Origin of the sequence: Acidovorax sp. 69, from assembly GCF_002797445.1 — a bacterium.
Lineage (GTDB): Bacteria > Pseudomonadota > Gammaproteobacteria > Burkholderiales > Burkholderiaceae_C > Acidovorax.
Genome location: NZ_PGEP01000001.1, coordinates 805,001 through 861,393 on the forward strand (window position 1 = coordinate 805,001; position 56,393 = coordinate 861,393).

Genomic DNA, 56,393 nt, shown 5'->3' on the forward strand with positions numbered 1-56,393 from the left:
TAGGAGCCCGCAAGGGTGACTGCGTACCTTTTGTATAATGGGTCAGCGACTTACATTCAGTGGCAAGGTTAACCGAATAGGGAAGCCGTAGAGAAATCGAGTCCGAATAGGGCGAATCAGTCGCTGGGTGTAGACCCGAAACCAAGTGATCTATCCATGGCCAGGATGAAGGTGCCGTAACAGGTACTGGAGGTCCGAACCCACTAGTGTTGCAAAACTAGGGGATGAGCTGTGGATAGGGGTGAAAGGCTAAACAAACTTGGAAATAGCTGGTTCTCTCCGAAAACTATTTAGGTAGTGCCTCAAGTATTACCGTCGGGGGTAGAGCACTGTTTAGGCTAGGGGGTCATGGCGACTTACCAAACCTATGCAAACTCCGAATACCGACGAGTACAGCTTGGGAGACAGAGCACCGGGTGCTAACGTCCGGACTCAAGAGGGAAACAACCCAGACCGCCAGCTAAGGTCCCTAAAATTGGCTAAGTGGGAAACGAAGTGGGAAGGCTAAAACAGTCAGGATGTTGGCTTAGAAGCAGCCATCATTTAAAGAAAGCGTAATAGCTCACTGATCGAGTCGTCCTGCGCGGAAGATGTAACGGGGCTAAGCCAGTTACCGAAGCTGCGGATTTGCAATTTATTGCAAGTGGTAGGAGAGCGTTCTGTAGGCCTGTGAAGGTGTCTGGTAACGGATGCTGGAGGTATCAGAAGTGCGAATGCTGACATGAGTAGCGTTAAAGGGGGTGAAAAGCCCCCTCGCCGTAAGCGCAAGGTTTTCTACGCAACGTTCATCGGCGTAGAGTGAGTCGGCCCCTAAGGCGAGGCAGAGATGCGTAGCTGATGGGAAACAGGTCAATATTCCTGTACCGATCAATAGTGCGATGTGGGGACGGAGAAGGTTAGCTCAGCCAACTGTTGGATATGTTGGTTCAAGCCTGTAGTCGTGCTCGGTAGGCAAATCCGCCGGGCTTAGATGAGGGGTGATAACGAGTCTGCTTGCAGACGAAGTGAGTGATACCCTGCTTCCAGGAAAAGCCACTAAGCTTCAGCTATTGACGACCGTACCGCAAACCGACACTGGTGCGCGAGATGAGTATTCTAAGGCGCTTGAGAGAACTCAGGAGAAGGAACTCGGCAAATTGATACCGTAACTTCGGGAGAAGGTATGCCCCAAGTAGGTGAACCTGTACAAGGCGAGCCCAACGGGGTTGCAAAAAATCGGTGGCTGCGACTGTTTAATAAAAACACAGCACTCTGCAAACACGAAAGTGGACGTATAGGGTGTGACGCCTGCCCGGTGCTGGAAGATTAAATGATGGGGTGCAAGCTCTTGATTGAAGTCCCAGTAAACGGCGGCCGTAACTATAACGGTCCTAAGGTAGCGAAATTCCTTGTCGGGTAAGTTCCGACCTGCACGAATGGCGTAACGATGGCCACACTGTCTCCTCCTGAGACTCAGCGAAGTTGAAATGTTTGTGATGATGCAATCTCCCCGCGGAAAGACGGAAAGACCCCATGAACCTTTACTGTAGCTTTGTATTGGACTTTGAACAGATCTGTGTAGGATAGGTGGGAGGCTTTGAAGTGATGTCGCTAGATGTCATGGAGCCAACGTTGAAATACCACCCTGGTGTGTTTGAGGTTCTAACCTAGGTCCATTATCTGGATCGGGGACAGTGCATGGTAGGCAGTTTGACTGGGGCGGTCTCCTCCCAAAGCGTAACGGAGGAGTTCGAAGGTACGCTAGTTACGGTCGGACATCGTGACGATAGTGCAATGGCATAAGCGTGCTTAACTGCGAGACTGACAAGTCGAGCAGATGCGAAAGCAGGACATAGTGATCCGGTGGTTCTGTATGGAAGGGCCATCGCTCAACGGATAAAAGGTACTCTGGGGATAACAGGCTGATACCGCCCAAGAGTTCATATCGACGGCGGTGTTTGGCACCTCGATGTCGGCTCATCTCATCCTGGGGCTGTAGCCGGTCCCAAGGGTATGGCTGTTCGCCATTTAAAGAGGTACGTGAGCTGGGTTTAAAACGTCGTGAGACAGTTTGGTCCCTATCTTCCGTGGGCGCTGCAGATTTGAGGAAGCCTGCTCCTAGTACGAGAGGACCGGAGTGGACACACCTCTGGTGTATCGGTTGTCACGCCAGTGGCATTGCCGAGTAGCTAAGTGTGGAAGAGATAACCGCTGAAAGCATCTAAGCGGGAAACTCGTTTCAAGATGAGATCTGCCGGGGCCTTGAGCCCCCTAAAGAGTCGTTCAAGACCAGGACGTTGATAGGTCAGGTGTGGAAGCGCAGTAATGCGTTAAGCTAACTGATACTAATTGCTCGTGAGGCTTGACCCTATAACTTTGATAGCCAACACGCTGTGCGTGAAAGCTCAAAGATTGTTATGCCAAGTTGACGCAGTCAAAACACATAAAATCTGATTCCACTCTATGAATTCGTTGTCTTGCTCCAAGAGCAGGACGACTCCAAGTTATGCCTGATGACCATAGCAAGTTGGTACCACTCCTTCCCATCCCGAACAGGACAGTGAAACGACTTTGCGCCGATGATAGTGCGGGTTCCCGTGTGAAAGTAGGTCATCGTCAGGCTCTTATAGCCCCAAACCCCCTCAGTCTCCAAAGGACTGGGGGGTTTTGCGTTTGGGGATAGGGAAATTTAGTAATGCAGCACCTCCATGGTCTGGCTAAAACTATGGGCACATAGTCCTTCTGTGTGACTATGTTCGAGCAAGCCGCCGCCCGCAGCCGCACTTAGGCGCGCTGTTGCTCAGACAACAGCCTATCCTCCTGCCAGAGTTGAAACCGATGGACGCCCGCTCCATCTAGCTCTCGCTGCAACTGCTTGTCGAACCACAGCCAGTGTAGATGGGCCAGTGCTTCGCCCATGGCAAAAGTCATCTGGTGAGAATCCAGTGTGCGTTTGAACATGATGGGCAGCACGTCGGCGGCGGACAGTGAGGCCTCGTGCGCGGCTTCAAGGATTTCCTCTAGCCGATCCCTGTGATGATCTTGCAACTGCTGAATGCGTTCGTGCAGCCCCTGGAAAGGTTTGCCGTGAGACGGCAACACGAGGGTGGCAGGCGGGAGCGCAAGGTAACGAAGCAGTGACGTTAAAAAGAGTTGTAAGGGGTTGGACTCTGGCTCCGCCGCATGAACGCTGATGTTGGTAGAAATGCGGGGCAAGACCATGTCCCCGCTGATGAGGATGGCCAATTCTTGGCAATGCAGCGCGATGTGCTCCGGCGCATGCCCATAGCCGCCGATACATTGCCAAGCTTTTCCGCCAATGTCGATGACGTCGGCATCCATAAGGCGGCGAAAGCTGGACGGCAAGGCCGGCACCAGCGTGGGAAAGTACGACACGCGCTCCCGAACATGCCGGAGAAATGCCTCATCCTGCATGCCGTGCAGTACGTAGAAGTCGGCGCTGGCCTCACCGCCGAATCCATTGCGATCATAAGCAGCGGTCCTGGCGACGTTGTAATCGGTGGCGCTGATCCATAAAAGCACTTGCCAACGCTCGCATAACCAATGTGCCAGACCGATGTGATCTGGGTGCATGTGGGTCACGATCACCCGCAAAATGGGAAGCCCTTCCAGGCTGCTGAGAAAAATCTGCTCCCACTGTGCCCGCGTCCCCGCGCTGTCGATGCAGCAGTCCACTACCGTCCATCCATCCACTAGAGCACCGCTGGCATTTGGTTGCCGGTCGCGCAGCAGCCACAGGTTGATGTGGTTGAGTGCAAACGGCAGTCCCATTCGAACCCACTTAATGCCTGGTGCGATTTCCATCGCTACGCCTTCGGTCGGCAGAGCATCGGCAAGTGGATAGTGGATCTGGTGTTCAAGTGCATTCATAGCGGTGGCGTGATGGGTTAGCATTGACGTTAACGTAAACGTCATGCAATTGATGCATTGTAGGGACAGGCAGTTGCAGGGCTGTCTCCTATGCGAAGCTGACCCTGCCGCGCCCAACACCACCATGGCCAACACCTACACCATCAGCGACCTCGCCAAAGAGTTTGATCTCACTACCCGGGCGATCCGATTTTACGAAGACATGGGTTTGCTGCAGCCGGAGCGAACCGGCCCTGCCGGTAGAAGCCGCGTCTACAGTGCCCGCGATCGCACCCGACTGCGCCTCACGCTCCGTGCCAAGCGCCTGGGCCTGTCTCTGACAGAGGCCAAGGAGATCATCGACCTCTACGACAGCCCGCGAGACACCGGGGTGCAGTTGCGCAAGTTTCTCGATGTGCTCGTAGTGCATCGCAAGCAACTGGAGGAACAGATGGCCGACCTGCAGGCGAATCTGGAAGAGGTTCAAGAGCACGAAGAGGAAGCGCGCGCGCTTCTTCTGAAGGTGGAAACACAAAAATGATTCATAATTGACGTTTACGTAAACGTAAATCAGGAGACCACTGTGAGCCTGCCCCATTTCGAGCTTCGCTGCGCCGACTATGCGGACCGCGTGCGGGACAGTTTTTCCCGCCAAGGAGCTATGCAAACCCTGGGTGCCAGCTTGGGATTGGTGGCGCCTGGTGCGGTGGACATCGAACTCCCTTGGGCGCCTGGGCTGACCCAGCAACATGGGTTTTTGCACGCCGGCATGGTGGCGACCGCACTGGATTCGGCATGTGGGTATGCCGGGTTCACCTTGATGGGCCAGGACGCGGCCGTACTCACGATTGAATTCAAGATCAACTTGCTGGCCCCGGCGAAGGGCGAGCGTTTTCGCATGGAAGGCCGTGTCATCAAACCCGGACGCACCATCACCGTATGCGAAGGACGCGCCTTCGCCATTGAAAACCAGCAAGAAAAACTGGTGGCCACTATGGGTTGCACCCTCATGGCCGTCACCGGGCGAGACGCTATTCAAGGCTGAAAAGCCACCTTTTTGTACCCATTCAGAGGAGACATTGACCATGAGCATTCCCGCCAACTTTCCCGGCCTGAACTTTCAACTCGGCGAAGACATCGATGCATTACGCGATGCCGTGCGCGACTTTGCCCAGGCCGAGATTGCCCCGCGTGCCGCCGAAATCGACCGCAATGACCAGTTCCCGATGGACCTGTGGCGCAAGATGGGCGACTTGGGCGTGTTGGGCATCACCGTGCCGGAGCAGTATGGTGGCGCTGCCATGGGCTACCTGGCCCACATGGTGGCCATGGAGGAAGTCTCTCGCGCCAGCGCCTCTGTGGGCTTGTCCTATGGAGCGCACAGCAACCTGTGCGTGAACCAGATCAACCGCAATGGCAGCGAGGCGCAAAAGGCCAAGTACCTGCCAAAGCTCATCAGTGGTGAGCATGTGGGCGCACTGGCCATGAGCGAGCCTGGCGCGGGCTCCGACGTGATCAGCATGAAACTCAAGGCCGAAGACAAAGGCGGTTACTACCTGCTCAACGGCAGCAAGATGTGGATCACCAACGGCCCCGATGCCGACACGCTGGTGGTGTATGCCAAGACAGAGCCCGAGATGGGCGCCCGTGGGGTGACGGCGTTCCTGATTGAAAAGGGGATGCCAGGTTTCAGCGTGGCGCAAAAACTCGACAAGCTCGGGATGCGTGGCAGCCACACGGGGGAGCTGGTTTTCAACAACGTCGAAGTGCCTGCCTCGCAAATCCTGGGCGGTCTGAACCAGGGCGCCAAGGTGCTCATGAGCGGGCTGGACTACGAGCGCGCGGTACTCACGGGCGGCCCTCTGGGCATCATGCAGTCGGTCATGGATAACGTGATCCCCTACATCCACGACCGCAAGCAGTTTGGCCAGAGCATTGGTGAGTTCCAGCTTATCCAGGGCAAGGTGGCCGATATGTACACCGTGCTGCAGGCCGGGCGCTCGTTTGCCTACACTGTGGCCAAGAACCTCGACATGCTCGGCACCGAACACGTACGGCAAGTGCGCAAGGATTGCGCCAGTGTGATCCTGTGGACCGCTGAAAAGGCCACGTGGATGGCGGGCGAGGGCGTGCAGATCTACGGCGGTAACGGCTACATCAACGAGTACCCCCTGGGCCGCTTGTGGCGCGACGCCAAACTCTACGAGATTGGCGCAGGCACCAGCGAGATCCGCCGCATGCTCATTGGCCGCGAGCTGTTTGCCGAGACTTGCTGATCGACAACCCATTTTTCAACACTGATACACCGAGGACGACATGCCTTCATCCATTGACGACCTGTTTGTTCACAACCGCGCGTGGGCGGCCCAAATGGAACGCGAGCGCCCCGGTTTCTTCACGAGCCTGCTGGCGCAGCAAAAGCCCAAGTACATGTGGATCGGGTGCTCCGACAGCCGGGTTCCCGCCAACCAGATCACAGGCCTGGAGCCTGGTGAGGTGTTCGTGCACCGCAACGTGGCCAACGTGGTGGTGCCTACGGACTTGAACTGCCTGTCCACCATCCAGTACGCAGTGGACCAGTTGCATGTCGAGCACCTGATGGTGGTGGGCCACTATGGCTGTGGCGGTGTGCTGGCCGCATTGGAAGGCATGCGTGTGGGCCTGGCCGACAACTGGATACGCCACGTGCAGGACGTGCGTGATCGCCACCGCGACCTGATTGCCTCTGTTGCTCCTGAGTGGCGCCATGACGTGTTGTGCGAACTCAACGCCATCGAGCAGGTGGTCAACATCGCGCAGACCACGGTGATGCTAGATGCCTGGGGCCGGGGCCAGAAGGTCACTCTGCATGGATGGTGCTACGGGTTGAAGGATGGCCTCATCAACAACCTGCACATGTCGGTGGACAGCACCGAAGGGCTGGACTCGCTGTACAGGGCGGCCATTGCCGGTGTGGCTGCCGTCAAACGGCAATAGTCAGCCACAGGCTGCCTACCCTCAGGCTGAGAACCCTCCATGTTCCCGCAACGGCTTGACGCGCCCCAGGCCTACGGCATTGCCAAAGCCATGATGGACGGTTTCAACCGGCACTACCGGTTGTTCCGCACCGAGTCTGCGCGGGCCAAACACCGCTTCGAAACCGGCGACTGGCATGGCCAGCAACGGGCTCAGCGTGAACGCATCGAGTTTTATGACCTGCGCGTCAAAGAATGCGTGCGCAGACTGGAGAAGGAATTCAGTGCGGGCGCACAGACCATGGACGTTTGGCACCAGGTCAAGTTGCACTACATCGGGCTGCTGGTCAACCACCACCAGCCCGAATTGGCCGAGACCTTTTTCAACTCGGTCACCACCAAGATCCTGCACCGCACGCATTTCCACAACGACTTCATCTTTGTGCGGCCCGCGGTGAGCACGGAGTACATCGAAAACGACGAGCCCGCCGCGCGTCCCACCTATCGCGCCTACTACCCCACGCGCGACACCCTGCCCGAGACGGTGCACAGCATCGTCGAAAACTTTCAACTCCAGCGTGAGTTTGCCAACCTGGCGCGCGACACGGCCTGTGTGGTGGCGGCCATGCGCAGCCGACTCGACAAGGTACGGCTGCGCACCAACTTTCAGGTGCAGGTGCTCACCAGCTTGTTCTTTCGCAACAAGGGCGCCTATGTGGTGGGCAAGATCATCAATGGCTTTCATGAGGTGCCGTTTGCACTGCCCATCCTGCACGACGACAACGGCCGGCTTTTCATCGATGCCGCGCTGTTTGGCGAAGACGACATGCAGATGCTGTTCAGCTTTGCGCGCGCCTATTTCATGGTGGACATGGAGGTGCCCAGCGCCTACGTGCAGTTCCTGCGCAGCCTCATGCCACGCAAGCCGCGCGCCGAGATCTACAACGCGCTGGGCCTGGCCAAACAGGGCAAGACGCTGTTCTACCGCGACTTTCTGTACCACCTGAAGCACTCCAGCGACCACTTTCGCATCGCCCCCGGCATCAAGGGCATGGTGATGCTGGTGTTTGACCTGCCGAGCTTTCCGTTTGTGTTCAAGCTCATCAAGGACTACTTCCCGCACCAGAAGGAAACCACGCGCGAGCAGATCAAGGCCAAGTATCAGCTGGTCAAGCAACACGACCGCGTGGGCCGAATGGCCGACACACTGGAGTACAGCGAGGTCGCCTTCCCGCGTGACCGCTTTGACGACGCCCTCATTGCCGAGATCGAAAAGTTCGCCCCCAGCCAACTGGAGATCAGTGACCGCGACGGTGACGGCCAGACCGAGGTGATCATCAAGCACCTGTACATCGAGCGGCGCATGATTCCGCTCAACATCTACCTGCAGGAGGCCTTCGACACCGGCCTGTCAGACCCCCGCGCGCGCCAGCAGATGGAGCACAGCGTCATCGAATATGGCAACGCCATCAAGGACCTCGTGGCCGCCAACATCTTCCCCGGCGACATGCTCTGGAAGAACTTCGGCGTCACGCGCAACGGCAAGGTCGTGTTCTACGACTACGACGAGATCGAGTACCTCACCGACTGCAACTTCCGCCGTGTGCCCACGCCGCGCAATGAAGAGGAAGAGATGAGCGGCGAGGTCTGGTACAGCGTGGGTCCGCGCGATGTGTTCCCTGAAACCTTTGGCCCGTTCCTGCTCGGCAACGATGCCGTGCGCGAGGTGTTCATGCAGCACCACGCCGACCTGCTCGACGCCGCGTTCTGGCAGTCTCACAAGGAGCGCATCCAGGCGGGTCATATGTTTGATGTTTTCCCCTACGACGCGGACCGGCGCTTTGCACACGGCGCTGCGGCCTGTTGACCACTGCAAAACCCCCGTTTTCACCCACCCACCTTTCATCTGAACCATTCCCAGGAGACCTTCACCATGTCCGCATCCCCCCAAGACCCCATCGTCATCGTCGGCGCCGCTCGCACCCCCATGGGTTCGCTGCAGGGCGACTTCTCCAGTCTGGCCGCGCACGACCTGGGCGGCGCGGCCATCAAGGCGGCCATCGAGCGTGCCGGTGTGTCGCCCGATGCCGTGGGCGAAGTGCTGTTCGGCAACTGCCTGATGGCCGGCCAGGGCCAGGCGCCCGCACGCCAGGCAGCCTTCAAGGGCGGACTGCCCAAGGGCGCTGGCGCGGTCACCCTCAGCAAGATGTGTGGCTCCGGCATGAAGGCCGCGATGATGGCGCATGACATGCTGCTGGCCGGCACGCATGACGTGATGGTGGCGGGTGGCATGGAGAGCATGACCAACGCGCCCTACCTGCTGCAAAAGGGCCGCGGTGGTTACCGCCTGGGCCATGACCGTATCTTCGACCACATGATGCTCGACGGCCTGGAAGACGCGTACGAGGCGGGCCGCTCCATGGGCACCTTTGGCGAAGACTGCGCCGCCAAGTACCAGTTCACGCGAGAGCAGCAAGATGCGTTTGCCACCGCCAGCGTGCAGCGCGCCAAGGCAGCCACCGAGTCCGGGGCGTTTGCGGCCGAGATCGTGCCCGTCACTGTCAAGACCCGTGCGGGCGAAACCGTGATTTCGGTGGATGAAGGCCCAGGCAAGGTCAAGCTCGAAAAGATCGCCACCCTCAAGCCCGCCTTCAAGAAGGACGGCACCATCACGGCGGCCTCCAGCTCCAGCATCAACGACGGCGCCGCTGCGCTGGTCATGATGCGCGAGTCCACCGCCAAAAAGCTCGGTTGCACACCCTTGGCCCGCATCGTGAGCCATGCCACCCACGCGCAAGAGCCCGAATGGTTTGCCACCGCGCCGCTGGGTGCCACGCAAAAGGCACTGACCAAGGCGGGATGGAAGTCTGAAGACGTGCAGCTGTGGGAGATCAACGAAGCCTTTGCCGTGGTGCCCATGGCACTGATGAAAGAGCTCGACCTGCCGCACGACAAGGTCAACGTGAACGGCGGCGCCTGCGCGCTGGGTCACCCCATCGGTGCCAGCGGCGCGCGCATCATGGTGACGCTGATCCATGCGCTCAAGGCACGCGGCCTGACCAAGGGCCTGGCCACGCTGTGCATCGGCGGCGGTGAGGCCACGGCCGTCGCCCTGGAACTGGTCTGACCCTGGAGGGAGATGGGATGATGGCCGCCAATTCACAAGGACAGCGATGACCTCCCCACCTTCCGCAATCGCCGCGTTCTGGCGCGAATTTTCCGATGCCGAAGCGTCGCTCAAGGCCCTGCCGCTGCGAGAGAGGGTGGAGGCGGCCAACGCAGTCATCGAGCGCCACTTGACGGGCCTGGCGTTGGAAATGTCCGGCGACGCAGACGACGTGTTGCTGGACCTCATCGTCACGGCCCATGGCGGCATTGAGAACTTTCCGCTGCTGATGCAGATGGTGGCTGCCGCACCCCCATTGCCAGGTTATCGGGTGCGCGCTTTCCGCGAGCGCACCACGCAGCCTGACTTTCCCATCGGCATGGACGGATTCGAGCTGGCGACCTCCGACGTACTGATCGCCTGCGGGCAAGACGACGGGCAAGCCGCACTGGAGATCCGTTTTGGCCGCGAAATCCCCGAGGACTACCGGGACCACGCGTGCAACATGGCGTTCATCATGCTCGACCATGTGCTGGGTGAATATGACTTTGCCGTGAAGGTGGGGGCGGTGGATTTTGTGGAGAACGCCTCAGACCCCCGGACCCCGTGGACCCCTTTGAGCGAGTTTGCGCAGGTGTTCGACCGCTACTGGATCGACACGCTGGGGCGCACCAGCAACTTCCCCGATGGAGAACACGACTGGTCGGGCATGACCCTGTCGTTCGGCGGGCAGGACGGCGATGGCGGTGCGGAGGACATGGCCATCGTCATGATCAACCGCAGCGCCAACCCGGTGGCCATGCGCGCAGACCTCACGTACGCGCTGACCCTGGACCTGGCTGTGGGCAACCGTGATGAACTGGCCGCCGTGCAGAACCTGCAAGACCAGGCGGCCACCCTGCTGGAGCTGCCGCAACTGGGCATCATGGCTTACACCATGACACGCGCCGGGCGCCGCCAAGCCGTGTATTACGTGGGGGATGTGCCACTGGCCCAACAAGCGCTGGCGCCCCTGCTGCTACGCGATGAGGCCGGGTCGCTGGAGCTGACCACCCGCTTTGATCCTGCGTGGGCCGGCTATTTCGAGTTTGCTGCGCATTGCCCGTGAGTGTTTTGAGGCCACTCTGCACGGCGCGCTCTGACCCCCAGAGTCTGGCATCACGCACTGTGGCACCTGAACTCCATCGTCGCTATCGCTTGACCGTGCTATCTCTGCAGACCACACCATGATTGAAACCCTCGAACAACTGCGCACCCTGTATGCAGCCCCTGGCGAAAGGGCCCTGCACAAACAACAGCCCCAGCTGGATGTGCACTGCCAGCGTTTCATCGCGCTGTCGCCGTTCTGTGTGGTGGCCAGCGGGGGTGCCCATGGGGCGCTGCTTGACGCCTCACCCCGTGGCGGCGCGCCGGGGTTTGTGAAGTCGCCCGACCCCCACACCTTGCTGCTGCCTGATGGAAGTGGAAACAACCGGCTCGACACCCTGAGCAACCTGCTGGAGGACCCGCGCATTGGCCTGCTGTTCATGATCCCGGGCGTGGACGAAACCCTGCGGGTGAACGGCACCGCGCGCCTGCGGGATGAGCCGCTGTACACCGACTTTTTCACGGCAGAGCGCCAGCGCCCCAAGCTTGTGATCGAAGTGCGCGTGGCCGAGGCGTATCTGCACTGCTCCAAGGCCTTCATGCGCTCGCGCCTGTGGTCGGCGGATGCGCAGGTGGACCGCGCGGCGCTGCCCACCATGGGCCAGATGATCCACGACCAGATGGGCCTGGCCACCGAGCCCGAGTCGCAAGTGGCGATGCTGCAGCGCTACCGTGCGCAGCTCGCACAAGAGCAACAGCTGGGGATGCTTGAGATGGAGCACCCCCTGAGTCGCTTCGCGCCTTCACCCCTCTCTCGCATTGCTAAGCAATGCGGGAGGGGGACGCCCCCAGCGCGGCGGGGCGGCCCTTGCGCGAGGGCACTGGCCTCGGCCACGCCAGTTTCGTCGGCTGCGCGTGGTGCGTTGCGCTTTTAAGACCCAGAGGGAAGTGCATGGTTATTCCTAAATTAATAGCTGCTAGCGCTTTGTGGATAAGCGCTAGAACCCTATTTCATTCAAATTTTCACCCATGAAATCCATACTCGTCATTGGTGCATCGCGCGGCATCGGACTGGAGCTGGTGCGCCAGTACACCGAGGCAGGCCGCCGTGTGATTGCCACTGTGCGCGACGACGCGGGCCGTGAGCGTGTTCAGGCCCTGGGCGCCGAGGCACTGACCGTGGACGTGGCCAACCCCGCCAGCGTGAGCGGGCTGGCCTGGCAACTCGACGGCGAAAAGATCGAGACCGCCTGGTATGTGGCGGGGGTTATCCGCCGCCCCAACGCGCTCACGCCGCCCACGCAGCAGGACTTTGACGCGGTCATGCACACCAACGTGCTGGGCGCCATGCAGACGCTGCCGCAGGTGGCGCCCCTGGTGGCCAACGAGCAGGGCGTTTTTGCCTTCTTGTCCTCGTCCATGTCGCAGATCGGCAGCGTGCCGAACAGTGGCTCGTGGCTGTACCGCACCAGCAAGGCGGCGCTGAACATGGCGGTGGCGGCGGCCCAGCACGATTACCCGGGCGCTACGCTCATCACCATCGACCCCGGCTGGGTGCAGACCGACATGGGCGGCGAAGGCGCTGCGCTCACGGTGGAGGACAGCGTGCGCGGCCTGCGCGCCACCGTGGCGGGCGTGACCGCCGCCGACAAGGGCCGCCTGTTGCACCACGACGGCCGCCGTGCCGCGCATTGGTAATTATTTCGACCGAACCCACAACGACTTCTGGAGACAACCCCATGCTGCTGACCCAAGACCAGGAAATGATCCGCGACGCCGTGCGCGACTTTGCACAAGAACAGCTGTGGCCCCACGCCGCGCGCTGGGACAAGGAACACCACTTCCCCAAGGAAGCCCACCAGGGCCTGGCCGCGCTGGGCGCTTACGGCATCTGCGTGCCAGAAGAATTTGGTGGCGCCCATCTCGACTACGTCACGCTCGCGCTGGTGCTTGAAGAGATTGCCGCTGGCGACGGCGGCACCAGCACCGCCATCAGCGTGACCAACTGCCCCGTCAACGCAATCCTCATGCGCTACGGCAACCCGCAGCAAAAGCGCGACTGGCTCACGCCGCTGGCCCAAGGCCAGATGCTGGGTGCGTTCTGCCTGACCGAGCCACATGTGGGTTCTGACGCTTCGGCGCTGCGCACCACGGCCGTGAAGCAGGGCGATGAATACGTGATCAACGGCGTCAAGCAGTTCATCACCAGTGGCAAGAACGGCCATGTGGCCATCGTCATCGCCGTCACCGACAAGGGCGCGGGCAAGAAGGGCATGAGCGCCTTCCTGGTGCCCACCAGCAACCCCGGCTACGTGGTGGCAAGGCTGGAAGACAAGCTCGGCCAGCACAGCAGCGACACGGCCCAGATCAATTTTGACAACTGCCGTATTCCGGCCGAGAACCTGATCGGCGCCGAGGGCGAGGGCTACAAGATCGCCCTGGGCGCGCTCGAAGGCGGGCGCATCGGCATCGCCGCGCAGAGCGTGGGCATGGCGCGCAGCGCGTTTGATGCGGCGCTGGCTTACTCGAAAGAGCGCGAAAGCTTTGGCACCGCCATCTTCAACCACCAGGCCGTGGGTTTCCGTCTGGCCGACTGCGCCACGCAGATCGAAGCCGCACGCCAGCTCATCTGGCACGCCGCCGCGCTGCGCGATGCCGGGCGCCCCTGCCTGAAAGAAGCCGCCATGGCCAAGCTGTTTGCCAGCGAGATGGCCGAGCAGGTGTGCAGCGCCGCCATCCAGACGCTGGGCGGCTATGGCGTGGTGAATGACTTTCCGGTGGAGCGCATCTACCGCGACGTGCGCGTGTGCCAGATCTACGAAGGCACGAGCGACGTGCAGAAAATCATCATTCAGCGCGCATTGGCCTGACGCAGTTCGCGCTCCAGCAAGGCCAGCCGCTCGGGCTCGGCGTGGTGCCGGGCCACGGGCTGGACGCTGGCAAAAACTGCCTGGGCTGTTTCCATGCGCCCGCTCCAGGCCAGGGCCAGCGCATAGTCACAGGTGCATACGGCCAGCGAGGGCCAGGCCCCCGGGGCTTTGCGCACCAGCCCCAGAAACTGCTCACAGGCCTTGCTCAGGTGGCTGGCAGCCTCGCCCGCCCGGGCGGGGTCGCGCAGCGCGATCATGCCCCGCACCCAGTCGATGAACGCCTGCCCATGGGGCGGCAGCAGTGTGGGCTGCAGCGTATCCAGCAGGCGCTGGGCTTCTACGGTGTGGCCCGCGCGGGCCTCCCCCAGCGCCAGGTCCATGTGCAGCGTGGGCTCTGACGGGCGTTGGGCGATCAGTTCGCGCAGGCGGGCCGTGAAGCCCGCGTGATCGCCTGTGGCCAGTGGCAGGGTGTAGATGCGTGCCAGAAACTCGCCCTCATCTGTCGGGCGCATGGGATGGATGCGCAGGTGCAGGATGGCGGCATCCACACCTTCGGCGCGCGCCTCGAACCAGGCCATGCGCACGGCCGCGTCCCAGGCGGGCTGGCGCAGAAACGCGTGGCGTTCGGCCGCACGTGCCAGCCGTTGGGCCAGCACGTCCAGGCGTGGCAGGTCGCCCGTGGCGTGTGCGTGCAGCATGTGTTGGTACATGCGCTGAAACTGGTGCATGTAGGCAAATACCGCCAGTGGTGCCAGCATGGCCACCACCAGAGCCCCCTGCACCCAGGGGCTCCATTGGCGCCAAACGGCCAGCGCAATCAGCGCCGCGCAGACAAGCAGCCAGGTGCGGTTGTTGCGCAGCAGCTGGCGCAGCGTGGTCCAGATGCCGGGGTTTTCCAGCGCCTCGATCTGGTCGCGTGCCAACTGGCGCAGCGCCTTCACGTCCAGCGGCCCCAGCACCTCGTCTGCCATTTCGGTCATCGCGCGGGCATGCAGCCCCGAGGTGTGCAGCCGCACCTGGGTCAGCGGGGGCTGCTGCAGGGCGGTGATGGCCTGCAGGGCTTCTTCGGCGGTCTGCGCATGCACAAAACCCTCAGTGGGGCGGCCCCTTGCGTCCTGCGCCTGGTACAGCCAGCGGGGCTGGTCCTGGGGGGTGCTGTTGTCGTGTTGGCTGGGCGGGTTGGGGTGGTTGGTGGTCATGGTGCGGGCGCCCTCCTTGTGCGGCTTGCCAGCGCGCCGAGGGCGCCAGTCTGTGGCTGCGCATCGTAGCGGGCGGGGTGCGGCCAGCGCGCTGCGGGCAGACGGCCGGTGCGCCTGGCGCATCAGACGGCGGGCCCACCACGGGCCCCGGGCATTCAGCTGGTGCTCTGCAGTTGCTCCAGCGTCACAAACTCCAGCGCGCGGGCGTGGGTGCATTCCAGAATCACCGGGGGTGCCACGCCGGCCTCATAGGCCTCCTTCCAGCGCAGGGCGCACAGGCACCAGCGGTTGTTGGCCCGCAGCCCCGCAAACCGGTGCTCGGGCCGGGGCGTGATGAGGTCGTTGCCGCGCGCGAGCGAGAAGTCCAGAAACGCCTGCGTCATGCGTGCGCAGATCACGTGGGTGCCGAGGTCGTGTTCGTCAGTGTTGCAGCAACCGTCGCGGTAATAGCCGGTCAGCGGGTCATAGGAGCAGGGCATCAGCAAAGTGCCCAGAACGTTCAGTGCGGTCATGTCGGGTGATGGTGGTGGGTAGAGGTGATTTGTGTGGGGTGCGCGATGCGCAGCGGCTCAGCCGTCCTTGCCACGGCGGCGCAACACCACCGTGATCTGCCCGTTGGTCTCGATGGTGGCGCGCTCCACATCGTGCGCGTGCAGGCAGCCTCCGGCGCGCAGGGCGGCCTCCACGTCGTCACGGGTCAGCAGCTCCTTGCGCATCAGCGCCTGGTTCAGCTGGCCCTCGTGGATCAACACCTGGGCCTTGCCGTCCACCCAGCGCCCAACGCGTGGAAAGTGGAACGCCAGCCGCGCCAGTGCCACATGGCACAGCATCAGCGTGCTGGCCGACACCAGCCCGCCCACCAGCGAGTTGTCGCCCGCGTTCATTGAGTTCTGCACGGCGTTCGACAGAATCAGCAACAAGATCAGGTCAAACGGCTCGTACTGCCCCGTTTGTCGCTTGCCCGTGAGGCGCAGGAACACCAGCAAAAAAAGATAAACCGCCACGCCGCGCAGCACAAACTCCCACCACGGCACGCTCATTTGCCACATTGCAAGTCTCCTTGTTGAAGGCATGGGTGGCGCCCAGTCTACGGCCTGCGGGCCGTGAGCGAGAATCCCGGAAAGTCCATCGGCACCTGCAGGTGCCGCCTGTGTGCGGCCACCGCCGCTTTCACCGAAAGAAACCACACCATGCAACGCCGCCACCTCCTCCAAACCAGCGCTCTGGGCGCCCTGTGGTGCGCCACCGTACAGCACGCCTGGGCCCTCTCGCTGGGCGATCTCACCAATGCCGATGCGTCCAGTGGCCTCAAGGCAGCATTGACCCAGGGTGCGCAGGCAGCGGTGTCGCTGCTGGGCCGCAACGATGGTTTTTTGGGCAACCCCAAGGTACGCATTGGCCTGCCGGGCTACCTGGACGACGCCGCCAAGGTGATGAAATCCCTGGGCCAGGGCAAACGCATTGACGAGCTGGTGGTCTCTATCAACCGCGCCGCTGAAGCCGCCGTGCCCATGGGCAAAGACCTGCTGGTGGGCGCGGTGCAAAGCATGACCGTGACAGACGCCAAGAACATCCTCACCGGTGGCGACAACTCGGTGACCACCTTTTTTGCCGACAAGACCCGCACGCCGCTCGGCCAGCGCTTCTTGCCCGTGGTGAACCAGGCCACCGAAAAGGTCGGCCTCACGCAGAAGTACAACGCCTTTGCCGGCAAGGCCGCCAGCTTTGGCCTGCTCAAGGCCGAGGACGCCAACCTGGCGCAGTACGTCACCGGCAAGACGCTCGATGGCCTGTACCTCATGATTGGCGAGGAAGAGCGCCGCATCCGCCAGGACCCTGCGGCTGCGGGCAGCGCCGTGGCCCGCAAGGTGTTTGGCGCATTGCGCTAAAGCGGCCTGCCGTGGTGCCTTCGCCCACCGACCCATGTCCCTGCGGGCGTCTGGCGCCTGCGCGCCCTGGCGGCAGCAAGGGCCCAGGCGCGGCCAAGCTGCCGTATGCGCAGTGTTGTGGCCGCTATCTGGACCCGCAGGGCGCCGATGCTCCCCTCGCCCCCGACGCCGAAAGCCTCATGCGGTCGCGCTACACCGCCTTTGTGTGTGAGCGCTCCGACTATTTGCAGGCCACCTGGCATGCCAGCACGCGCCCGGCGGCGCTCGACTTCGAGGCCGGCGCCAAATGGCTGGGCCTGGATGTGCGCAGTCACCGCGCTACCGATGCCGACCACGCCGTGGTCGAGTTTGTGGCCCGCTACCGCGTGGGCGGCCGCGCCGTGCGCCTGCACGAGACCAGCCGGTTCGTGCGTGTGGACGAGCGCTGGCTGTATGTGGATGGCGATCTCAGCGCCTGATTTTGAATGAAAATGACCTCTAGCGCTTGTCCCGTAAGCGCTAACAGCTATGAAATTTGAAGCAATCCTGTTTGACTGCGACGGTGTGCTGGTGGACAGCGAACCCATCACCAACGGCGTGCTGCGCGAGATGCTGGCCGAGGCTGGCTGGGCGCTGTCGCCCGAAGAGTGTCTGCGCATCTTCATCGGCAAGATGGTACGCAGCGAGGCCGCGCGCATCGAGCGGCACACCGGCCGCCCGCTCACCGACGAATGGATGGCCGCCTTTTACGCGCGCCGCAATGCCGCGCTGGAGCAGCAGCTCACGGCCATCGAACATATCCACAGCGCCGTGGAGCGAGTGCATGCCCACCATGGCGGTCGCATTGCCTGCGCCTCGGGCGCCGACCGCTACAAGGTCGAGATGCAACTGGCCAAGGTGGGTCTGGCCCCGTACTTTGCGGGCCGCATCTTCAGCGGCCACGAGATGCCCGCCACCAAGCCCGCTCCCGACGTGTACCTGGCCGCCGCTGCGGCCCTGCAGGCCGCACCCACGCGCTGTGCGGTGGTCGAGGACACCGTGACCGGCGTCACCGCCGGTGTGGCGGCCGGTGCCACGGTGTTTGCCTACGCCCCGCTGGACGACGGCGCCGCGCTGCGCGCCGCCGGGGCAGACCATGTGTTTCGCAGCATGGCCGAGCTGCCCGCGTTGCTGGGCTGCTGAGCGCGCAACCTCAAGGCTGCGTGTCGGGCGCCGGTGTGGTTGGCACACCCTGTTCGTGCGCCGCCCGCGTCTGCGCTGTCATTGCCCGCTGGTATCCGGGCCGCTCTTGCAGCCGCTGCCAGTAGGCCTGTGTGGCCGGGCCGAACTGCGCGGAAAGTCCCAGGTGCTGCGCCAGCAGCAGCGCATACCCCACCGCCACATCCGCCGCCGTGAAGCGGCCCGCGCACAGGTGCTCGCTGTGCGCCGCCGTGGCCTCCACCGCCCGCAGCCGCGCCAGAAACCAGCGGCTGTAGTCCTCCACCACCTGCGGCTGCTTGCGCTCAGCGGGTTCAAACCGGCCATAGCGCAGCACCAGCGTTTGCGGAAACGTCAGCGTGGCATCGCTCATGTGCAGCCAGTTCAGGTACGCGCCATACGCCGGGTGGGTGGGCGCCACATCCAGCCCCGCATCGGGGTGCGTGGCGGCGAGGTACTGGCACATCGCGGCGGATTCGGTCATGCGCACATCGCCCTGCACCAGCAGGGGCACCGTGCCCAGCGGGTTCTCATCCAGAAACGACCGGGCCTTGGCGCGCGGCGGGAAGGGCAGCATGTGGAGCTGGTAGGGGAGTTGCAGCTCTTCGAGCATCCACAGGGGGCGGAAGGAGCGGGCGCTGACGCAGTGGTGGAGGTGAAGCATCATGGGTAGGGGGGTTGGCTGGTCGGGTGCTGTCCCGCAGCTTGGCTGGGGTGTTGCCCGGCGTGGGCATCATCTGCGCGCTGACCACTGTGCATGTCATTCCGGCAGTAGTGAATCTCTATGGTCGAGTGGACGATTTCCTCGTGCACGGACAACCGTTCGCGCACCACCTCCGGTGTCAGCATGTGGTCATGGGTGACCACCGTCATAGCGCATGAATAAACCTGTTTGCCAACACGCCAGACATGCAAGTCGGTGATTTTTGTGTGATTGACTTCTTGTTCTGTTTCAACCACCTCGCGAATCTCTTCGACCACAGGGTGATCCATCTCACGGTCCAGCAGTACCTTGCCTGTGTCGGAAATGAGGCCCTTTGCCCAGATAGCGACCAGCACGGCGCCGATGACTCCCATGAATGGGTCGAGCCAAGACCAGCCGAAGAACCAGCCACCGAAGAGGGCCGCGATAGCCAGCACCGATGTTGCGGCATCGGCGATCACATGGATGTAGGCGGACTTGAGGTTGAGGTCGTGGTGGTGGCCGTGGTGTGACGCCTGCTGGCTGTGTGCGTGATCTTGCTGGTGGCCATGTCCATGGTGATGCGCCTTGCCAAGGATCAGTGCACACACCACGTTGACCAGCAGCCCAAGAATGGCAACCACGATGGCCTCCTTGTACTGGATCGGTTGCGGCGAGAGGATGCGTTCAACCGACCCGACCAGCATCATCACTGCCACGCCCAACAAAAAAATGGCGCTGGCAAATCCACTCAGGATTTCGATCTTCCAGGTACCAAAGGCAAAGCGCGGGTCTTGGGCGTAGCGCCGGGCGGTTCCATAAGCTACCGCCGACAGGCCGATGGCTACGGCATGGGAACTCATGTGCCAGCCGTCTGCCAGCAAGGCCATTGAGTTGAACCACCATCCGGCGGCAATTTCGACCACCATGGTGATGGCAGTGATCCACATCACCACACGCGTGCTGCGTTCGGCTGCGTCGTTGCCAGTGTCAAACACGTGATCGTGGACCCAGCGGGAGAGGTTTTCGGTATGCACAGTCGTTCTCACTTGATATAGGCGCGCAACACATCGATCAGCTCGTTGGCGCCCTGCGATCGTTCCGCATCGTTGGTTATCGTTGGACTGGCGATATGGGTGTGCACATGCTGTTCAAGCACCTCCGTCATCAGCCCGCCCATCGCCCCACGCACGGCGGCGATTTGGTGAAGGATGTCTGCGCAACCCTTTTCTGCATCGAGCGCGCGCTCCAGGGCCTCGACCTGCCCCCGGATACGACGCACTCTAGCCAGCAGCTTTGGTTTTTGATGGATAGTGTGAGTCATGTGAATTCAAAATATGACATAGGGGGGTAGAGTATTTTAAGGGGCGGCTTATCTGCCAGGATGCGACGTTCTGGCGCTATACCCGCACCGCCCTCCGAAACTCCGCAGGCGATTGCCCCGTCCACCCCCGGAACGCCCGGATAAAACTCTTCTCATTCACAAACCCCGCTGCCTCGGCCACCTGTTTGATGGGGCGTTGCGTGCGGTGCAGCAACTCCACCGCGCGGGTGCGGCGCACCTCGTCTTTCAGGCCCTGCAGCGTGGCGCCTTCTTCCTTCAGCTGCCGGTGCAGGGTGCGCGGCGACACATGCAGCAGCGCGGCCAATGATTCGGCGCTGTGCTGGGGCAGCGCATGGGCGGGCTGGCCGGGCAGAGGGGCGCCCAGCAGCTGGCGCACGCGCTGCACCAGCAGGCGGTCGCGGCGGTAGTGCAGCACCGTCAGGGGCAGGGCGTGCTGCAACATCTGGCGCAGGGCCTGTTCGTCGCGGCGCAGGGGCAGGTGCAGGTAGCGGGCGTCAAAGTACAGGGCGGTGCGCGGCGCGTGGAAGGTGACGGGGCCACGGAACAGCACGGCGTAAGCGTCGGCATGGGGCGGCGCATCAAACGCAAACTCGGCCGCGATGAGCGGAATGCGCGAATCCACCAGCCAGCAGGCCAGGCCGTGGGCATTGCGCAGCACCGACACCAGGCAGAACTCGCGCAGCGCGCCCAGGTCGCGCGCCTCGGTGATCGCCAGGGTGGCGGTGTCGCCAGCGCTAGTGAGGGTGAGGGCAATGTCGTCCGTCAGCAGCCCATGGTGGCGGCACCAGCGGGCCAGCGCCACCTGCAGCGTGGGCGAGCTGATGCTGGCGCGCGCCAGCATGCCGTAGCTGCCCCAAGGCAGGCGGCGGCTGAACCAGCCCAGCGCCTCGTCGTCCAGCTCCTGCATGGCTGCGTCGGAGATCTGCTCCATCTGCCAGGCGGTGATGTGGGCGCTGTCGTCCTGCAACAGTGGCGGCGCAATTTGTGCCAGGGCCAGGGCGCGCTCGGGGTTCATGCCGCGCTGTGTGTACGCCAGAACAATGGCGCGCACAAAGGCGATGGGCGTGGCGGCGGGGGCGGTGGCAGACGGGGGCAGGCGGTCTGTAGCGGTAGGGGCAAGCGGTTTCACGCCGCAGAGTGTGCCAGCCGTGGCACGATTTGCAACCATTGTGTCCACCTGATCGGGGTGCAGGCTTCTATGCTTACGCATCGCCGCCCGCAAACCCTGGACCCCTGTGGCCAGGGCTGGATGACAGAGCCGAGGAGACAACACCCGTGACGATTGCCGCCGCAACGAACTCCGCCCCGCTGGTGGGCAGCCACGCCCGTGGCGCCATCGACGTTCCCTTGATCGAGCAGACCATCGGCGCCTTTTTTGCCGACATGGTGGCCCGCCAGCCCGGGCGTGAGGCGCTGGTCAGCGTGCACCAGGGCCGCCGATTCACCTATGCCCAACTGCAGACCGAGACACACCGCCTGGCCAGTGCACTGTTGGGGATGGGGCTCAAGCCCGGCGACCGCGTGGGCATCTGGTCGCACAACAACGCCGAATGGGTGCTGATGCAGCTGGCCACCGCGAAGGTAGGCCTGGTGCTGGTCAACATCAACCCGGCCTACCGCACGTCCGAAGTCGAATACGCGCTGAACAAGGTGGGCTGCAAGCTCTTGGTGACCATGGCGCGCTTCAAGACCAGCGACTACCTGGGCATGCTGCGCGAGCTGGCGCCCGAATGGGCGCACGGCACACCGGGCCAGCTGGAGGCGCAACAGCTGCCCCTGCTCAACACCGTGGTGTGGATTGATGAATCTGGCGTGGGTGCCGACGAGCCGGGCCTGCTGCGCTTTTCCGACCTGCTGGCACGCGGCAACGCGGCCGACCCGCGCCTGGCGCAAATCGCAGCGACGCTGAAAGCCACCGACCCCATCAACATCCAGTTCACCAGCGGCACCACGGGTTTCCCCAAAGGGGCCACGCTCACGCACCGCAACATCCTGAACAACGGGTTTTTCATCGGCGAGTGCATGAAGCTCACGCCCGAAGACCGCCTGTGCATCCCCGTGCCGCTGTACCACTGCTTTGGCATGGTGCTGGGCAACCTGGCCTGCCTCACGCACGGCTCTGCCATCGTGTACCCCAACGATGGGTTCGACCCGCTCACGGTGCTGCAGACGGTGCAGGACGAAAAATGCACCGGCCTGCACGGCGTGCCCACCATGTTCATTGCCGAGCTGGACCACCCGCGCTTTTCCGAGTTCGACCTGTCGACCCTGCGCACCGGCATCATGGCCGGCTCGCCATGCCCCACCGAGGTCATGAAGCGTGTGGTGGAGCAGATGAATCTGTCGCAGATCACCATCGCCTACGGCATGACCGAGACCAGCCCGGTCAGCTGCCAGAGCAGCACCGACACGCCTTTGCCTAAGCGCGTTTCCACCGTGGGCCAGGTGCAGCCGCACCTGGAGGTCAAGATCGTGGACCCCGACAGCGGCGCCGTGGTGCCCGTCGGCCAGCGCGGCGAGTTCTGCACCCGGGGCTATTCGGTGATGCACGGCTACTGGGGCGACGAAGCCAAGACCCGCGAGGCCATCGATGCCGACGGCTGGATGCACACCGGCGACCTGGCCACCATGGACGACGAAGGCTATGTGAACATCGTCGGCCGCATCAAGGACATGGTGATCCGCGGCGGCGAGAACATCTACCCGCGCGAGATCGAAGAGTTTCTGTACCGCCACCCGCAGGTGCAGGACGTGCAGGTGGTGGGCGTGCCCGATGCCAAGTACGGCGAGGAGCTGTGCGCCTGGATCATCGCCAAGCCCGGCACCACACCGACCGAAGACGACATTCGTGCCTTCTGCAAGGGCCAGATCGCGCACTACAAGGTGCCGCGCTACATCCGCTTCGTCACCAGCTTTCCGATGACGGTGACGGGCAAGATCCAGAAGTTCAAGATCCGCGACGAAATGAAGGATCTGCTGGGCCTGGAAGAACAGAAAACCGCTTGAGAGAGCAAGACCGTATGACCATTCTCGACACCCAACTCAACGCCCGCTCGGCGGACTTTCTGGCCAATGCCGCTGCCATGCGCACGCTGGTGGATGACCTGCGCGCCCAGCTCGACAAGGTGGCCCTGGGCGGCGGCGACGCCGCGCGCGCCAAGCATGTGGCCCGTGGCAAGCTGCTGCCGCGCGAGCGCGTGCAGATGCTGCTCGACCCTGGCACTCCGTTCCTAGAGCTTGCACCGCTGGCCGCGCTGAACATGTACAACAACGATGCGCCCTGCTCGGGGCTCATCGCAGGCATCGGCCGCGTGAGCGGCGTCGATTGCATGATCGTGTGCAACGACGCCACGGTGAAGGGCGGCACCTACTACCCGCTCACTGTCAAGAAGCACCTGCGTGCGCAGGAAGTGGCGCAGCAAAACCACCTGACCTGCATCTACCTGGTGGACTCGGGCGGCGCCAACCTGCCCAACCAGGATGAAGTCTTTCCTGATCGCGACCACTTTGGCCGCATCTTCTTCAACCAGGCCAACATGAGCGCCATGGGCATCTCGCAGATCGCCGTGGTCATGGGCAGCTGCACGGCTGGCGGCGCCTACGTGCCCGCCATGAGCGACGAGTCCATCATCGTCAAGAACCAGGGCACCATCTTTTTGGGCGGCCCGCCACTGGTCAAAGCGGCCACGGGCGAGGTGGTGACGGCCGAAGACCTGGGCGGTGGCGATGTGCACACGCGCCTGTCGGGCGTGGCCGACCACCTGGCGCAGAACGACATGCACGCACTGCAGCTCGCACGCAATGCCGTGCGCAATTTGAATAAAAACAAGGCGGGAGCAGCTGCTGATCAAGCGCCAATAGCTCCTAAATTCGGAGCGGAAGAGTTGTACGGGGTGATCCCCGTGGACACACGCAAGCCCTTTGATGTGCGCGAGATCATTGCCCGCATCGTGGATGCGTCAGAGTTCGACGAGTTCAAGGCACGCTACGGCACCACGCTGGTCACGGGCTTTGCGCGCATCGAAGGCATGATGGTCGGCATCATCGCCAACAACGGCATCTTGTTCAGCGAGTCGGCCCTGAAAGGCGCGCACTTCATCGAGCTGTGCTGCCAGCGCAAGATCCCGCTGGTGTTTTTGCAGAACATCACCGGCTTCATGGTCGGCCGCAAGTACGAGAACGAAGGCATCGCCCGCAACGGCGCCAAGATGGTCACGGCTGTGGCCACGGCGGCGGTGCCCAAGTTCACCATCATCATCGGCGGCAGTTTTGGCGCGGGCAACTACGGCATGTGCGGCCGGGCGTACTCGCCGCGCTTCCTGTGGATGTGGCCCAACGCGCGCATCAGCGTGATGGGCGGCGACCAGGCCGCGGGCGTGCTGGCCACCGTCAAACGTGACGGCATTGAGGCCAAAGGCGGGCAGTGGAGCATGGAAGAGGAAGAAGCCTTCAAGGCCCCCATCCGCCGCCAGTACGAAGACCAGGGCCACCCCTACTACGCCACCGCGCGCCTGTGGGACGACGGCGTGATCGACCCCGCCGACACGCGCCGCGTGCTGGCGCTGGGGCTGGCGGCTACGCGCAATGCGCAGATTGAAGACACCAAGTTCGGCCTGTTCCGCATGTAGATCCACAGGGAGCCGCCATGGACGCCCTCGCCCACTTCACCCTGCTGGCACGCTACAACGCGTGGGCCACGGCGCGCGTGCTCGATGCCGCGCGGGCGCTGCCTGAAGAGGCCTACCGGCGCGACGTGGGCCTGTTCTTCAAAAGCATCCACGGCACGCTCAACCATCTGCTGGTGGGCGAGCACCACTTGTGGTTTGTGCGGTTTGCCGAAGGCATCTCGCCCAAGGTGGCACTGGACGCCGAACTGGAGCCCGACCGCGAACGGCTGGATGTCCGCCTGCGCGCGGGGGCTGCCCGCTGGGAGCCTCTGATCGTTTCTTTTGCCCCAGACCGTTGGGACGGCACGCTCAACTACACCACCATGCGTGGCACAGCAGCCTCGCTGCCCTTTGCGGCCACGCTGGCGCATGTGTTCAACCACGGCACGCACCACCGGGGCCAGATCACCGCCGCATTGACTGCGCTGGGCCAGCCGTGCCCAGAGCTGGATTTCGTCTATTACCTGCAGAACCCGTCCAAGCCATGAGCCAGAACCTGTCCATCACCCAAACCGGCGCTGTGGCGCGCATCACGCTCACGCAGCCCGAAATTCGCAACGCTTTTAGCGACGAAGTCATTGCCGAAGTCACCGCTGCCTTCACCGATGTCGGCGGGCGTGCCGATGTGCGCGCCGTGGTGCTGGCGGCCGAAGGCCCCGCCTTTTGCGCAGGCGCCAACCTGAACTGGATGCGCCGCATGGCCGACTACACGCGCGATGAAAACATCTCCGATGCGGGCAAGCTCGCCGAGATGCTGCGCGTGATCTACGAATGCCCCAAACCAACAATAGCCCGCGTACAGGGCGATGTGTACGCAGGCGGCATGGGCCTGATGGCCGCGTGCGACATGGCGGTGGCGGTGGACACAGCGGGCTTTTGTCTCAGCGAGGTGAAGCTGGGCCTCATCCCCGCCACCATCAGTCCCTATGTGATCCGCGCCATGGGCGCACGGGCCGCGCACCGGTACTTTTTGACGGCCGAGCGCTTTGGCGCGGCGGAAGCGCTGCGCATCGGCTTTGTGCACGAGGTGGTGGCGGCTGAGCAGCTGGACGCCAAGGTCGATGAACTGCTCAAAGCCCTGACCACCGCCAGCCCCAACGCCGTGCGGGTGTGCAAGAAGCTGGTGCTGGACGTGGCCGAGCGCGAGATCAATGCGGGTTTGATTGCCGCCACGGTGCAGGGCATCGCCGAGATTCGCGCCAGCGACGAGGGCAAGGAGGGCGTGCAGTCGTTTCTGAACAAACGCAAGCCGGCCTGGTTGTCGGCGTAATGCGAAGCGCGTAAGGATCGAATATGGACGCTCTCTGGCTGCACATCGTTCAGTGGCTGCACACCGTGGGCCTGCACGTGGATGCGGGCACCGCGCGCGACGTGGCGGGCGGCATGGCCGAGGTGACCCAAAAGCTCGACATGCCCAGCCTGCTGGCCCTGGCCGCCGCCTTGGGCTGGGCCAGCGGCTTTCGGCTGTATGCCGTGGTGTTCATCGTTGGTTTGATGGGTGCTGGCGGGTGGCTGGCGTTGCCCGCCGGGCTGCACGTGCTGCAAAACCCGCTGGTACTGGCGGTGGCGGGCAGCTTGATGTTGGTGGAATTTTTTGCCGACAAGGTGCCCTGGATCGACAGCGCCTGGGACGCCGTGCACACCTTTATCCGTGTGCCCGGCGGCGCATTGCTGGCGGCGGGGGTGTTCGGCGCGGACAACGCCACCATGGGTGTGATCGCGGGCTTGCTGGGGGGCTCACTGGCTGCCACGTCGATGGCGACCAAGATGACCACGCGGGCTGCGGTCAATACGTCGCCCGAACCTTTTTCCAACTGGGGCCTGTCGTTCTTGGAGGACGGCCTGGTGGTGGCGGTGGTGTGGTTGGCGACGCAGCACCCGGTGGCTTTTGGCATCGTGCTGGTGGTGATGGTGGTGGTTTCGGTGCTGCTGCTGGTGGTGTTGTTCAAATTTCTGCGCGCCGTCGTGCGGCGCTTGTCCTCATTCTTTTCTGGTTCTGCCAAGGTGGCTTAAATGTTTACAAAAATACTGATCGCCAATCGCGGCGAGATCGCCTGCCGCGTGGCGGCCACTGCACGCCGCCTTGGGGTGAAGACTGTTGCGGTGTATTCGGACGCCGACGCCAACGCCAAACACGTGGCCGTGTGCGACGAGGCCGTGCACATTGGCGGCAGCGCACCCAAGGAGAGCTACCTGCGCTGGGAGCGCATCATCGAGGCCGCGCAAGCCACGGGCGCGCAGGCCATTCACCCAGGCTATGGGTTCCTGAGCGAAAACGAAGACTTCGCCAAGGCATGTGCCAGCGCCGGATTGGTCTTCATCGGCCCACCACCGTCTGCCATCAAGGACATGGGGCTCAAGGCCGAGTCCAAGCAGCTCATGGAAAAGGCCGGTGTGCCGCTGGTGCCTGGCTACCATGGCAGCGACCAAGACCCCGCGCTGCTGAAGCGCGAGGCCGACCGCATTGGCTACCCCGTGCTCATCAAGGCCAGCGCCGGTGGTGGCGGCAAGGGCATGCGCGCTGTGGACAAGGCCGAGGACTTTGCGGCAGCGCTCGATTCGTGCAAGCGCGAGGCCATCAACAGCTTTGGCGATGACGCCGTGCTGGTCGAAAAATACGTGCTGCGCCCTCGCCACATCGAGATTCAGGTGTTTGGCGATACCCAGGGCAACTGCGTGTACCTGTTTGAACGCGACTGCTCGGTGCAGCGCCGCCACCAAAAGGTGCTGGAAGAAGCGCCCGCCCCGGGCATGACGCCCGCGTTGCGCCAGCAGATGGGCGAGGCTGCCGTGGCCGCCGCTCGCGCCGTGAAATACGTGGGCGCGGGCACGGTGGAATTCATCGTGGAGCAGCCCGGCGGCTATGCCAAGCCCGAGGACATGAAGTTCTACTTCATGGAGATGAACACCCGCCTGCAGGTAGAACACCCCGTGACCGAAGCCATCACCGGGCTGGACCTGGTGGAATGGCAACTGCGCGTGGCCTCGGGCGAGCCACTGCCGCTGCGCCAGGACGAACTGCGCATCACCGGCCACGCCATCGAGGCGCGCATCTGCGCCGAAAACCCTGACAACAACTTCCTGCCCGCCACCGGCGCGCTCAACGTGTATGCACTGCCCGAGTGCGTGACGTTCGAACGGGGCGCCGTCCGCGTGGATTCCGGCGTGCGCCAGGGCGATGCGATCAGCCCTTTCTACGACTCCATGGTGGCCAAGCTCATCGTGCACGGCGACACGCGCGAACAGGCGCTGGCGCGTCTGGATGAAGCTTTGGCCCAGACCCACATCGTGGGCCTCGCCACCAATGTGCAGTTTCTGCGCCGCGTGGCCCGCACCGATGCGTTCAAAAACGCCCAGCTCGACACCGCGCTGATTCCGCGCGAGCAAGCCGTGTTGTTCCATCAGGAGCCCGTAGGCCTGCCCCTGGCCGCTGCGGCCGCCGTGGCGCAGACCCTGCTGAAAGAACGTGCCAGTGAAGGCGTAGATCCTTTCAGTCGCCGCGATGGCTTCCACACGCATGGTGTGGTGCAGCGCAGGTTTGAATTTGAATTTGGCGGCGAACACGCCAAGGCCTGGCTGACCTACGAGCGTGGTGGCAATCTGCACCTGGCGGTGGGCGAGGGCAGTGCCGCCGTGGCCGGGCCGCTGGTGTTTTCGGCACGCGCCGACGGCATCGAGTTGCAGTATGCGGGCCAGCGCACGCGCGCCGCCGTGTATGCCCAGGGCGAGGTGGACCATGTGTTCACCCCGCTGGGCGCCACGCAGATCACCGCCATCGACCTGCTGGCGCACTCGGGCGAGGCTGCGGCCGAAGGCGGGCGCCTGACGGCCCCCATGCCCGGCAAGGTGGTGTCGTTTGCCGTGAAGGCGGGCGACGCCGTGACCAAAGGCCAGCCCCTGGCGGTGATGGAGGCCATGAAGATGGAGCACACCATTGCAGCCCCGGCGGATGGCGTGGTGCAGGAGCTGCTGTACGCGCCCGGCGACCAGGTCACTGAAGGGGCTGAACTGCTCAAGTTGGTGGTGGCCGAGAAAGCGTAAGCCATGGCGGGGCTCCCCGTGCGCGACAGCGCGCTGGGGGCAATGCCGTTAGGCTTGGGCGCCATGAAAATCACCTTTTGTTGTACCGATACCAAGGCCGAGCCTTGGCTCCAGGGCCTGGCTGCCGCATTGCCTAGCGCTGACATTTCCGTGTGGCAGCCCGGCGCCCCGCAGGCCGACTACGCCGTGGTTTGGGCGCCGCCCCAGCAGTTCATGGACGAGCAGCCGGGCCTCAAGGCGCTGTTCAACATTGGCGCGGGCGTGGATGCCCTGCTCAAGCTGCGCTTGCCACCCAGCGCACTGGTGGTGCGGCTGGACGATGCGGGCATGGCCGTTCAGATGGCCGAGTACGTGTGCCACGCGGTCATCCGCCACTTCCGTGAGTTCGATGGCTACGAGACCGACATGGCGGCCGGGCGCTGGGGCTACCGCAAGCCGCGCCTGCGCAGCGACTACCCCATCGGCGTGATGGGTCTGGGCGTACTGGGCGAGCGGGTTGCCAAGGCGCTGGCGCAGTTTGACTTCCCGGTCAACGGCTGGAGCCGCAGCCCCAAGGCGATTGAGGGCGTGCGCGCCTTTACGGGGGCGGAGCAGTTCAATGACTTTCTGGCCGCGAGCCGCGTGCTGGTCAACCTGCTGCCCCTCACGCCCGACACGGCCAACGTGATCAACCAAGACACACTGGGCCGCCTGTTGCCCGGCTGTTATGTGATCAACGTGGCGCGCGGCGCGCATCTGGTGGACGAAGACCTGATTGCCGCCATTGACAGCGGCCAAGTGGCAGGCGCCACACTCGACGTGTTCCGCACCGAGCCGCTGCCCGCAGGCCACGCCTTCTGGAACCACCCACGCATCACCATCACCCCCCACACCTCCGCGCGCACCCTGCGTGAGGAGAGCATTGCCCAGATCGCGCGCAAGATGGTGGCGCTGGAGCGCGGCGAGGCCGTGGCAGGCATTGTGAACCCGGCGCGCGGCTACTGAGGCCGCCGGTCCACGCGCTCGCCAGCGTAGAGAATGGCGGGCATGAGCACGTCCACGTTTCGCCGCTTCTTTGGTCTTTTGGGTTGGTTCCTGCTGGTGCCCAGCACCCTGACGGCACTGGGTGCGGCGTGGATATTGGCCTCGGGCATGAACATGCTGGGCGACACGCACAACGTCAAAGGCCGGGTGGTGGGGCATGAAGAAATCATGACTGGCCCACCCCACCGCCGAGGGCTCGCCAAGAAAAGCATTGTGGAATTTGTGGCGAGTGATGGGCGAACCTTCAGCTTCACAGGCTCGGTGGCGCGGCAGCAGCAGGCCATCCACAAGCTGGGCGAAACCGTCGCGGTGCGTTACTCCGCCAAAAGCCCGTCGCAGGCCGAAATCAGCAGCTCCACCACCGTCAAGATCGTTGTGGGCGCGGTGATGCTGCTGTCCAGCGCTATCGGCATGGTGTTTGGCGGGCTGTTGCTGCGCCTGCGTCCCAGGGCAACGGCATAGCCTTCCCGGCCCAGGCGCCAAGAGCGCTCTCGGCGCTTAATCCACTGTCACGCCCGCATCGCGCACCAGCTTGCCCAGGCGCTGCGCGTCGGACTTGATCAGTGCCCCAAAGTCTGCTGCCGTGCCCCCCACCACGGGCGTGCCAATGGCTTCCCATTTGGCGCGGAAGGCGGGTTCCTTGAAGATCGCGTTGACGGTGGCGTTGAGCTTGTCGATGGTGGCCTGGGGAGTGCCAGCGCGTACCGCAATGCCATGCCAGCCCGTGATCTGATAGCCCGCAATGCCGGCCTCCGCCATGGTGGGCACGTTGGGCAGCACCTTGGCGCGCTCGCTCGATGTGACGGCCAGCGGGATCAGCTTGCCCGCCTGGATGTGCGGCAAGGAGCTGCCGACGATGTCGAACATCACGTTCACCTGTCCGCCGATCAGGTCATTGAGCGCGGGGCCTGCGCCCCGGTACGGGATATGCCCCATTTTCACGCCCGCCGTGGTGTTGAACAGCTCACCCGCCAGGTGTTGGGGCGTGCCGTTGCCCGCTGACGCGTAGCTCAGCACCGGCTTGCCGGCCTTGGCCAGGGCCAGAAACTCGGCCAGGGTCTTGACGCCCAGCGAGGGGTGCACTTCAAGCACCAGCGGGAACGCCGACAGTTGGATCACTGGCGCCAGATCGGACTGCGGGTTGAACGGCATGCTGGCGTACAGCGACGGGTTGACCGCCATCGGGCCGCTGGCGGCCAGCAGCAGGGTGTGGCCGTCGGCCGGTGCCTGCTTGGCTACCTCGGCGCTGCCTGAGTTGCCACCGGCGCCGCCCTTGTTGTCCACCACCACCGCCACGCCCAGGCGGCTTTGCAGCTCGGGCTGCAGCATGCGGGCCATCAGGTCGGTGGGGCCACCAGGCGGGTAGGGCACCACAAAACGGATGGTCTTGCTGGGGAAGGCGGTGGCAGCTGTTTGCGCGACCGCATGACCAGCGATGCCCAGGCTCAGCGGCACGGCGAAGGCTGCGTGCAGCACGGCGCGCCGGGTGGCATTGGGCGTGGATGGGGGAAGGTGGCGGTGGTGCATGTGTGTCTCCTGTGGGGATGGATAAAGCCCGTCTGGTGCGGGTTGATGTCAATGGTTGTGGATTGCGGTGTGGCGGTGCCGATCAGCCCGCGCCAAAGCGTTGCCGGATGTCGGCGGCGGTGGCCAGGGGGCGGCCCAGCGCGGCGGCCGCTTCGACGGCCTGGCGCACCAGCGCGGTGTTGTCGGGGGCTACGCTGCCGTCTTTGCACAGCAGGTTGTTTTCAAAGCCGACCCGCGCATGGCCGCCAAACAGCGTGGCCGCAGTGATGCAGGTGTTTTCTGTGGCACCGAAGGCGCACACAGCCCAGGGCTCGGGGCCTTCGTGGGCGACCAGAAACGGCAGCAGGTCGCGCGGGCTGGAGGTTTGCCCTGCGCTGTAGCGGCCCAGCACAAACAGCAGGAACCAAGGCGCGTCTGGCACCACACCACTGGCGCGCAGCGCCTGCCAGCGGCGCAGGTCAGGCACGTCGTACAGGATGACCTGCACCATGGTGTGGCGCTGCGCCAGGCCTGCAAAAAAGCGCTGCAATCCGGCTTCGCCAATCTCGGGCTTGTCCACCTCACGCAGTCCGATGGACACGGCCTCGGGTTGCAGGGCCTCGACCATGGCGATCTGCGCCGGGGCCTGGTAGACGCCTGCGGCCTCGCTGGTGATCTGGATCACCATGGCATCGCCCACAGCCTGGCGCACCACGCGCTGGGCCTCACGGTAGCCTTCCACATCCAGGCTGTGGCGGCCTTGGGCGTCACGGATGTGCATGTGCAGCATGGCGGCGCCTGCATCGACGCAGGCCTTGGCCGTGGTGGCCAGCGTGGCGGGCGTGATGGGCACGGCTGCGTGGTCGGCCGGCTGTTTGTAGGCGCCGTTGGGCGCCACGGTCACGATCAGTGGGTCGGCCCATTGGCTGGGGGTGTTGGGCAATGCACTCATGCGCGGGCTCCGGTGGTCGGGTTGGTGTCGGTGGGGGGCTCGATGGTGGGCAGCTCGCTGGCCAGCAGCGCGAGGCCCTGGCGCAGCAGCGTGTCGTAGCGCGCGCGCTCGGCCTGCTTGCGGTCTTCGGGCCAATCAAAAAATCCCTTGCCGGTCTTCATGCCCAGGGTGCCCTGGGCCACCTTGTCGCGCAGGGCCTGGGCGGGTATGTCGGTGTTCGAGAGCGTGGGGTACATGGTGGCGGCGGCTGCGGTGTGCACCTCGATGCCTGCGTGGTCGCGCTGCAGCACCGGGCCTGCCGCGAGGAAGCGGAAGCCAAACCCAAAGCGCACGGCGGCGTCCACGTCTTCCGGCGAGGCAATGCCTTCGTCGATGAGCGCAAACGCTTCGCGCGACAGCGCGTGCTGCATTCGGTTGGCCAGAAAGCCCGGCTTGTCTTTCTTGACCAGCACCGGCACGCTGCCACAGCCGCGCATGAAGGCGTACAGCCACTGGCCCAGCGCCGGGTCGCTGCGTTCGCCCTGCACCACTTCTACCAATGGCACCAGGTGCGCAGGCATGAAGAAGTGCAGGCCCAGCATGCGCTGCGCCGTGGCCAGGCCCTGGGCGATGGCGCTGATGGGAAAGCCCGAGCTGTTGCTGGCCAGCACGGTGTGTGCGGGCGCCATGGACTCCAGCTCCGCAAACAGTTGCTGCTTGGGGGCCAGTTGCTCGGTGATGCATTCCACCACCAGCACCACACCGCTCCAGTCCACATCCTGCAGGCTGGCGCACACCTGCACCGGGCCGGCGTGGGTGGCCTGGCCTGCGGCGGCCAGCTCTTGGGCGATGTGGGGCAGCAGCAGCTCGCGCCGCGTGGCGTGGGGGTCCACCACCGTCACCTGCGCGCCGCCGCGGGCCAGCACCACCGCCACATCGGCGCCCATGGTGCCCCCGCCCACGACCACCGTGCGGGCATTGCGCGGCAAACTGTTGTCCATGTTGTCTCCTTGATCCATCTGAAGGCCCGGCACCTTTGGGCGCCGAATACGTTGTTCAGGTGCAGTCTAGGCCGCTTCTATTGCACGGTCCAGACGTCTTTTTCGATAGACTGATCGGCTATGAAGATCAATTGGTCCGCCCGTGAAGTCGATGTTTTTCTGGCTCTGGCGGACACGCTGAGCTTTCGGCGCACGGCGCTGCAGATGCATTTGTCGCAGTCGGCCGTGTCGGGTACGCTGGCGCGGCTGGAGGAAATGATGGGCGCGCGGCTGTTTGACCGCACCACGCGCACCGTGCAGCTCACCCAGGCTGGCGAAGTGTTTGCCGAGCAGGCGCGGTTTCTGCGGCACCAGATGGAAGAGACGGTGCGGCGTGTGCAGGCCGTGGCCCAGGTGCAGGTGGGGCGGCTGGCCCTGGCGGCTTTGCCCTCGCTCGCTGCAGGCGCCGTGCCGCGGGCGTTGGCACGGTTTGCGGCGGACCACCCCGGGGTGCACCTGGAGCTGTTCGACAGCCTGGCGGGCCCGGCGTTCGACATGGTGCGCGCCGGGCGGGTCGACTTTGCGCTCACGGCGGCCAACCCCGCCTATGCGGACCTGGACTACACCCCGCTGGCATCCGACCCGTTTGTGTTGCTGGTCGGGCGCAGCCATCCCCTGGCCCGGGGGCGTGGCGCCATCGCCTGGGCAGATATTGCCGACCTGCCCCACATCTCGATGCCAGCAGGCACCAGCGTGCGCCAGTACGCCGACGAGGCCCTGCTGACCCACCGCATCCGCTTTGCGCCGCAGTACGAGGTGGAACACCTGGCCACCATTGCCGCCATGGTGGCGGCCCAGCTGGGCGTGAGCGCTTTGCCGGAGCTGGCCGCCCAGGTGGTGCGGCGGCCCGAGGTGGTGACCCGGCCCCTCAAGCAGCCCCTGTTGCGCCGGCCGATTGGCCTGGTCACGCTGCGGGGGCGGCGCCTGTCGCTGGCGGCAGTGCAGATGGTCGCCCTGCTGCGGCAAGAGATGGAGGGAGGGGCTTTGCTTTGACGATGCCGCGTTGCGCGATGGCAGGTGCGGTGAAGCACGTGGCAGGAATTGGGGTGGTGCCTTGCGGGCGAAGTCCGGACAATAGGGCGCAGTTTGTTGCCTTTGTCTTTGTATTTCGCGGTCTCCCCGCGATCGCTTCTTTCAGGGGGTTCCCATGAGCATTCCTTCCCGCGTTCAACTCATCGATGTCGGCCCCCGTGACGGCCTGCAAAACGAAAAGACCCCTGTGCCCGCTGCTGTCAAGATCGAGCTGGTGCACCGCCTGCAGCAGGCGGGCCTGAAGGAGATCGAGGTCACCAGTTACGTCAGCCCCAAGTGGGTGCCGCAGATGGCCGACAACCATGAGGTGATGGGCGGCATCGCACGCCAGGCGGGCGTGGCGTATTCGGTGCTCACGCCCAACCTCAAGGGCTTTGAGGCGGCGGTGCTCGACAAGCCCGACGAGATCGTGGTCTTTGGCTCCGCCAGCGAGGCCTTCAGCCAGCGCAATATCAACTGCAGCATTGCCGAGAGCATCGAACGGTTTGCCCCGGTGGTAGAGGCCGCCCTGGCCGCGGGCATCCGGGTGCGCGGCGCCATGAGCTGCACGGTGGGCTGCCCGTACGAGGGCGACATTGCCCCCGAGCGTGTGGCCTACCTGGCGGGGTTGCTCCAAGGCATTGGCGTGCAGCGCGTGGATGTGGCCGACACCATTGGTGTGGGCACACCGCGCAAGGTGCAGCGCGCGCTGGAGGCCACCTTGCAGCACTTTGGCATCGATGCGGTTTCTGGCCACTTTCACGACACCTACGGGCAGGCGCTGTCCAACACGCTGGCGGCGCTGGAGCTGGGCGTGTGGAACTTCCAGTCGTCCGTGGCCGGGCTGGGTGGCTGCCCGTATGCCAAGGGCGCCACGGGCAATGTGGCCACTGAAGACGTGGTGTACCTGCTGCACGGCATGGGCATCGAAACGGGCATTGACCTGGACCGGCTCATCGACGCGGGGGCTTACATCAGCGGCTTTCTGGACCGCAAGCCCAACTCGCGCGCGGCCAACGCATTGCTGACCAAGCGCGCGGGGTGATCGCGGCGCCCCAGGTGCCCTGGACGCAAAGCGCACGACAATGGGCAGTTGTGCGGGCCCAGCGAGCTGGCCCCGCAGTCCTCCCAACGACAGCGATAGGAGCCCCTGGCATGTGCGGAGCCGAACTGAAGAACTTACCCGAAGGCGTGCAGCGCGTGGCCGCTGCACTGCAGGCGCAGGGCCATGCCCACATGCCGCAGATGCTGGATGACGCTGCGCGCACCGCACAGCAGGCGGCCGATGCACTGGGCATCCTGGTGGGGCAGGTGGCCAAGAGCATCATCTTCCGGCGCAAGAGTGACGACGCAGCGGTGCTGGTCGTCACATCGGGCGACCGCCGCGTGGACGAGAAGAAGGTGGAAGCCCATGTGGGCGGCAAGATCGGCCGGGCCGATGCCGAGTTTGTGAAGTCGCGCACCGGCTTCTCGATTGGCGGCGTGTCGCCGGTGGCGCATGCCACGCCGCCCGTCACACTCATCGACCGGGACCTGCTGCGCTTTGACGTGGTGTGGGCCGCAGCGGGCCACCCGCACGGCGTGTTCCCCCTGCACCCCAGCGATCTGGAGCGCCTGACCGGCGCGCCCGTGGTGGACGTGGTGCAAGAGCCTGTTGCCGAGAACCCTGCCCCCCAGGTGGTTGCATGAATGCTATTGATTTGCTAGCTGCCAGGGCAAATGAGACCAGCGCTACCGGGCGATTTGACCTTGAAAACACCGAGCCAGTGCCTTCGCCGTGCATTTCGGTGTGCCGCATGTCGCCCGACCGCAGCCACTGCGAGGGCTGCTTTCGCACGCTGGACGAAATCCGTATCTGGTCGCGCGCGGACGCCACGCTGCGCCGGGGCATCTGGATGGGGCTGTTGCAACGCGCGGGCATTGCCTTGCCTGCACAGGATGTGAATGACATGCAGAACATGCAGGAGGCCGAGACATGAAGCGCATCACGTTCTACCTGGACTTCATTTCGCCCTACGCCTGGCTGGCGTTTGAGCGCTTGCCGGAGGTGCTGGAGGGCCTGAGCTACAGCGTGGCCTACCAGCCCGTGTTGCTGGGCGCCTTGCTGCAGCAGCACGGCAATCCAGGCCCGGCGGGCATTGTCCCCAAGCGCGAGTGGACCTACCGCCATGTGACCTGGCTGGGCCACGCGCAAGGCACACCGCTGCAGATGCCTGCCCGCCACCCGTTCAACCCGCTGCCGCTGCTGCGCCAGGCGCTGGCCTGCAGCGACGATGGTTCCATCAACCGCTATGTGGCGGGGACGGTACTGCGCCATGTGTGGCAGGGTGGGCACGATGCGCTGGACGCAGGGCGCCTGGCCACACTGGCCGCTGACCTGTCGGACCAACTGCGCCCCGGGCAGGACTTGCACAGCGAGGCGCCCAAGGCCCTGCTGCGTGCCAATACCGAGGCCGCGCAGGCGGCGGGTGTGTTTGGCGTGCCCGCATTCGAGGTGGACGGCAAATTGTTCTGGGGGCTGGACGGCCTGCCCATGCTGCGCTCTTACCTGGATGGTGATGCATGGTTCGATGGTCCCGACTGGGATGCCGCGCGCCAGCTCCCTTCGGGTTTACCCCCGAAATCCTGAGCGGTTTCCAGATGCTGAAAGCATCTGTGCGGGTTTCACCTTAAGTTGTCAGAGTGCGGTCAGTTTGGTGAAAGCTCGTGTTGGTTTCGCGTCAGAGCGTGGTCAGTGCCATCTCCAAGAATGCGTACAGCCCGCCGCTGCGCGGTCTGAATAACCAATAGGAGACACACACCATGGCAACTGTTCATCCAGCCCCCCGGCCGATGACGCCCGAAGAGCGGAAGGTTATCTTCGCGTCATCGCTCGGCACCGTTTTCGAGTGGTACGACTTTTACCTGTACGGCTCGCTCGCCGCCATCATCGCCAAGCAGTTCTTCAGCGGTCTGGATGCCGGTTCTGCCTTCATCTTTGCGCTGTTGGCGTTTGCAGCGGGCTTCATCGTCCGTCCGTTCGGCGCCATTTTCTTCGGCCGCCTGGGCGACATGATCGGTCGCAAGTACACGTTCCTGGTCACCATCCTGATCATGGGCCTGTCCACTTTCATCGTGGGTATCTTGCCCACGTATGCGTCCATCGGCGTGGCGGCTCCCGTCATCCTGATTGCGCTGCGCCTGCTGCAAGGTCTGGCGCTGGGTGGTGAGTACGGCGGTGCCGCCACCTACGTGGCCGAGCATGCTCCGCACGGTAAGCGTGGCGCCTACACGGCCTGGATTCAAACCACGGCCACGCTGGGTTTGTTTCTGTCGCTGATGGTGATTCTGGGCACCCGTACGGCCCTGGGCGAAGAAGCCTTTGCCGACTGGGGCTGGCGTGTTCCGTTCATCGTGTCGATCCTGCTGCTGGCCATCTCGGTCTGGATCCGTCTGTCGATGAACGAGTCGCCTGCTTTCCAGAAAATGAAGGCAGAAGGCAAGACCTCCAAGGCCCCCCTGACCGAATCCTTCGGCCAGTGGAAGAACCTCAAGATCGTGATCCTGGCGCTGGTCGGTTTGACCGCAGGTCAAGCGGTGGTCTGGTACTCGGGCCAGTTCTATGCCCTGTTCTTCCTGACGCAAGCCCTCAAGGTCGATGGCGCCACTGCCAACATCTTCGTGGCTGTGTCCCTGCTGATCGGTACGCCGTTCTTCATCGTGTTCGGTTCGCTGTCCGACAGGATTGGCCGCAAGCCCATCATCCTGGCAGGCTGCCTGCTGGCTGCGCTGACGTATTTCCCGGTGTTTGGTGCACTGACCAAGGCGGCCAACCCCGCGCTGGCTGAAGCCCAGGCCAAGAACCAGGTGATCGTGACGGCTGATCCTGCCGAGTGCTCGTTCCAGTTCAACCCCACGGGTACTTCCAAGTTCACCAGCTCGTGCGACATCGCCAAGCAGGTGCTGGCCGGTGCTTCGGTGAGCTACGAGAACGCGGTGGCCCCCGCCGGTACGCCTGCCACCATCAAGATTGGCCAGACCGCCATTCCTTCCTACAGCAGCAAAGGCCTGAGCGCCGATGAAGCCAAGAAGAAGGACGTCGAGTTCAAGAAGCTCGTGGCAGACGATCTGAAGGCCGCTGGCTACCCCACCAAGGCAGATCCCGCACGCATCGACAAGGTGATGGTCACCATCATCCTGACCTACCTGGTGCTGCTGGTGACCATGGTGTACGGCCCTATTGCCGCCATGCTGGTCGAAATGTTCCCCACCCGCATTCGCTACACGTCCATGTCCCTGCCGTACCACATTGGTAACGGCTGGTTCGGCGGCCTGCTGCCTACTACGGCGTTTGCCATCGTGGCCCAGACCGGCAACATGTACAACGGCTTGTGGTACCCCATCATCATTGCGGGCGCTACCGTGGTGATTGGCGGCCTGTTCGTCAAGGAAACCAAGGACGTTGACATCTACGCCAACGACTGATCGTTACTGAACGGTGTGCAGGGCCCGACCCGCAAGGGGCGGGCCCTGTGTTCCATCAAGGGGCTTGTGCTGCACCAGTACAACCGACAACGCCGCGCTGCAGGCCCCTTGATTGAACAAACCCATCCCAGGAGATATTGATATGTGGAAGATTGTTGTTGGCTTCGTAGTGTTTGCAGCGCTGTCGATGTACGTGATCATCATGGCGGGCGACAAGGCCGACATGGGTGGCGAAAAGCATGGCGCTGATGCCGTGCATGTGCCGGAGGCTCCCGCCAGTGCAGCGGCACCGGCGGCTGCTGCCGCACCGGCATCGGCCGCCAGCACCCAGTAATTTTTTCAGCCTGCAAAAAAGCCCCGCCAGCGCATGCTGGCGGGGCTTTTTGTTGCCAGTGGCCGAGGGGGCCGCTTCAGCGCTTGAAACGTCCGTCCGTACCGATGATGGAGAGGTCAGAAAAATCCAGGCCACTGTGGTCTGCCGCGCTGTAGGTCAGCTCCAGTCCGCCGAGGTCCCATTTCTTGATGCTCTCCAGGCCCGCATGGAACTTGGCGCGATCGGGCTTGGGACCTGCGCGCTTGAGGCCCTCCACCAACACCTTGGCGCTCACAAAACCTTCAAGCATGGCGGGGGTCAGGTCACCGGTGTTCTTGGCCTTTGCCAGGTCCATGGCCTCCTTGATCACCGGGTAGTTGAGCGAGCGCTCGGACGGGAACACCTGCGTCACCACCACGCCCCGGGCCTGGTCACCCAGCGCCTTCACAAACCCGCCCGAAGCGTTGTTGGACAAGGTCACGATCTGCCCGCTCACACCCGCTGCGCGCAAGGCCTTGATGCCGTCCACCACGGCGGCGCCGGTGCCAATGAAGATCACCGCCTGGGGCTGCTTCTGGGCAACGCGGGGCGCGATAGCACTGTAGTCGGGCTTGGCGCGGTCAAATTTTTCGACAAAAGCCGCTTCGATGCTGTTGGCCTTGAAGCCTGCGAGCGCCCCGGCCAGGCCGTCTGCGCCAAAGGTGTCATCCACATGCACCACACCAATGCGCTGGATGCCCAGCGTGTGCAGGTGTGAGATCGCCTTGGCCACTTCGCGCTGGTAGGGTGCGCGCACATTGAACACATATTTGCTTACCGGCTGGTGCAGTGCAATGGCACCGGTCGATGGGCCCACCAGCGGCACCCCGTGTTGATCCAGCACGGGAATGATGCCCTGGGTGTGGGGTGTTCCGCGCGTCATGAACATGCCGATGACCCCCTTTTGTTCAATCAGCGTGCGGGTGTTTTCCAGGGTCAGTTTGGGATCGAACTTGTCGTCCAGCGAAATCACCTCCACCTTTTGCCCGCCCACGCCGCCTTTGGCATTGATGTGATCGATGTAGAGGGCTGCGCCTTGCATGGATTCGGCCACGGTGGCTGCGGCCGATCCAGTCATCCCGACGGTCTGGCCGATAAGAAGCTGGGCGTGGGCCGCGCTGAGCGTCAGGGCGGCCAGCGCCGCACATTTTCCGAGGGATGCAATGACTTTCATCGGCTTGTCTCTTTCTGGTGTGGGGACGCCAGTGTAGGAACAGGGCAGGACGGGTCATCTGTAGAAATGCATAGCAGCGGCGTGGTTTTTACCAGGGGGTTGCTGAAAACCTTGTCAGTGACCGTGTGGGGAAGTGTGGGCGCTTCTGTATGGGCTAGCGTGTGGCTCTCACCGGCGGAAGCGGCCGTCTGTGCCGATGATGGACAGATCCGCGAAGTCCAGCCCTGTGTGGTCGTCGGGGCCGTAGGTCACTTCCAGGCCACCCAGGTCGAACTTTTTGATGCTCTCCAGCGCTGCCTGGATCTTGTCACGGCTGGGTTTGGGGCCAGCGCGCTTGAGGCCTTCGACCAGTACCTTGGCGGCGGCAAAGCCCTCCAGCATGGCGGGACTGATCTCGGTGAGCCCCTTGGCCTTGGCCAGCTCCTGGGCTTCCTTGACCATGGGGTAGGTCACGGCGCGCTCGTTGGGATACACCTGGGTCACGATCACGCCGCGTGCGTTGTTGCCCAGGCTTTTGATGAAGCCGCCAGAGGCGTTGTTGGACAGCGTCACGATCTGTGCCGCCGAGCCCGCCGCGCGCAGGGCATTGCTGGCATCTACCACCGCAGAACCCGAGGCGATGATCAGCACCGCCTGCGCATCACCCTTGGTCACCTTGGCGGCAACAGGCTTGAAGTCGGGCTTGGCCCGATCGAATTTTTCCGATGCCACAGGCGTCATTTTGGCTGCGGTCATCCCCTTTTGCGCCCCGAGCACACCATCTGCGCCAAAGCTGTCGTCTGCATAGACCAGCGCCACGCGCGTGATGCCCATGGAGGCCAGGTGGGTGATGGCCTTTTCGGCTTCGCGTTGGTAGGTGGCCCTTACGTTGAAGATGTACTTGCGCACCGGCTGGTGCAGCACCATGGCCCCGGTTGACGGGCCCACCAGCGCCACCCCGTGTTTTTCGAGCAGGGGAATCATGGCCTCGGTATGGGGGGTGCCGCGCGTCAGGAACATGGCCGCCACGTTCTGCTCCTCGATCAGCTTGCGCGCGTTGTCGGCCGCCAGTTTGGGGTCGAACTTGTCGTCCAGCGAGCTGAGTTCGATTTTCTGTCCGTTCACGCCGCCCTTGGCGTTGACGGCGTCGATGTACAGCAGCGCGCCGTCGGTGGTTTCCTTCACCCCGGCGGCCACCTGGCCAGAGAAGCCCGCAGTCTGCCCGATCAGGATCTGGGCATGGCTGGTGGTACTCAACGAAAGGGCCAGGGCCAGAGCGGCCCACAGTGTTTGCCATGGCTTCATGACTGTCTCCTCTATGTCTTGTGGAGGAGGCAGTCTAAACGGATGCTTCTGCGCCATCCCGAGGATTCTTCCGAAGGGCGGGCTGATAGGCCGCGCCTTGTCCCGTGTCAAAAGCACCGCAGCGCATTCCGGGGGTAATCGGTGGCTGCGGGCAGGGTGGCCAGCGCATCCCTAGAATGTTTCGCCTCACACCCGAAAGACCGCCTCCATGACCCAGGGACTGATCCGAATCCGCGGCGCTCGCCAGCACAACCTCAAGAACCTGGATCTGGACATCCGCACTGGGGAGCTCACGGTGGTGACCGGGCCCAGCGGTTCGGGCAAGTCCAGCCTGGTGTTCGACACGCTGTATGCCGAGGGCCAGCGCCGTTACGTGGAGACTTTCAGCGCCTACGCGCGCCAGTTCCTCGACCGCATGGACAAGCCGGCGGTAGACAAGGTCGAAGGTGTGCCCCCGGCGATTGCCATCGACCAGACCAACCCCGTGCGCTCCAGCCGCTCCACCGTGGGCACGATGACGGAGCTGAACGACCACCTGAAGCTGCTGTTCGCGCGCGCGGGCCAGCTCTTTGACAAGCAGACAGCGCAGCCGGTGCGACATGACTCGCCAGAGACCATCTACGCCGAACTGGCTGCGCGTTGCGCTGCTGCCGGTGATCCACGCATCGTGCTGACTTTCCCGGTCGAGCTGCCCGGCGGCACGTCGGCCGAGCAGGTCGAGCAATGGCTGTCCGCCAGCGGCTTTACCAAGGTGCAGGCTGAGCGCGAAGTGGGCACACCCACGGGGCCGCGCAAGGTGCTGGATGTGGTGGCGGACCGGTTTCGGCTGGGCAATGTCGAAAAGGTGCGGGTGATTGAGGCCATCGAGGTCGCGCTCAAGCGCGGTACGGGGCGGCTCAACGTGTATCGGCTGGTGGATGAGAGTGAGCCCGAGTTGTGGAGGTTTTCGACCGGCCTGCACTGTCCCGACAGCGACCTGCGCTACAGCGACCCCATCCCGTCGGCCTTCTCGTTCAACTCCGCTGTGGGCGCGTGCGACAGCTGCCGGGGCTTTGGCCGCGTGATCGGTGTGGACTACGGCCTGGTCATCCCCAACGACAAGCTCACGCTGCGCGCGGGGGCCATCAAGACCATCCAGACCCCCGCGTGGAAAGAAGCACAGGACGACCTCATGCGCCACGCCGAGGCCGCAGGCATCCCGCGCGACACGCCCTGGTACAAGCTCACCGACGACCAGAAGAAATGGGTCATCGGCGGCGCGCCGGGCTACAAGGACGGGCAATGGAGCAAGGCGTGGTACGGCATCAAGCGTTTTTTTGAGTACCTCGAAAGCAAGGCCTACAAGATGCACATCCGCGTGCTCTTGTCCAAGTACCGCAGCTACACGCCGTGCCCCACCTGCGCAGGCGCGCGGCTCAAGACCGAAAGCCTGCTCTGGCGCATTGGCCGCAAGGAGGATGCTGACGCGGTGCTGGAGTCCGGCAAGCGGTTCCTGCCGGAAAGCGTTTTGTGGTCGCGCGAACAGCTCGAAGCGCTGCCCGGCCTGTGCCTTCACGACCTGATGCTGCTGCCCATTGACCGCCTGCGCCAGTTCTTTGCGCGCATGCAGTTGCCTGTGGGCGACGATGCCAAGGGCGGTGATGCGCAAGCGCTGAAGTTGCTGCATGAGGAAATCACCACGCGCCTCAAATACCTGTGCGATGTGGGCATCGGCTACCTCACGCTCGACCGGCAAAGCCGCACGCTCAGCGGTGGCGAGGTGCAGCGCATCAACCTCACGACCGCGCTGGGCACATCGCTCGTCAACACACTGTTCGTGCTGGACGAGCCCAGCATTGGCCTGCACCCGCGCGACATGCACCGCATCACCGAAGCCATGCTGCGCCTGCGCGATGCGGGCAACACCCTGGTGGTGGTGGAGCATGACCCGGCCGTGATGCTCGCGGCCGACCGCATGATTGACATGGGCCCCGGCCCAGGCCGCCTGGGCGGGCAGATCGTGTTTGACGGCACCACGGCCGACTTGCGCAATGCCGACACGCTGACCGGGGCCTACCTCGGCGGCCGCAAGCACGTGGGCTTTGGCTTCAAGCGCATGGTCACTGAAGCGACGCCACGCCTCATCCTGGAGGGCGCGCGGGAGCACAACCTGCAGAACGTGTCGGTCGAGTTCCCGCTGCAGCGGCTGGTGACTGTCACGGGTGTCAGCGGCTCGGGCAAGTCGAGCCTGATCCAGGACGTGCTGGCCCCGGCACTGCTGCGCCACTTTGGCAAGGCCACCGACGCGCCGGGTGCGCACGACCGCCTGCTGGGTGCCGACCATTTGTCGGATGTCGTGTTTGTCGACCAATCCCCCATCGGCAAGACGGCGCGCTCCAACCCCGTGAGCTACGTGGGCGCGTGGGACAGCATCCGCGAGCTGTTTGCCGTGGCGCCGCTGTCGCGCCAGCGCAGCTACACCGCCAGCAAATTCAGCTTCAACAGCGGCGACGGGCGCTGCCCCACCTGCGGCGGATCGGGCTTTGAGCATGTGGAGATGCAGTTCCTGTCGGACGTGTACCTGCGTTGCCCTGATTGCGACGGCAAGCGCTACCGGCCGGAGATCCTGGAAATCACTATCGAGCGCGGTGGGCGCAACCTCAACGTCGCCGACGCGCTGGCCCTCACCGTCGCCGAAGCGGCCGACCTGTTTGCGGGCGACCGCGACGTGATTCGCGCGCTGCAACCCATTGTGGACGTGGGGCTCGAATACGTGGCGCTGGGCCAGCCCGTGCCCACGCTCAGCGGCGGCGAGGCGCAGCGCCTGAAGCTCGCGGGTTTTCTGGCCGAGGCCGCACGCAGTGCGTCCAAATCGCGCCAGACCGTGGCCCGCAAAGGCACGCTGTTTCTGTTCGACGAGCCCACCACCGGCCTGCACTTTGATGACATTGCCAAGCTCATGCGCGCGCTGCGCAAGCTCATCGACGCGGGGCACTCGCTCATCGTCATCGAGCACAACCTGGATGTGATCCGCGCCAGCGACTGGCTTATCGACCTGGGGCCTGAAGGTGGCTATGCCGGCGGCCTGCTCGTGGCCGAAGGCACGCCCGAGGACGTGCGCGCACACGCCACCTCACACACCGGCCAGGCCCTCCGCGACTACGAACTCACACTGGGCGTGGGCGGGCATTCGGTGCACGAAAAAGCGGCTGCGCTACGAAAAAAAGAGCATGTAGTGCTGACTGGTAAAGCGCTAGAGGCCAAAAATGCCATACAAATCGTCAACGCCAAAGAACACAACCTCAAGAACCTGAGCGTGGACATTCCGCGTGGCAAGTTCAACGTGGTGACGGGCGTGAGCGGCTCGGGCAAGTCCACGCTGGCGTTCGACATCTTGTTCAACGAGGGGCAACGCCGTTACCTCGAATCGCTCAACGCCTACGCGCGTTCCATCGTGCAGCCCGCGGGCCGGCCCGAGGTGGATGCGGTGTACGGCATCCCGCCCACCGTGGCCATCGAGCAGCGCCTCTCGCGCGGCGGGCGCAAGTCCACCGTGGGTACCACCACCGAGGTGTGGCACTTCTTGCGCCTCTTGTACGTCAAGCTTGGCACGCAGCACTGCACCAAAGACGGCGCCGCCGTGCAGCCGCAAACGCCCGAAAGCATTGCCGCCCAGCTGCTCACGCAGTTCCGTGGCCACCACATCGGCTTGCTGGCCCCGCTGGTGATGAACCGCAAGGGCGTCTACACCGAGCTGGCCGACTGGGCGCGCCCGCGCGGACACACGCACTTGCGCGTGGACGGCAACTTCTTGCCCACCACCAATTTCCCGCGCATCGACCGGTTCAAGGAGCACACCATCGAGCTGCCGGTGGCCAGCCTCGACGTGTCGCCCGAGAACGAAGCGGCGCTGCGCAAGGCACTGGCCGATGCGCTCACGCACGGCAAGGGCGTGGTGCATGTTCTCTCAGGCATCACAGGCCTGCGCGAGGCCATGGAGGGCGGCCAGCCCACGGCGGGCATTGGCGCGCTGCAGGCGTTTTCCACCAAGCGCGCCTGCCCCGTGTGCGCCACCAGCTATGCCGAGCTGGACCCGCGCCTGTTCAGCTACAACAGCAAACACGGCTGGTGCCCCGACTGCGTGGGCACGGGCGTCAAGCTCACCAAAGACCAGCGCAAGGTGTTCGACGACTCGGTGCAGGACGACAAGGAAAAAGGCCGTGAGCAGACCTTTGCCGAGCCCGAAGTAGAAGACTTGGCCGACACGGCGTGCCCGAGTTGCAGCGGCACGCGTCTGAACGCCACGGCAAGAGCGGTCCGATTTGCGGGGGTCGGCATTACCGACATCGCCGCGCTGTCGGTCACCGACGTGCGCCGCTGGATTGAGACCCTGCGCATCGAAGGCGGCATGACCCAGCGCGAGGCTGATATTGCGCGCGACCTGGTGCCCGAGATACAAAGCCGGCTCGAATTCCTCGAAGAAGTGGGTCTGGGCTATCTCACCCTGGACCGGGGCGCGCCCACACTCAGCGGTGGCGAGGCCCAGCGCATTCGCCTGGCCGCGCAGCTGGGCAGCAACCTGCAGGGCGTGTGCTACGTGCTCGACGAGCCCACCATTGGCCTGCATGCGCGCGACAACCAGATTTTGCTCAACGCCCTGCACAAGCTCGGCGACAAGGGCAACACGCTGGTGGTGGTGGAGCACGACGAAGACACCATCCGCCGTGCCGACCACATCATCGACATTGGCCCCAGCGCGGGCAAACGCGGCGGGCGCCTGGTGGCGCAGGGCAGTGTGGCCGACATCACCGGCGCGGCCGACTCGCAAACCGGCCGCTACCTGCTGCACGCCATGAAGCACCCGCTGCAACTGCGCCGCAGCATGTCGGCCAGCGAAGTCAGCGCCGAGGCCACGGACGCTTTTGCCCGGGCCGAGGCCGCAGCGCCCACGGGCCGGCAAAGCGCCGCCGTCAAGAAGCGCGCCGCACAGGCTGCATCGCTGGCGGCCGACGCGCTGACTGAGGCCAAGGAGCGCGCCGCCATGCGCTGGCTCACCGTGCATGGCGCGCAGTTGCACAACCTGCAGAACGTGACCGCCACCGTGCCGCTGCACCGCCTGGTGGCAGTGACGGGGGTGAGCGGTTCGGGCAAATCCACGCTGGCGCGCGATGTGCTGCAGGCCAACGTGCAGGCCTGGGTGCAGCAGCGCAGTACCAAGGCTGGGCGCGATGCGATGGATGCGGGCAAGGCTCCGCCGCTGGTGGGTTGCACAGGCCTGTCGGGCTTCGAGAGCATCGACCGCGTGCTCGAAGTGGACCAGACGCCCATTGGCAAAACGCCGCGCTCATGTCCTGCCACCTACATCGGCTTTTGGGACACCATCCGCAAGCTGTTTGCCGAAACACTGGAGGCCAAGGCCCGTGGCTACGCGGCCGGGCGCTTCAGCTTCAACACCGGCGAAGGCCGCTGCCCCAGCTGCGAAGGCGCGGGGGTGCGCACCATCGAGATGAGCTTCTTGCCCGACGTGAAGGTGCCCTGCGAGACCTGCCACGGCGCGCGCTTCAACCCCGAAACACTGGCCGTGACCTGGCGGGGCAAGAGCATTGGCGATGTGCTGCAGATGGAGGTGGACGAGGCCGTGGGCTTCTTCGCCACCATGCCCAGCATTGCGCACCCGCTGCAGTTGCTGCAAGACGTGGGCCTCGGCTACCTCACACTGGGCCAGCCGTCGCCGACGCTGAGCGGTGGCGAGGCGCAGCGCATCAAGCTCGTGACCGAGCTGACCAAGGTGCGCGACGAGGTGGGCCGCCGTGGCCAGAAGGCGCCGCACACGCTGTACGTGCTGGACGAGCCCACGGTGGGCTTGCACATGGCCGATGTGGACAAGCTCATCCGCGTGCTGCACCGCCTGGTCGATGGTGGCCACAGCGTGATCGTGATCGAGCACGACCTCGATGTGATCGCCGAGGCCGACTGGATTCTGGACCTCGGCCCCGAGGGCGGCAACGCAGGCGGGCGCATCGTGGCCGCCGCAACCCCCGAGGCGGTGGTGGCGGCGGGCACGCACACCGGCAAGGCGCTGGCGGCGGTTCTGGCGCGCTGAGGCGCACCGCCGGTGTGAGGGCCGGGCAGGGGTTGGGGCCAGCGTGGTGGTTGGCGCACACCCTTGTCGGCCCCTGTCCTACGCAGCGCGCGGAACATGGCGCACGTTCCGCGCGGTATGGGCTTCCTACGATGGGTTTCAGGGGATTGGCTCCCCGCCTCCCATCCACCTTCAAGGACGCCCATCACCATGAAAACGCTTCAATTTCTCAAGACTTGCACCGCCCTCGCCGCCACCTCTGTTCTGCTGGTCGCCTGCGGTGGCGGCAATGATGACGACCCGTCGCCCAGCAACGAGCCTGGCGTGCTCACCGTCAGCAATGCGACCATCGACGGCCTGAACGGCGTGTACGGTAATGGCGCGTTGAATCTCACCAATGTGGACAAACAAAACCCCATCGGCTCGGTTCCCGAGTTGTGCGCCTTCCGGTTTGACGGCGCCAACAAGGTGGGTTCGTCGGCCACAGCCTTTGGCGATATTCGCTACCGCCCCGATGCCTCTGGCCTGCACCAGGCCTTCCTGACCTTTGACGGCAAGGAATACGGCAGCGGCGAGCCCACCGACACGGTGGTGGCGCGCGAGAGCGACCAGGTGCGTTTCACCGGCAAGCTGCTCACAGCCACCGATGGCTCCAACGCGACGTTGCGTGTGAGTGGCATCGTGCCGATGCGTCCCAATCGTCCGTCGGGCTGCTGACCTGGCCGCCTGAGTTCCTGCACCGCACAACGATCTCCCTCCACCGGTCCATCGACCGGTTTTTGCCCCAGCAGCTCTGGCCGCTTGGGGCATTTTTTTGCGCTGAGTGGCACAGCGGCACAATCGTCACCTGCCCGCGCACGTATAGCAACCACCCCCGCATGCCAGCCCCACCTTCTGCCAACCACACGGTCGTGTGGCTCCAGCCCGAGGCCCCGGCCAAGCCCGCCGAAGGTGCGCCCTGCAATGGCTGTGGCCTGTGCTGCCTGTCAGAGCCCTGCCCGCTGGGCGTGCTGGTGTCGCGGCGCCGAAAAGGCGCCTGCGCAGCCCTGCGGTGGAGCGATGCGGATGGGCGCTACTGGTGTGGCATGGTGGCCGACCCCGCCGGGGTGACCGGGATCACCCACCCCTGGGCAGTGCGTGCCCTGACGGCCCTGGCACGGCGTTGGATCGCATCGGGTGTTGGTTGCGATGCGCGCCTGGACGTACAGGCCGTGCCGCCTGTTGACCGCTGAGTTGATAGTTGAAAGTCGAAGCGGTTTGCTACTAATTTAATAGCTACTCAGGCATATGGATATCGCGCAGTGAGCCGATTTGTCTTGAATTTCACACCCCCGCGCCACGCCGGGCCAAGTGCACCCCCGCCAGCATGCAGCGCACCGATCCGCCCGCCAGCTCGATGGTCGGCACCGCCAGGGGCAGCAGGCGCGCGCTGCGTTCAATGGTGGCCCGCTGCGGCGGTGTGAGGCTGGCGGCAGCGCGCGCCGACAGGGCCAGTACCCGGCCCTGTGTGCCCGAAAGCTCCAGCGCGTTGCCCGCAAATTCTTCGATCTGGTGGGGGCTCAGGGCGATGACCTCGCGGCCTGTCTCGCGAAGGCGCTCGCACACCGCAGCACGGCGCGCAGGGTCGGTGATCATGTGAAAGCCTCCCAGCGCAAACGCGGTGCCGATGCAGAGCATCACGTTGGTGTGGTAGCAGGGCTGGCCCTCCTTGTCCGCCGTGGCAAAGACCATCGGCTCGTAGTTGAAGTGCGTGCAAAAGCGCTCCAGGGCCACGGGATCAGCGCGGTTCGATTGCGCGGTATACGCAATGCGGCCGATGTGGTCCAGCACCATGGCGCCCGTGCCTTCCAGAAACATGCCATCGGCCTCCAGGCCTGAGTAGTCGATCACGTCCTGCACACGGTATTCGGCCTTGAGCAACTCGATGACATCGCTGCGCCGTTCGCGTCGGCGGTTGGCGGCGTACATGGGGTAGATCGCGATGTGGCCGCCTGCATGGGTGGAGAACCAGTTGTTGGGGAACACGGCATCGGGCGTGTTGCGCTCTCCGGTGTCGTCAAACAGGTGCACCCGCACCCCCGCGTCCTGCAGGCTCGCCGCCACCGCGGTGACTTCGCCAAAGGCTCGGCGCGCGATGCCGTCGGCGGCATGTGGGGCAGTGCGCGCCTGAAAGGCGTTGTCGCCTGCGGTTTCGGGGTTGGGGTGAAAGTGGTGGGGGCGCACCATCACAACGGCGTTGGGGGCTTGGACTGAAGCAGGCATGGCGTGGGAGGTGTGGGAGGCGTGTGGGTCGGTGGAGTGGGGGTGTCCTCGGAATTTTCTGGGCAGGCCACGCTAGCGTATAGCTCAAAAATTGATCAAAATGTTTGAAAAATTGGCGATATGCTAGATCTAAAACCCACTATGACCAAACTCGACGACACCGACCGCGAAATCATCAGCATCCTGCGCGCCGATGCGCGCACGCCCGTGGCCACGCTGGCGCAGAAGCTGCGCGTGTCGCGCGGCACCGTGCAAAACCGCCTGCACAAGATGGAAGAGAGCGGCGTCATCACTGGCTACACCGTGCGCCTGCGACCCGACTCGGAGCCCCAGCGCATCCGTGCGTGGATGAGCATTGCGGTCGACGGCAATGCCGCCCCCGCCGTCATCCACGCACTGCGCGGCGAGCCCACCGTGGGCACACTGCACACCACCAACGGCCGCTGGGACATCGTGGCCGAGGTCCGTGCCGAGAGCCTGGAGGCCTTCGATGCCGCTCTGGGCCGCATCCGCCTCACGCCGGGCATTGCCAACACCGAAACCAGCATCCTGTTGTCAACCTACAAAGCCTGACGCTGGCCTGCTCATCCCCACCCAGGCCCTGGCACCTGAGCGACAACGGCTAGGGATGCCCTGCATGACCCTCGCGAGTCGGTGGTGGTGCGGATCGGGATGGGCCGCAAGGCGCAGAACGCAAAACGCAGCAATAGCGGTAGCTATGGCGAGTATTTGCAACACGGCAGACCGCCCCGGGCCGCAGATGCACACGGCACGCTGATTCGTGAAGAGGATCCCTAGGGGGTTTCCGCATGCCCGAGCGGCGGCGGCTGCAGTCCAATAGCGAAGTCTTTGTTGATGTTTTTTCAGGAGCCCCGCCATGCAACGTCGCCAGATCATCCAATGGGGAGCCGCCAGCCTCGCCGCCCCCGCATTTGCGGCGCAGGCCCAGAGCTTTCCCAGCAAACCCATCAAGCTGGTGATCGCCTTCCCGGCAGGCGGCCCCACCGATATCACCATGCGTTCGCTGGCTGACAATGCCAGCAAGATCCTGGGCCAGCCCGTGATCGTGGAGAACAAGCCCGGAGCGGGTGGCACGCTGCCTGCACAGCAGCTGCAAAGCACGGCGGCCGACGGCTACACCGTGGCGCAGATTCCGCTGGGCGTGTTCCGACTGCCCTACACCACCAAGATCAACTGGGACCCGGTCAAGGACATCAGCTACGTGCTCAATGTCACCGGCTACGCATTTGGCCTGGTGGTGCCGGCCGACTCGCCGCTCAAGACCTGGACGCACTTCGTGGCCTGGGCCAAGGCCAACCCCGGCAAGCTGAGCTACGGCTCCACGGGCACCATGACCAGCCCGCACCTGACCATGGAGTTGATCGCGCAGCAACTGGGGCTGGAGTTGCTGCACGTGCCCTACAAGGGCAGCGCCGACCTGATGCAGTCCATCCTGGGCGGGCAGATCATGGCGGCGGCCGACTCCACAGGCTTTGCCCCGCAGGTCGAGGCTGGCAAGCTGCGCGTGCTCAACACCTGGGGCGCCGAGCGCCTGGCCAAGTTCCCGGATGCACCCACGCTCAAGGAGCTGGGCCTGAACCTGGTGCAAAACTCGCCCTTTGGCATCGGCGCGCCCAAGGGCACGCCCGATGCGGTCGTCAAGCGCCTGCACGATGCCTTCAAGCAGGCCATGGAGCAAGAGAGCTACCGCACGGCCCTGGGGCGCTACGACATGGTGCCGATGTACATGAGCACCGCCGCGTACAAGAAGTTTGCCCAGGAAACCTTCACGCGTGAAAAAGCGCTGGTGGAGAAGCTGGGCCTTGCCAAGCCCGCGTGATGCAACACCTCCCCTGAGGCGCTGCGCGCCTTCCTCCTTTCCTTTGAGGGAGGGGAGCGCCCCCAGCTCGGCGGGGCGGCCCGGCCCGCCCCGGCCCTTGTGCGGGGACGCTGCTCTGGGGCGCGCCTGTATCGAGCGCTACCGGTCAATGAGACCCGGTCGCTGAAAGAGGGCGAGTGCGTTCCGTGTGATGATCCGTTCCAACATTGAACGGAACACCGCGAGCACCTATGGCATCCCCCTCCGACAGCATCAGCATGGCCCTGTTTTGCGACTTTGAAAACGTCGCCCTGGGCGTGCGCGATGCGCAATACGAAAAGTTCGACATCAAGCCCATCCTGGAGCGCCTGCTGCTCAAGGGCTCCATCGTGGTCAAAAAAGCCTATTGCGACTGGGAGCGCTACAAGGGCTTCAAGGCCACCATGCACGAGGCGAATTTCGAGCTCATCGAAATCCCCCATGTGCGCCAATCGGGCAAGAATTCGGCCGACATCCGCCTGGTGGTGGATGCGCTGGACCTTTGCTACACCAAGTCGCACGTCAACACCTTCGTCATCATCAGCGGTGATTCGGATTTTTCGCCGCTCGTGTCCAAGCTGCGCGAGAACAACAAGCAGGTGATCGGCGTGGGCGTGAAGCAGTCCACCTCCGACCTGCTGATCGCCAACTGCGACGAGTTCATCTTTTATGACGATCTGGTGCGCGAAAACCAGCGCGCCCAGGCCCGCCGCCAGAACCCTGGCAGCAACCCGCCACCGGCTGTCCGCCGCAGCCCCGAAGAAGAGCGCAGCCGCAAGGAAACCCAGGACGAGCGCCGCACGCAGGGTGTGGAACTGGCGGTGGAAACCTTTGAGGCCCTGCTGGCCGAGCGCGGCGACACCGGCAAGATCTGGGCCTCGGTGCTCAAGGAGGCCATCAAGCGCCGCAAGCCTGATTTCAGCGAAGGCCGCTACGGTTTTCGCACCTTCGGCAACTTGCTGGAAGAAGCGCAGGCGCGCGGGCTGCTGGAGTTTGGGCGCGATGAAAAATCAGGGGCGTATGTGTACCGCAGCCATGGCCAGCCCAGCGCAACAGCGGCGCCCGCACGGCCCGATGGGGGCGGCGAGCGCGCCAGCCAGGGCGGGGCCATGCGGCACGACTTCCATGCGGTGGCGACGGCGCCGGACCTGCGTTCCGACAGTGGCGAAGGGCAGGGCCCCGCGGGGCGGACCCGAGGGCGCCGCAGCGAGGCCGCAGACCGCGCAGAGGTGCGCCCCACCGCGCGCAACGAGTCCCGCAACGACGCGCACCATGAGCCACAGGATTTGGAGCCGACCGATGCTCCGTCGGAGCGCCCGGCCAGCCGCTATTTCAGCCAGCCCGTGGCCCCCGAGGCCGGGTCCTTGGAGCCCGTGTTCGGTGGAGACGTTGAGCAGGATGGGCGCTCGGAGGCGCTGGAAGGCTCCGAGGCTTCGGCAGAGCAGATGCCTCTTGAGAACGATGGGGCCGAGGCCAACACCGCCCCTCGCCGCAGCGGCGCGCGCAGGGGGAATGGTGCCAGGCCGGCACCCAGCTCTACCAAGGCGGCTGCCACGCCCCGTGCGCGCGGGGCACGTGCCGTGGCGGATGCAGTCGATACGGGCGATGCCGCTGGTGCGCCACTGCCTGCAACGGCCCCGCCAGAGCTATCTCCCCCCGGTGCGGAGGGCGCAGCGCCCGCCAATGCGCCGGCTGCACGCCCGCGCAGCCGGGCCCGCAGACCGGCTGCCGAGTAACCCGCACCGTGCTTTGCGACGGGTTGGCGGGGCGTGGTGGGCGCCACCCTCCGCAATGCACGTCAGAGTGCTGTGTGCTATAAAAATAGTAGCTGCTGGTGCTTTGGCATAAAGCACCAGAGCACGTTTTTACTCAAAATCTGCCAGGTGAAGCGCTTTCGGGGCCTGCCGCCCCGCGCCCTAACGGTCTGCCAGAATGGCGCGCGCCACCTCGGCAAACCCCGCACCGCGCTCGCCCTGGGTCACATAGCGCGGCAGGTGCTGCAATTGCGGCACAAAGCGCGCGATGTTGGCCACGCCCACGCTGTGGGTGAAGTGCTCGAACATTGCCTGGTCGTTGCCCGAATCGCCCACAAACACCCAGCGGTCCAGCTCCTGCGCCAGGTCGCGGCCCAGCAGCTCGCGCACGATCCAGTTCGCACCCTGCCATTTGTTGAAATCGCCAAAGCAGCCGTGGATGTGGATGCTGCTCACGGTGGTCTGCATGCCCGCCTGCTGCAGCACGGCCAGCACCTTCTGCACGGTGTCGGGCGTGTGTCTGGCGAACTCGGCGTAATCGAAGGCGATGTCCGTCTCTCGCCCGGCACTGTCGCGGCTCAGGTCCACGCCTGGCACCTTGGCCGCCACCAAGGCGGCGATGTCGCGCATGCGGGCCTGGTTGGCTCTGCGGGTTGCGGTGTCTTGCTGGTAGAGCTTGGTCAGCGGTTGCAAAGGGCTGTGGCCGGGGCCGGGCACAAACGCCACGGCACCGTTTTCTGCCACCATCGCGTCAACGGGCCACGCAGCACCCGGGCTTGCAGCCATGAAGGGCTCGCACCAGCCAATCGGCCGCCCGGTGATGGGAATGACCACCAGGCCCGCCGCCTTCAGGTCGGCCAGCGCCCGCAGCGCGTCGGGCATGATGGCGCCTTCGGAGGTCAGGGTGTCGTCGATGTCGGTGAATATTCCCGTGATAGTGGAGCGGGCGGCCGAATTCCAGTGAGACAGGGGCAGCATGTGGCAGGTGCAGGACGTGTTCTGGCCCGATGATCAGCGCGCAGCTTGCAGGAGGGGCCTCTCGATGCAGCGGAACCACAGCATGCTGATGACAACAATTGCAACGGGAAGACCGAGCAGGAAGAAGAGCAATGATTGCGGTTCCGAAATACCAAGGGACATGCGCATTCGACCGCTGGCATCGAGCAGGAAGGTGTGAAGCAGATACAAGCTGTAGGAAGCATCGCCCACCGCGACCAGCCAGGTGGGCGGTGAAAACCTGGTTTGCTCAAGGCACAGGGCAATGACTAGAGTGGCAAGGCCCACCACCCCGAAGCTCGCCGCCCGCATGACTTCGACACGATCAAAAAACGGCGACATGGAACCTACCGCAAAGCCCGAGGCTATCAGCAGGACGCACAGCGGGATGGTGGTTTGATGTGTTCGAAAGATTGGAGCGCGTCTGTCATAGGCGTGGGCGACCAGTGCTCCTGCCAGGAACTCCAGCCCCAGTCCGGTGAGCCCATACCGTAGCGGTTGGTTGCCTTCAAACACACGTTGCGGGTCGATGGTGACCCATGCGATGCCCCAGGCCGCAAGTACCAGCATTATCAAGACGATGGCTTTGATCCGATATCGCGGCGGAACGACTGCAATGGGAATGATCCACAGGTAGAAGTAGATTTCCATCGTCAGCGACCATGCTGGAGGCAGCCAGTTGTCCCAAATGTTGGGGTACAGCAGCAGTGTGCTGAAAATTATCTTCTGCAGTGGTGGCAGGCCTTCCTGGTATACCCAAACCGTCGTCAATGCGATGAGCAGCAGGACGGGCCAATAACCCATATAGATACGTCGCAACCGCTTCATCGCGAAAGATTTTATGCCGCACGCAGGAATGGTGCGCAGTGCCGAGCGGTAGACCACGAAGCCGCTGAGTGTGAAAAAAATGTCTACCCCTGAGAACCCCAGCGTGTGATCGTGCTAGTTGCTGACAATATCGGCGACAGATTCCAATGAGGGTGCATGTGGAAGAAGAGCACCATCAGCGCCGCGATGCCGCGCAGGGCTTGGATCCAGTGCAGGTCGGTTTTGACAGTGGTATTAGTCCTCATCGGATAACTCTGGACTGAGAGCCTCGCGCGGTACGTTGCTTACGTCATAGTGCAAAAAGGCAATCAAAAACTGAATGCCGATAATGAGTGGCAGCGCGGCGAACATCACCGTTCCGCTAGAAGCAGGAAGTCCGGTGGCCATGCCGTGGAGCCAATGAAAGCCACCGAAGGTGATGCCTATTAGGCACAACAACGCGCCTAGCACGCTGTACAGACTACCGATATTGAAATCCCGCAGTAGATACAGGTACACGTAGCGCTTGATCAGCCGAGAAATATGCTTGTGCAAAAATTCAGGCAGTATCTTGGAGATTTTTAGATTCGACTCTTCGGATGCATAGACTGAATCCATGGGAACGTCGTGTACGACCGCTCGAATGGTATTCAAGTGGTAGAGCATATCTGTTTCAAAAAAATACCGACGCTCCAGTTTCGCAAGCGGTAGTTGGCGTAACACCGCGGTATGAATAGCGGTGTAGCCATTGGTCGGATCCATTGAAGACCAATAGCCGCAACTGAACTTGGTCATCAGAGATAGCACCGCGTTGCCAAACAGCCGCACTGAAGGCATGCCGCGCAGGGATTCGGGCCGATAGAAGCGATTGCCCTTTGTGTAGTCGGCTTGCCTGCGTATGATGGGTCGTACGAACAGCGGGAGCAGTGCTGGGTTCATTTGTCCATCACCGTCAATCTTGACTACGATGTCCATCCCATCGACGATAGCGGCTTCGTAGGCCGTT

The 56,393-nt window shown here is 63.9% G+C and carries 50 protein-coding genes, 2 rRNA genes and 1 pseudogene (2 of these 53 running past the window's edge); 36 read left to right on the forward strand and 17 right to left on the reverse strand.

Going from position 1 to position 56,393, the window contains the following annotated elements:
- Window positions 1-2,349 (forward strand): 23S ribosomal RNA (locus CLU85_RS03765); it begins 530 nt to the left of the window's first position.
- Window positions 2,350-2,488: 139 nt separating this feature from the next.
- Window positions 2,489-2,601, forward strand: a 5S ribosomal RNA gene (gene rrf, locus CLU85_RS03770).
- Between the two features lie 162 nt (window positions 2,602-2,763).
- Here rrf and CLU85_RS03775 read toward each other — a convergent pair.
- A complete protein-coding gene (locus CLU85_RS03775) occupies window positions 2,764-3,870 on the reverse strand; it encodes an MBL fold metallo-hydrolase (protein ID WP_100412361.1) in 1,107 nt (368 codons plus the stop codon).
- A gap of 124 nt (window positions 3,871-3,994) precedes the next feature.
- On the opposite strand from CLU85_RS03775, the gene CLU85_RS03780 reads away from it, so the two are divergent.
- The 10 genes and pseudogenes from CLU85_RS03780 to CLU85_RS03825 all read left to right on the forward strand — a co-directional run bounded on the left by CLU85_RS03780 (window position 3,995) and on the right by CLU85_RS03825 (window position 13,865).
- Complete coding sequence (locus CLU85_RS03780) at window positions 3,995-4,390, forward strand: MerR family DNA-binding transcriptional regulator (protein WP_100409107.1); 396 nt, start codon at window positions 3,995-3,997, stop codon at window positions 4,388-4,390.
- A gap of 120 nt (window positions 4,391-4,510) precedes the next feature.
- Entirely contained in the window at window positions 4,511-4,894 is a 384-nt protein-coding gene (locus tag CLU85_RS03785) for a PaaI family thioesterase (protein WP_369858303.1), read from the forward strand.
- Window positions 4,895-4,934: 40 nt separating this feature from the next.
- Window positions 4,935-6,125, forward strand: a complete 1,191-nt coding sequence (locus tag CLU85_RS03790) for an isovaleryl-CoA dehydrogenase (protein ID WP_100409109.1) — start codon at window positions 4,935-4,937, stop codon at window positions 6,123-6,125.
- 40 nt (window positions 6,126-6,165) lie between these two features.
- Window positions 6,166-6,825: a carbonate dehydratase gene (gene can, locus CLU85_RS03795; protein ID WP_100409110.1), complete on the forward strand. Its 660-nt coding sequence runs from the start codon at window positions 6,166-6,168 to the stop codon at window positions 6,823-6,825.
- 39 nt (window positions 6,826-6,864) lie between these two features.
- A complete protein-coding gene (gene aceK / locus CLU85_RS03800; RefSeq protein WP_100409111.1) occupies window positions 6,865-8,670 on the forward strand; it encodes a bifunctional isocitrate dehydrogenase kinase/phosphatase in 1,806 nt (601 codons plus the stop codon).
- Between the two features lie 66 nt (window positions 8,671-8,736).
- Window positions 8,737-9,930, forward strand: a complete 1,194-nt coding sequence (locus CLU85_RS03805; protein ID WP_100409112.1) for an acetyl-CoA C-acyltransferase — start codon at window positions 8,737-8,739, stop codon at window positions 9,928-9,930.
- A gap of 46 nt (window positions 9,931-9,976) precedes the next feature.
- Window positions 9,977-11,017 (forward strand): DUF695 domain-containing protein, encoded by a 1,041-nt coding sequence (locus CLU85_RS03810; RefSeq protein ID WP_100409113.1) that lies wholly within the window; start codon window positions 9,977-9,979, stop codon window positions 11,015-11,017.
- Between the two features lie 118 nt (window positions 11,018-11,135).
- A pseudogene (locus tag CLU85_RS03815) lies at window positions 11,136-11,750 on the forward strand (pyridoxamine 5'-phosphate oxidase family protein); the annotation flags it as partial.
- Between the two features lie 274 nt (window positions 11,751-12,024).
- The gene (locus CLU85_RS03820; protein WP_100409114.1) at window positions 12,025-12,693 is read left to right on the forward strand and encodes an SDR family oxidoreductase; all 669 of its coding nucleotides are present in this window, start codon (window positions 12,025-12,027) and stop codon (window positions 12,691-12,693) included.
- Between the two features lie 41 nt (window positions 12,694-12,734).
- Window positions 12,735-13,865 carry an acyl-CoA dehydrogenase family protein gene (locus CLU85_RS03825; protein ID WP_100409115.1) on the forward strand — a complete coding sequence of 377 codons (1,131 nt, stop codon included), beginning with the start codon at window positions 12,735-12,737 and terminating at the stop codon, window positions 13,863-13,865.
- Here CLU85_RS03825 and CLU85_RS03830 read toward each other — a convergent pair.
- The 3 genes from CLU85_RS03830 to CLU85_RS03840 all read right to left on the reverse strand — a co-directional run bounded on the left by CLU85_RS03830 (window position 13,847) and on the right by CLU85_RS03840 (window position 16,113).
- Entirely contained in the window at window positions 13,847-15,064 is a 1,218-nt protein-coding gene (locus tag CLU85_RS03830) for a hypothetical protein (protein WP_157803912.1), read from the reverse strand. The genes CLU85_RS03825 and CLU85_RS03830 overlap by 19 nt on opposite strands.
- Before the next feature lie 155 nt (window positions 15,065-15,219).
- Entirely contained in the window at window positions 15,220-15,576 is a 357-nt protein-coding gene (locus tag CLU85_RS03835) for a DUF2237 family protein (RefSeq protein WP_100409117.1), read from the reverse strand.
- A gap of 57 nt (window positions 15,577-15,633) precedes the next feature.
- On the reverse strand, window positions 15,634-16,113 hold the full coding sequence (locus tag CLU85_RS03840; RefSeq protein WP_100409118.1) for a DUF421 domain-containing protein: 480 nt from the start codon (window positions 16,111-16,113) through the stop codon (window positions 15,634-15,636).
- Window positions 16,114-16,254: 141 nt separating this feature from the next.
- On the opposite strand from CLU85_RS03840, the gene CLU85_RS03845 reads away from it, so the two are divergent.
- From CLU85_RS03845 to CLU85_RS03855, 3 genes are read left to right on the forward strand one after another with little or no spacing between them, the layout of a single operon-like run.
- On the forward strand, window positions 16,255-16,953 hold the full coding sequence (locus CLU85_RS03845; protein WP_100412362.1) for a DUF4197 domain-containing protein: 699 nt from the start codon (window positions 16,255-16,257) through the stop codon (window positions 16,951-16,953).
- Window positions 16,954-16,964: 11 nt separating this feature from the next.
- Window positions 16,965-17,411 carry a YchJ family protein gene (locus CLU85_RS03850; protein ID WP_369858153.1) on the forward strand — a complete coding sequence of 149 codons (447 nt, stop codon included), beginning with the start codon at window positions 16,965-16,967 and terminating at the stop codon, window positions 17,409-17,411.
- Window positions 17,412-17,460: 49 nt separating this feature from the next.
- A complete protein-coding gene (locus CLU85_RS03855) occupies window positions 17,461-18,114 on the forward strand; it encodes an HAD family phosphatase (protein ID WP_100409120.1) in 654 nt (217 codons plus the stop codon).
- Window positions 18,115-18,124: 10 nt separating this feature from the next.
- Here CLU85_RS03855 and CLU85_RS03860 read toward each other — a convergent pair whose 3' ends face one another.
- From CLU85_RS03860 to CLU85_RS03875, 4 genes are all read right to left on the reverse strand, one after another.
- On the reverse strand, window positions 18,125-18,793 hold the full coding sequence (locus tag CLU85_RS03860) for a glutathione S-transferase family protein (protein ID WP_100412363.1): 669 nt from the start codon (window positions 18,791-18,793) through the stop codon (window positions 18,125-18,127).
- Complete coding sequence (gene dmeF / locus CLU85_RS03865) at window positions 18,793-19,848, reverse strand: CDF family Co(II)/Ni(II) efflux transporter DmeF (protein ID WP_100409121.1); 1,056 nt, start codon at window positions 19,846-19,848, stop codon at window positions 18,793-18,795. The genes CLU85_RS03860 and dmeF overlap by 1 nt, the downstream gene beginning before the upstream one ends.
- Before the next feature lie 8 nt (window positions 19,849-19,856).
- Window positions 19,857-20,135 carry a metal/formaldehyde-sensitive transcriptional repressor gene (locus CLU85_RS03870; RefSeq protein ID WP_100409122.1) on the reverse strand — a complete coding sequence of 93 codons (279 nt, stop codon included), beginning with the start codon at window positions 20,133-20,135 and terminating at the stop codon, window positions 19,857-19,859.
- 76 nt (window positions 20,136-20,211) lie between these two features.
- The gene (locus tag CLU85_RS03875) at window positions 20,212-21,324 is read right to left on the reverse strand and encodes an AraC family transcriptional regulator (protein ID WP_232727722.1); all 1,113 of its coding nucleotides are present in this window, start codon (window positions 21,322-21,324) and stop codon (window positions 20,212-20,214) included.
- A gap of 107 nt (window positions 21,325-21,431) precedes the next feature.
- Between CLU85_RS03875 and CLU85_RS03880 the strand changes: the two genes are divergently transcribed.
- The 8 genes from CLU85_RS03880 (at window position 21,432) to CLU85_RS03915 (ending at window position 30,349) form a co-directional block, all read left to right on the forward strand.
- Complete coding sequence (locus CLU85_RS03880) at window positions 21,432-23,162, forward strand: AMP-binding protein (protein ID WP_100409123.1); 1,731 nt, start codon at window positions 21,432-21,434, stop codon at window positions 23,160-23,162.
- A 14-nt stretch (window positions 23,163-23,176) separates the two neighbouring features.
- Window positions 23,177-24,784, forward strand: a complete 1,608-nt coding sequence (locus CLU85_RS03885; protein WP_100409124.1) for a carboxyl transferase domain-containing protein — start codon at window positions 23,177-23,179, stop codon at window positions 24,782-24,784.
- Between the two features lie 17 nt (window positions 24,785-24,801).
- Window positions 24,802-25,311 carry a DinB family protein gene (locus CLU85_RS03890; RefSeq protein WP_100409125.1) on the forward strand — a complete coding sequence of 170 codons (510 nt, stop codon included), beginning with the start codon at window positions 24,802-24,804 and terminating at the stop codon, window positions 25,309-25,311.
- Window positions 25,308-26,093, forward strand: a complete 786-nt coding sequence (locus CLU85_RS03895; RefSeq protein ID WP_100409126.1) for an enoyl-CoA hydratase/isomerase family protein — start codon at window positions 25,308-25,310, stop codon at window positions 26,091-26,093. The genes CLU85_RS03890 and CLU85_RS03895 overlap by 4 nt, the downstream gene beginning before the upstream one ends.
- A 23-nt stretch (window positions 26,094-26,116) precedes the next feature.
- Window positions 26,117-26,836, forward strand: coding sequence for a DUF4126 domain-containing protein (locus CLU85_RS03900; protein ID WP_100409127.1), 720 nt, complete (start codon window positions 26,117-26,119; stop codon window positions 26,834-26,836).
- Window positions 26,837-28,864, forward strand: coding sequence for an acetyl/propionyl/methylcrotonyl-CoA carboxylase subunit alpha (locus tag CLU85_RS03905; protein WP_100409128.1), 2,028 nt, complete (start codon window positions 26,837-26,839; stop codon window positions 28,862-28,864).
- Between the two features lie 63 nt (window positions 28,865-28,927).
- Entirely contained in the window at window positions 28,928-29,848 is a 921-nt protein-coding gene (locus CLU85_RS03910; protein ID WP_100412365.1) for a glyoxylate/hydroxypyruvate reductase A, read from the forward strand.
- 42 nt (window positions 29,849-29,890) lie between these two features.
- Window positions 29,891-30,349 carry a DUF3592 domain-containing protein gene (locus CLU85_RS03915; protein WP_100412366.1) on the forward strand — a complete coding sequence of 153 codons (459 nt, stop codon included), beginning with the start codon at window positions 29,891-29,893 and terminating at the stop codon, window positions 30,347-30,349.
- Between the two features lie 36 nt (window positions 30,350-30,385).
- Here the strand turns inward: CLU85_RS03915 and CLU85_RS03920 are convergent, their stop codons facing one another.
- The 3 genes from CLU85_RS03920 to CLU85_RS03930 all read right to left on the reverse strand — a co-directional run bounded on the left by CLU85_RS03920 (window position 30,386) and on the right by CLU85_RS03930 (window position 33,325).
- A complete protein-coding gene (locus CLU85_RS03920; protein WP_100409129.1) occupies window positions 30,386-31,414 on the reverse strand; it encodes a tripartite tricarboxylate transporter substrate binding protein in 1,029 nt (342 codons plus the stop codon).
- Between the two features lie 82 nt (window positions 31,415-31,496).
- Entirely contained in the window at window positions 31,497-32,345 is an 849-nt protein-coding gene (locus CLU85_RS03925) for a 3-keto-5-aminohexanoate cleavage protein (RefSeq protein WP_100409130.1), read from the reverse strand.
- Window positions 32,342-33,325 carry a 3-hydroxyacyl-CoA dehydrogenase family protein gene (locus CLU85_RS03930; protein ID WP_100409131.1) on the reverse strand — a complete coding sequence of 328 codons (984 nt, stop codon included), beginning with the start codon at window positions 33,323-33,325 and terminating at the stop codon, window positions 32,342-32,344. Before CLU85_RS03930 ends, CLU85_RS03925 begins: the two co-directional genes overlap by 4 nt.
- Window positions 33,326-33,445: 120 nt before the next feature.
- Here CLU85_RS03930 and CLU85_RS03935 point away from each other — a divergent pair, with 120 nt between their 5' ends.
- The 7 genes from CLU85_RS03935 (at window position 33,446) to CLU85_RS03965 (ending at window position 39,173) form a co-directional block, all read left to right on the forward strand.
- The gene (locus tag CLU85_RS03935) at window positions 33,446-34,357 is read left to right on the forward strand and encodes a LysR family transcriptional regulator (protein WP_100409132.1); all 912 of its coding nucleotides are present in this window, start codon (window positions 33,446-33,448) and stop codon (window positions 34,355-34,357) included.
- Window positions 34,358-34,511: 154 nt separating this feature from the next.
- Window positions 34,512-35,420, forward strand: coding sequence for a hydroxymethylglutaryl-CoA lyase (locus CLU85_RS03940; protein ID WP_100409133.1), 909 nt, complete (start codon window positions 34,512-34,514; stop codon window positions 35,418-35,420).
- A 110-nt stretch (window positions 35,421-35,530) separates the two neighbouring features.
- Window positions 35,531-36,064 carry a YbaK/EbsC family protein gene (locus CLU85_RS03945; protein WP_100409134.1) on the forward strand — a complete coding sequence of 178 codons (534 nt, stop codon included), beginning with the start codon at window positions 35,531-35,533 and terminating at the stop codon, window positions 36,062-36,064.
- Window positions 36,061-36,354, forward strand: coding sequence for a DUF1289 domain-containing protein (locus CLU85_RS03950; RefSeq protein WP_100409135.1), 294 nt, complete (start codon window positions 36,061-36,063; stop codon window positions 36,352-36,354). The genes CLU85_RS03945 and CLU85_RS03950 overlap by 4 nt, the downstream gene beginning before the upstream one ends.
- Window positions 36,351-37,004, forward strand: a complete 654-nt coding sequence (locus CLU85_RS03955; RefSeq protein WP_100409136.1) for a 2-hydroxychromene-2-carboxylate isomerase — start codon at window positions 36,351-36,353, stop codon at window positions 37,002-37,004. The genes CLU85_RS03950 and CLU85_RS03955 overlap by 4 nt, the downstream gene beginning before the upstream one ends.
- A 173-nt stretch (window positions 37,005-37,177) precedes the next feature.
- Window positions 37,178-38,839: an MFS transporter gene (locus CLU85_RS03960; RefSeq protein ID WP_100409137.1), complete on the forward strand. Its 1,662-nt coding sequence runs from the start codon at window positions 37,178-37,180 to the stop codon at window positions 38,837-38,839.
- 142 nt (window positions 38,840-38,981) lie between these two features.
- The gene (locus CLU85_RS03965; RefSeq protein WP_100409138.1) at window positions 38,982-39,173 is read left to right on the forward strand and encodes a hypothetical protein; all 192 of its coding nucleotides are present in this window, start codon (window positions 38,982-38,984) and stop codon (window positions 39,171-39,173) included.
- Window positions 39,174-39,249: 76 nt separating this feature from the next.
- Here CLU85_RS03965 and CLU85_RS03970 read toward each other — a convergent pair whose 3' ends face one another.
- Both CLU85_RS03970 and CLU85_RS03975 read right to left on the reverse strand, forming a co-directional pair.
- Window positions 39,250-40,365, reverse strand: a complete 1,116-nt coding sequence (locus tag CLU85_RS03970) for an ABC transporter substrate-binding protein (protein WP_100409139.1) — start codon at window positions 40,363-40,365, stop codon at window positions 39,250-39,252.
- Between the two features lie 168 nt (window positions 40,366-40,533).
- A complete protein-coding gene (locus CLU85_RS03975; protein WP_100409140.1) occupies window positions 40,534-41,649 on the reverse strand; it encodes an ABC transporter substrate-binding protein in 1,116 nt (371 codons plus the stop codon).
- A 208-nt stretch (window positions 41,650-41,857) separates the two neighbouring features.
- Here CLU85_RS03975 and uvrA point away from each other — a divergent pair, with 208 nt between their 5' ends.
- The 3 genes from uvrA (at window position 41,858) to CLU85_RS03990 (ending at window position 48,942) form a co-directional block, all read left to right on the forward strand.
- Window positions 41,858-47,731, forward strand: coding sequence for an excinuclease ABC subunit UvrA (gene uvrA / locus CLU85_RS03980; RefSeq protein ID WP_100409141.1), 5,874 nt, complete (start codon window positions 41,858-41,860; stop codon window positions 47,729-47,731).
- Window positions 47,732-47,920: 189 nt separating this feature from the next.
- Complete coding sequence (locus tag CLU85_RS03985) at window positions 47,921-48,427, forward strand: hypothetical protein (RefSeq protein ID WP_100409142.1); 507 nt, start codon at window positions 47,921-47,923, stop codon at window positions 48,425-48,427.
- Window positions 48,428-48,588: 161 nt separating this feature from the next.
- Window positions 48,589-48,942: a hypothetical protein gene (locus tag CLU85_RS03990; protein WP_100409143.1), complete on the forward strand. Its 354-nt coding sequence runs from the start codon at window positions 48,589-48,591 to the stop codon at window positions 48,940-48,942.
- Window positions 48,943-49,033: 91 nt separating this feature from the next.
- Here CLU85_RS03990 and ctlX read toward each other — a convergent pair whose 3' ends face one another.
- Window positions 49,034-49,972 carry a citrulline utilization hydrolase CtlX gene (gene ctlX, locus CLU85_RS03995; protein ID WP_100409144.1) on the reverse strand — a complete coding sequence of 313 codons (939 nt, stop codon included), beginning with the start codon at window positions 49,970-49,972 and terminating at the stop codon, window positions 49,034-49,036.
- A 141-nt stretch (window positions 49,973-50,113) separates the two neighbouring features.
- Here ctlX and CLU85_RS04000 point away from each other — a divergent pair, with 141 nt between their 5' ends.
- From CLU85_RS04000 to CLU85_RS04010, 3 genes are all read left to right on the forward strand, one after another.
- Window positions 50,114-50,545 carry an Lrp/AsnC family transcriptional regulator gene (locus CLU85_RS04000; RefSeq protein ID WP_100409145.1) on the forward strand — a complete coding sequence of 144 codons (432 nt, stop codon included), beginning with the start codon at window positions 50,114-50,116 and terminating at the stop codon, window positions 50,543-50,545.
- A 304-nt stretch (window positions 50,546-50,849) separates the two neighbouring features.
- Complete coding sequence (locus tag CLU85_RS04005) at window positions 50,850-51,812, forward strand: tripartite tricarboxylate transporter substrate binding protein (protein WP_100409146.1); 963 nt, start codon at window positions 50,850-50,852, stop codon at window positions 51,810-51,812.
- 230 nt (window positions 51,813-52,042) lie between these two features.
- Window positions 52,043-53,566, forward strand: coding sequence for an NYN domain-containing protein (locus CLU85_RS04010; protein ID WP_100409147.1), 1,524 nt, complete (start codon window positions 52,043-52,045; stop codon window positions 53,564-53,566).
- Window positions 53,567-53,746: 180 nt separating this feature from the next.
- Here the strand turns inward: CLU85_RS04010 and CLU85_RS04015 are convergent, their stop codons facing one another.
- From CLU85_RS04015 to CLU85_RS04025, 3 genes are all read right to left on the reverse strand, one after another.
- Window positions 53,747-54,562, reverse strand: coding sequence for an HAD family hydrolase (locus tag CLU85_RS04015; RefSeq protein ID WP_100409148.1), 816 nt, complete (start codon window positions 54,560-54,562; stop codon window positions 53,747-53,749).
- Window positions 54,563-54,595: 33 nt separating this feature from the next.
- Window positions 54,596-55,510: an acyltransferase gene (locus tag CLU85_RS04020; RefSeq protein ID WP_100409149.1), complete on the reverse strand. Its 915-nt coding sequence runs from the start codon at window positions 55,508-55,510 to the stop codon at window positions 54,596-54,598.
- A gap of 132 nt (window positions 55,511-55,642) precedes the next feature.
- On the reverse strand, window positions 55,643-56,393 hold the 3' portion of the coding sequence (locus tag CLU85_RS04025; protein WP_100409150.1) for a glycosyltransferase family 2 protein. It continues 209 nt past the right edge of the window; 751 of the gene's 960 nt are visible here — the last part of the coding sequence; its start codon lies off the right edge, out of view — the gene reads right to left on this strand; the stop codon is at window positions 55,643-55,645.

What these genes read in the sequence shown, in the direction of transcription:
- CLU85_RS03775 (WP_100412361.1), bottom strand. Translation starts at nt 3,870, where the DNA reads ATGAATGCACTTGAACACCAGATCCACTATCCACTTGCCGATGCTCTG.
- CLU85_RS03780 (WP_100409107.1), top strand. Translation starts at nt 3,995, where the DNA reads ATGGCCAACACCTACACCATCAGCGACCTCGCCAAAGAGTTTGATCTC.
- CLU85_RS03785 (WP_369858303.1), top strand. Translation starts at nt 4,511, where the DNA reads ATGCAAACCCTGGGTGCCAGCTTGGGATTGGTGGCGCCTGGTGCGGTG.
- CLU85_RS03790 (WP_100409109.1), top strand. Translation starts at nt 4,935, where the DNA reads ATGAGCATTCCCGCCAACTTTCCCGGCCTGAACTTTCAACTCGGCGAA.
- can (WP_100409110.1), top strand. Translation starts at nt 6,166, where the DNA reads ATGCCTTCATCCATTGACGACCTGTTTGTTCACAACCGCGCGTGGGCG.
- aceK (WP_100409111.1), top strand. Translation starts at nt 6,865, where the DNA reads ATGTTCCCGCAACGGCTTGACGCGCCCCAGGCCTACGGCATTGCCAAA.
- CLU85_RS03805 (WP_100409112.1), top strand. Translation starts at nt 8,737, where the DNA reads ATGTCCGCATCCCCCCAAGACCCCATCGTCATCGTCGGCGCCGCTCGC.
- CLU85_RS03810 (WP_100409113.1), top strand. Translation starts at nt 9,977, where the DNA reads ATGACCTCCCCACCTTCCGCAATCGCCGCGTTCTGGCGCGAATTTTCC.
- CLU85_RS03820 (WP_100409114.1), top strand. Translation starts at nt 12,025, where the DNA reads ATGAAATCCATACTCGTCATTGGTGCATCGCGCGGCATCGGACTGGAG.
- CLU85_RS03825 (WP_100409115.1), top strand. Translation starts at nt 12,735, where the DNA reads ATGCTGCTGACCCAAGACCAGGAAATGATCCGCGACGCCGTGCGCGAC.
- CLU85_RS03830 (WP_157803912.1), bottom strand. Translation starts at nt 15,064, where the DNA reads ATGACCACCAACCACCCCAACCCGCCCAGCCAACACGACAACAGCACC.
- CLU85_RS03835 (WP_100409117.1), bottom strand. Translation starts at nt 15,576, where the DNA reads ATGACCGCACTGAACGTTCTGGGCACTTTGCTGATGCCCTGCTCCTAT.
- CLU85_RS03840 (WP_100409118.1), bottom strand. Translation starts at nt 16,113, where the DNA reads ATGTGGCAAATGAGCGTGCCGTGGTGGGAGTTTGTGCTGCGCGGCGTG.
- CLU85_RS03845 (WP_100412362.1), top strand. Translation starts at nt 16,255, where the DNA reads ATGCAACGCCGCCACCTCCTCCAAACCAGCGCTCTGGGCGCCCTGTGG.
- CLU85_RS03855 (WP_100409120.1), top strand. Translation starts at nt 17,461, where the DNA reads ATGAAATTTGAAGCAATCCTGTTTGACTGCGACGGTGTGCTGGTGGAC.
- CLU85_RS03860 (WP_100412363.1), bottom strand. Translation starts at nt 18,793, where the DNA reads ATGCTTCACCTCCACCACTGCGTCAGCGCCCGCTCCTTCCGCCCCCTG.
- CLU85_RS03870 (WP_100409122.1), bottom strand. Translation starts at nt 20,135, where the DNA reads ATGACTCACACTATCCATCAAAAACCAAAGCTGCTGGCTAGAGTGCGT.
- CLU85_RS03875 (WP_232727722.1), bottom strand. Translation starts at nt 21,324, where the DNA reads ATGGTTGCAAATCGTGCCACGGCTGGCACACTCTGCGGCGTGAAACCG.
- CLU85_RS03885 (WP_100409124.1), top strand. Translation starts at nt 23,177, where the DNA reads ATGACCATTCTCGACACCCAACTCAACGCCCGCTCGGCGGACTTTCTG.
- CLU85_RS03890 (WP_100409125.1), top strand. Translation starts at nt 24,802, where the DNA reads ATGGACGCCCTCGCCCACTTCACCCTGCTGGCACGCTACAACGCGTGG.
- CLU85_RS03895 (WP_100409126.1), top strand. Translation starts at nt 25,308, where the DNA reads ATGAGCCAGAACCTGTCCATCACCCAAACCGGCGCTGTGGCGCGCATC.
- CLU85_RS03900 (WP_100409127.1), top strand. Translation starts at nt 26,117, where the DNA reads ATGGACGCTCTCTGGCTGCACATCGTTCAGTGGCTGCACACCGTGGGC.
- CLU85_RS03905 (WP_100409128.1), top strand. Translation starts at nt 26,837, where the DNA reads ATGTTTACAAAAATACTGATCGCCAATCGCGGCGAGATCGCCTGCCGC.
- CLU85_RS03910 (WP_100412365.1), top strand. Translation starts at nt 28,928, where the DNA reads ATGAAAATCACCTTTTGTTGTACCGATACCAAGGCCGAGCCTTGGCTC.
- CLU85_RS03915 (WP_100412366.1), top strand. Translation starts at nt 29,891, where the DNA reads ATGAGCACGTCCACGTTTCGCCGCTTCTTTGGTCTTTTGGGTTGGTTC.
- CLU85_RS03920 (WP_100409129.1), bottom strand. Translation starts at nt 31,414, where the DNA reads ATGCACCACCGCCACCTTCCCCCATCCACGCCCAATGCCACCCGGCGC.
- CLU85_RS03925 (WP_100409130.1), bottom strand. Translation starts at nt 32,345, where the DNA reads ATGAGTGCATTGCCCAACACCCCCAGCCAATGGGCCGACCCACTGATC.
- CLU85_RS03930 (WP_100409131.1), bottom strand. Translation starts at nt 33,325, where the DNA reads ATGGACAACAGTTTGCCGCGCAATGCCCGCACGGTGGTCGTGGGCGGG.
- CLU85_RS03935 (WP_100409132.1), top strand. Translation starts at nt 33,446, where the DNA reads ATGAAGATCAATTGGTCCGCCCGTGAAGTCGATGTTTTTCTGGCTCTG.
- CLU85_RS03940 (WP_100409133.1), top strand. Translation starts at nt 34,512, where the DNA reads ATGAGCATTCCTTCCCGCGTTCAACTCATCGATGTCGGCCCCCGTGAC.
- CLU85_RS03945 (WP_100409134.1), top strand. Translation starts at nt 35,531, where the DNA reads ATGTGCGGAGCCGAACTGAAGAACTTACCCGAAGGCGTGCAGCGCGTG.
- CLU85_RS03950 (WP_100409135.1), top strand. Translation starts at nt 36,061, where the DNA reads ATGAATGCTATTGATTTGCTAGCTGCCAGGGCAAATGAGACCAGCGCT.
- CLU85_RS03955 (WP_100409136.1), top strand. Translation starts at nt 36,351, where the DNA reads ATGAAGCGCATCACGTTCTACCTGGACTTCATTTCGCCCTACGCCTGG.
- CLU85_RS03960 (WP_100409137.1), top strand. Translation starts at nt 37,178, where the DNA reads ATGGCAACTGTTCATCCAGCCCCCCGGCCGATGACGCCCGAAGAGCGG.
- CLU85_RS03965 (WP_100409138.1), top strand. Translation starts at nt 38,982, where the DNA reads ATGTGGAAGATTGTTGTTGGCTTCGTAGTGTTTGCAGCGCTGTCGATG.
- CLU85_RS03970 (WP_100409139.1), bottom strand. Translation starts at nt 40,365, where the DNA reads ATGAAAGTCATTGCATCCCTCGGAAAATGTGCGGCGCTGGCCGCCCTG.
- CLU85_RS03975 (WP_100409140.1), bottom strand. Translation starts at nt 41,649, where the DNA reads ATGAAGCCATGGCAAACACTGTGGGCCGCTCTGGCCCTGGCCCTTTCG.
- uvrA (WP_100409141.1), top strand. Translation starts at nt 41,858, where the DNA reads ATGACCCAGGGACTGATCCGAATCCGCGGCGCTCGCCAGCACAACCTC.
- CLU85_RS03985 (WP_100409142.1), top strand. Translation starts at nt 47,921, where the DNA reads ATGAAAACGCTTCAATTTCTCAAGACTTGCACCGCCCTCGCCGCCACC.
- CLU85_RS03990 (WP_100409143.1), top strand. Translation starts at nt 48,589, where the DNA reads ATGCCAGCCCCACCTTCTGCCAACCACACGGTCGTGTGGCTCCAGCCC.
- ctlX (WP_100409144.1), bottom strand. Translation starts at nt 49,972, where the DNA reads ATGCCTGCTTCAGTCCAAGCCCCCAACGCCGTTGTGATGGTGCGCCCC.
- CLU85_RS04000 (WP_100409145.1), top strand. Translation starts at nt 50,114, where the DNA reads ATGACCAAACTCGACGACACCGACCGCGAAATCATCAGCATCCTGCGC.
- CLU85_RS04005 (WP_100409146.1), top strand. Translation starts at nt 50,850, where the DNA reads ATGCAACGTCGCCAGATCATCCAATGGGGAGCCGCCAGCCTCGCCGCC.
- CLU85_RS04010 (WP_100409147.1), top strand. Translation starts at nt 52,043, where the DNA reads ATGGCATCCCCCTCCGACAGCATCAGCATGGCCCTGTTTTGCGACTTT.
- CLU85_RS04015 (WP_100409148.1), bottom strand. Translation starts at nt 54,562, where the DNA reads ATGCTGCCCCTGTCTCACTGGAATTCGGCCGCCCGCTCCACTATCACG.